A 50,530-nucleotide genomic window follows, 5' to 3' on the forward strand; every position below is an offset into this window, starting at 1 on the left:
CGTCGTTACCGGTGAGGATGTCGTAATCGTCCTTGTGCGCCAGAACGGAGGCCATGGCGGAGGGGCTGGACGGGTCCATCCGGATCTTCTCGTCCCAGTCGAGCGTCATGAACGCCCAGGTCGGGTCGACGTGCGGGTTCACCACGGTGAGGTCGAGCTCGTACCGGTCGCGGATGGCGCCCCAATAGCCCACGCTCGCGCCGCCCAGCGGGTCAGCACCGATGCGGATGCCGCTGGCCTTGATGGCCTTCATATCGATGATGTTCTCGAGGTCGTCGACGTAGTGGCCGCGGAAGTCGTAGGTCTCGACAGCGCTGGGCTCGGCCGCCTTCACGGCCCGCATCTCGTCGGCGATGATCTCGTTGGCGCGGTTGGCGATCCACGAGGTGGCGTCGCTGTCGGCCGGTCCGCCGTGCGGCGGGTTGTATTTGAAGCCGCCGTCCATGGGCGGGTTGTGGCTGGGGGTGACGACGATGCCGTCGGCCTGGTCGTCGTGGCCGGCCCGGTTGTAGGCGAGGATCGCGTGCGAGAGCGCCGGCGTGGGCACGTAGTCGTCGAACTCGTCGACCAGCACCCGCACGCCGTTGCCGACGAGCACCTCGAGGGCGGTGGTGGTGGCGGGGCCACTGAGGGCGTGCGTGTCCGCGCCGATGAACAGGGGGCCGGTGATGCCCTGGCCAGTGCGGTACTCCACGATTGCCTGGGTGGTGGCGAGAATGTGGTTCTCGTTGAATGCCGTGTTCAGGGAGCTGCCGCGGTGCCCCGAGGTGCCGAAGACGACCCGCTCGGCCGCCACCGTCACATCCGGTTTCAGGTCGTAATACGCCCTGATGAGAGCCTCAACGTCGATCAGATCGGATTTCTGGGCCGGGGTGCCTGCGCGTGCGTTCATAGTGCCCAGTCTTGCACTCCAACTAGGCTGTGAGCCATGCCAGAGACTCCGGATGTGCACTACAGCTTTCTGGGCCCCGCCGGGACCTTCACCGAGGCAGCCCTCGCCCAAGTACCCGAGGCGCAGGGCCTGCCGTGGCGGGCCGTCAACAACGTGGGGGAGGCTCTCGCCGACGTCGTGAACGGCCGGAGCGTCGCCGCCATGATCGCAATCGAGAATTCGGTCGACGGTGGCGTCTCCGCCACCCAGGACGCCCTCGCGAGCGTGCCCAACCTGCGGATCCTCGGCGAGTACCTCGTACCGGTCAACTTCGTGCTTGTCGCCCGGCCCGGCACCACCCTCGACGACGTCAAGATCGTCAACGCGCATCCGGTGGCGTACGCGCAGTGCCGCAGCTGGCTCGAGGCCACCCTGCCCAAGCACGGGCACATCCCGTCGTCGAGCAACGTGGCCGCCGCAGCCGCCCTGTTCGAACCCGGGCCGGCGGATGCCGCTGTCGCCCCGCCCGGCATCGAGAAGCACCACGACCTGGTGGTGCTCGCCCGTGACATCGGCGACAACCCCAATGCCGTCACCCGCTTCGTGCTGGTCGGCCGCACCACCGAGATCCCCGCGCCCACGGGCGCCGACAAGACCAGCGTGATCGTGGAGTTGCCGGAAGACCGTGCCGGTGCGCTGCTCGAGATGCTCGAACAGTTCGCCACCCGCGGCGTCAACCTCAGCCTCATCCAGTCCCGGCCGATCGGCGATGCCATGGGCCGGTACCGGTTCGTCATCGACGCCGACGGCCACATCCTCGACGAACGGGTGGCGGATGCGCTGCTGGGACTTCGCCGGTTCAGCCCCAAGGTGATCTTCCTCGGCTCCTATCCGCGGGCCGACCGGGCGCCGAACGTGTTCACCTCCCGCTACGACGACGAGGTCTTCATCGAGGCCAGGGACTGGCTGCGCGGCCTGGTGTCGGGGGAGCCGCAGGCATGACCGGACAGGGGGATACCGGCCGCCCGGCGATCGACCCCCGTCACGACGCGATCTACCAGCGCGGCTATCAGCCCGGCACCGGCGCCCCTGCGGCCCCCGCGGCCCGCCGGCCCCTGATTGTGCCGCCGCCCGCCGGAGCCTCGGTCGACGCAGCTCGCCCTGCCGACGAGTCGATTGACGACCTCGCGGACCTGGCCATCGCCGACACCGATTTTCAGGACGAGTACGAGCCGTCCCGATGGAACCCGTACATAGCGCTGCTGTGGCTGCTCGGGGTTCTGCTTCCCACCGGCGGCCTGGCCCTGCAGTGGCAGGCGGTGAACGGAATGTTCCAGAACAACTCGTGGTCAGGGAGCGGTGCGCCGCCGTTTTCGGTGGTCATCCAGCAGTTCAGCTACGTGGCCTCGCCGTCCCTGATCACCTCCGGCTTTATGATCATGGCGGGCCTGCTGTTCTGGCACGCCGTCGCCTGGCGCGCCAAGCGGAGCGCTCGCTCATCGAGGTGAGGCCAGATCAGCCGGTGACGGCGGGCGGCCCCGCGGGCACCCGCACGAGCAGCGCGCGCCGGTCTGCGCGCAGGAACACACTGCGCACCAGCCCGAACTCGTCGCCGTCGAGTTCGAACTCCTGCGGCTTGTCGGCAACGATGCGAATATCAGAGCCGACCAGTGTGGTCATGGTGCGCTCATCGTCGGCCTCGGTGAGCTCGATGATGCGGCGGCCGACGGCCGAGCGCCGAAGGACGCCGTTCTGCCAGGTCACCCGGCGCCAGATCTTGAGCCAGCCCACCACGCCCTTGGGTTGCAGCACGGCGATGTCGAGGATTCCGTCGTCGATGATCGCATCGGGCAGAAACTGGATGTTGCCGGGAAGCAGCCCGCAATTGGCGATCAGGATGGTGCTCACTGTGGCGGCATGCTCGCTGCGGGTGCCCAGGTTGTAGCGGATGCGGAACGGTTCGGCCTTGGGGATGGCGCGCATCCCGGCGTCAACATAGGCCAGCCAGCCCACCTGCTTCTTCAGGTCGGGGCGGGTGGCGGCGATCATCTGGGCGTCCAGGCCGAGTCCGGCCATCACCAGGAACACGTGGTCTTCGATGCTGTCGTCGGCGAACGTGACCGATGCGACACCGAGATCGATCGCGCGGGAGTCGCCGGTGAAGGCGATCTCGATGGCGTCGTCGAGGCTGCTCAGGGGCAGCTGCAGGTTGCGGGCCAGCAGGTTGCCGGTGCCGACGGGCAGCACGCCCAGCGCCACTTCGCCGCCTCGGAGGGCTTCCGCCACCGCCCGCACTGTGCCGTCGCCGCCGGCGGCGAGCACCAGGTCGACGTCGTGCCGGAGGGCGCGCCGGGTGGCCCGCTGCCCAGGGTCTTCGATCGACGTCTCGTACCAGAGCGATTCCGCCCAGCCGGCCGCCTCGGCCGCGGAAGTGACACTCGCGCGCAGCTTGGCCACATCCGTCTTGATCGGGTTGTAGACCACGGCGGCGCGTTTCGGTGCCGGTGGAACTTCGTGGGGGCCGGAATCGGTGGTCTGCACCCGCACAGGCTATAGCAAGGGCGTGTGGGCGGCGCTTGTAGACTAGGCCGGTGATTGATCCGGTGCTGCTACGCGAAAATCCCGACCTCGTCAAGCGATCGCAGGAGGCGCGGGGCGACTCTGTCGAGGCCGTCGACGCTGCGCTCGCCGCCGACGCCGACCGGCGATCGTCGATTACCAACTTCGAAGCGTTGCGCGCGTCGCAGAATGCTTTCGGCAAAACCGTGGCGAAGGCCCCGCCGGCCGAGAAGAAGGCCCTGGTCGCAGAGGCGCAGAGCCTCGCCGCCGAGGTCAAGGCGGCCGGAGCTGCCGCGGCCGAGGCCGAGGAGCGGTTCACCGCGGTGATGCGCACCATCGCCAACCCCATCATCGACGGCGTGCCCGCCGGCGGCGAAGACAACTTCACCACCCTGCGCACCCACGGGGAGATCCCCACCTTCGACTTCGAAGCCCGCGATCACCTCGAACTGGGCGAGATGCTCGGCGCCATCGACATGGGCCGGGGCGCCAAGGTTTCCGGCGCCAGGTTCTACTTCCTGCGCGGCATCGGTGCCCGGCTCGAGATCGCCCTGATGAACATGGCGCTCGACCACGCGCTCGCGGCGGATTTCATCCCTATGATCACGCCCACCCTGGTGCGGCCCGAGATCATGGACGGCACGGGCTTCCTCGGCCAGCACGCCGACGAGATCTACTACCTGCCCGCCGACGACCTCTACCTCACCGGCACCAGCGAGGTCGCGCTCGCCGGGTACCACAGCGACGAGATCCTCGACCTCACCGACGGGCCGCTGCGCTACGCCGGCTGGTCCACCTGCTACCGCCGTGAGGCCGGTTCGGGCGGCAAGGACACCCGCGGCATCATCCGCGTGCACCAGTTCAACAAGCTCGAGATGTTCACCTACGTGCTGCCGGAGAACGCCGAAGCCGAGCACGCCCGCCTCGTCGCCCTGCAGGAGAGCATGCTCCAGGCCCTGGGTCTGAGCTACCGGGTGATCGACGTCGCCGCCGGCGACCTCGGCTCCAGCGCTGCCCGCAAGTTCGACATCGAGGCCTGGGTACCCACCCAGAACGCCTACCGTGAGCTGACCAGCACGAGCAACTGCACGACCTACCAGGCGCGCCGCCTCGACATCCGCTACCGCACCGAGTCGGGCAAGACCGCCCCGGTGTCCACGCTCAACGGCACCCTCGCCACCACCCGCTGGATCGTCGCCATCCTGGAGACGCACCAACAGGCCGACGGTTCGGTCATCGTGCCGGAGGCGCTGCGACCGTACCTCGGCGGGCTCGACGTGCTCACGCCCATCCGATGACCGTCAAGACCGACGCGCCCTGGCTCGTTGCCCTCGATATCGACGGCACAACCCTGCACGAAGACGGCACCATCAGTGAGGCCGTCATTCGGCAGGTGCGCCGAGTCGCCGACGCCGGTCACGAGATCATGTTCGCCACCGGGCGCAGTGCCGCCGCCACCCTGCCGGTCCTCGATCGGCTCGAGATCACGCCCAAGTTCGTGGTCTGCTCCAACGGCGCCATCACCCTGCACCGAGACGCGGATGCGCCGATGGGCTACCGCCGGGAATGGGTCGAGACCTTCGACCCCAGCGACGTACTCCTCTCCATCCGCTCGCACCTGAAGACAGCCCGCTATGCCGTCGAAGACGAGCACGGCTACTACCGGTACACCGAGCCGTTCCCCGACGCCACCATCGGCATCGATAGCGAGCACGTCGATTTTGATGAACTGCTGCTGCACGCCGCCACCCGCGTCGTGGTTGTCTCGCCCGACCACGACATGGAGGACTTCCTCCAGGTGGTGGAGCAGATGGGGCTCAACCGGGTGAGCTACGCGATCGGTTGGACCGCCTGGCTCGACATCGCCCCCGACGGCGTGAACAAGGCCACCGCCATGGAACGGGTGCGCGCCGAGATCGGCATTCCCCGCAACCGGGTGATGGCCGTCGGCGACGGGCGGAACGACATCGACATGCTGCTCTGGGCCGGCACGGAGGGCCGCGGCGTGGCCATGGGCCAGTCGCCGGAAGACGTGCTCGAGTCCGCCAGCGAACTGACGGTCAGTGTGCAGGACGACGGCCTCGCAGTGGTGCTGAGCAGCCTCTAACCAGGCCTGTGAGCCTCGTGCAGGGCCTTGCCAGATTCGCATGTCAGGCTGCACATTCCGTGATCGGCTAAGATCGGGCGCAGTTCGTTGTTGGTTCTTGCCCGTCACGGCACGATCCAGCAGTCGAACCGGGAGGGCTGTCCGAGCGGCCGATGGAGCCAGTCTTGAAAACTGGTGGGCAGAAATGTCTCGTGGGTTCGAATCCCACGCCCTCCGCCACGCGGGTGGCTGAACCTGTTGTACGACGAAAGGATTTGAGTGAGCGACCAATTGCGCCCCCGCTCGAAACGATCGAAGCAGATCAGCACACTCGCCAGGCACGGCCGGCTCAAGCGGTCCAATGCGTTCGCCAACGTCGCCAAGGTGCTCGCCGCAGCCCTCGCCGTGGTCATGGTCAGCGGAGTGTCAGTGGCCGCCCTCGCCACGCTCAATGTGGCCGCCAGCGTCAAGCCCGCTGTAGTGCTCGAGAACGAGACCGACGGCCCGATGCCCACCATCGGGTCCATCGACGGCGGAGCGAACCTTCTCCTCGTCGGTAGCGACAGCCGCGAAGGTCAGGGTGACGGCTACGGCGACCCCGACGAAGAGACATCCGTGCTCAACGACGTGACCATGTTGCTGCACATCGCCGAAGACCACAGCAGTGCCACCGTGATCAGCTTTCCCCGGGACACCTTCGTGCCGATCCCATCGTGCCCGAACCCCGAGGGCGGTACCTTCAGCTCGATGAGCAGCCAGAAGATCAACACCACCCTGAACTACGGTGGCCTGGCCTGCACGGTGATGACGGTGGAAGAGCTGACGGGGTTGTCGATCCCCTATGCCGCGCTGGTGCAGTTCAATGGGGTCGCGGCCATGTCGGAGGCCGTCGGCGGGGTGTCCGTGTGCATCGCCGAACCCATCGTCGACGAGTACACCGACCTCAACCTGGCCGCTGGCGAGCAAGAGCTCAAGGGCTTGGAGGCGCTGCAGTTCCTGCGCACCCGCCATGGCGTCGGCGACGGCAGCGACCTGGGCCGGATCAGCAACCAGCAGGTCTTCCTGTCCGCGCTCGTGCGCACCCTGAAGAGTGCCGAGACGCTGAGCGACCCGATCAAGCTGTACTCGATCGCCAAGGCCGCCGTTGACAACATGGAGCTCTCGACCTCGTTGCAGAGCATGGACACCATGGTCTCCATCGCGATGGCGCTCAAGGACATTCCGCTCGACAAGGTCGTCTTCGTTCAGTACCCGGTCTTCGTGGTCGATGGCGGTGTCGAGCCCGACGAATCTGCCGCGGCCGATCTGATCGCCGCGGTCAACGCGGATGTCTCACCCACCCTGGCGCCGGGTGAAGCCGACTTCCTCTCGGTGGCAGACCCCAACGCGGCTGTGCCGGCTGAACCCGTCGATCCCGCCGCTCCCGTGGATCCTGCCGACCCGGCCGCGGAGCCGACACCCTCCGAGTCGGCGTTGCCGAGCAACGTGTATGGCCAGGACGCCTCGCAGCTGACCTGTTCGGCCGGTCGCCCCGTCGAAGACCAGTAGCGCCACCGCGGTATCCGCTCGTAAATGTGCAAACGGATGCCGCGGTGCCGTTAGTATGGTGGATGTGCGTTTGCGCAAGCAGACGCTCGGGAGACGTCGCATAGCCCGGCTTAGTGCACCACCCTGCTAAGGTGGAGTGCCCTTCACAGGGCACCGAGGGTTCAAATCCCTCCGTCTCCGCACTTCGAAAACCCCCTGGATCACAGAGATCCAGGGGGTTTTCGCGTTTCGGTTCAAACCGGGGTGCGGTCGACCAAGGCCGGGCTGGGCAGCGCCGGCCGCCGGTCAGTGAAGACACGTAGCCCGAGCACCGCCAGAACGGCAGCAGCCAGGCATAGTGTCCCGACGACGCCCACGGTGGCGGGCCAACCGGCGAGGTCGTAGACGATCCCTGCGACCCAGCCGAAGAGGGCTGTTCCGCCCAGCCAGCACAGTTGGTAGAGCGCGGTGGCCTGGGCGCGTCCGAGCTGCGCGCGGATGCCCGACTGTCCGCTCGCAACGGGGTGCGCGGTGAAGCATCCGATCGTGAAGATCACGAGTCCGGCAATCACAGCCGGGAGTGTGGGCGTGAGCAGGAGGGCCAGTCCGATGAGCATCAGGGCGATACCCGTGAGAATCACCGGCAGCGCGCCGAACCTGGCGACGCGACCGCCCGAGACCCGGCTGGCGATGGTGCCGAAGAAGTAGGCGGCGAACAGTAACCCGACCAGCGCCGAGGGCACGGAGAACGGCGGCTGGAGCAGGCGGAAGCCGAAGTAGTTGTAGACGGCACCGAATGCGCCCATGAGTAGGAAACCCTGGGCGTACAGGCCGAGCATCACCGGATCGCGCAGTTGGAACAGGATGCGGGTGCGTAGCGGGAAGGGCTGAACGACGTCGGCCCGGAAGCCGCGCGCCCGCGGAATCAGCACCACGAAGGCGATGGCAGCGACAGCTGCCAGGGCTGCGACGACGAGCATCGCGGGGCGCCAGCCGAGCAGGTGCGAGAGCGGACCCGCGATGAGCCGGCCGCAGATGCCGCCGAAGGTGTTACCCGCAACAAAGATGCCCGCCGCGACGGCGACCCGTGATGCGGCGAGTTCCTCAGCGAGGTAGGCGATACTCACGGCGGGTACGGCCCCGAGAGCCAACCCAAGAACGACCCGGGCGAGGAGCACGCCCTCGAATGTCGGCAGCAGCGGGGCCGAGAAGCCCACCACCGTCGCCGCGGTGATGCTGAACTTCATCGCCGGCACCCGGCCGATCCGGTCGGCCAGCCAGGCCCAGGGCAACACGGATGCGGCGAGGCCGAGCGTTGTGGCCGACACCATGAGTGCGGCCTGCGAAGCACTGATACCGAGGTCGGCGCTCACGGCAGGCAAGATCGCCTGGGAGCCGAATACCTGGGCGAAGACCGCAAACCCGGCGGCGAACAGGGCAACGGTGATGCGTCGGAGCTCTGGCGCTCCGCGGTCATAGCCAGACCAGGCGCTCGCCCGCACGTTTGTCGTGTTCATCTACCCATTGTGGCTAAGGGTTGAGACCGACTCGGTCACTGTCCCTGTGAGAGCTTCACTGTAGTGACGGGGGAGAGGTCGACGGTCACTCTGTCGGAGTCGACACCCGCTTCCTCCAGGGCTTTCTCCAGATCGGCGGTGGCCGGTACCGGTGGTGCACCCTCAACATGCAGAATCACCTCCGTGCCCTGGGTCGAGACGCCGGTGACGGCCCAACCGACGGTCTCGGCCCACGCCGTGCCCACGGCCTGAACGGAGCCCTCCAGATTGCTGCGGGCCGTGACATCGACACTGGTGAGGGTGAGGGGAATACCGACCAGCAGGAGCATCGCGGAGAGCAGCAGGACGGGACCCAACAGGCTCGGTGTGCTGGTGTCGCCGGGTGCCTTGCGGCGGGTGAGCCGGCTCACGCCGTAGACCGACATCACGACGATTCCGGTGCCGAGGATGGCGACGACGTTGGTGAGGAAGAGCAGCAGGGCGCCGAGGAACTGGGTGAACGACCCGGATTCGAGAACCAGCCCGGCGACCGTGAGGGGTGGAACGAGGGAGATGGCGATGGCGACGCCGGGGAGAGTGTCGGAGATGTCGCGTCTGACCAGCGCCACCGAGCCCACCACGCCGGTGCCGAGGGCGGCGAGCAGGTCGATCAGGCGGGGACTCACCCGGGAGGCGACCTGCGCATTGGTGCCGGCCAGGACCGCCGTGTGTACGAGCAGTCCGACCGCGAAGCCGATGGCCACCGCGGCGGCGGCTCCGCCCACGACCAGGAGCAGCGAACGCACGAGATTGGCGCGGTCGCCAAGTACCGTCGCAAGCATGGTGCCCAGGATGGGCGTCATCAGGGGCGCGACGATCATCGCACCGATGACCGTGGCAGTGGAATCTCCCACGATGCCGGCCGCCGCGATGATCGAGGCGAGTATCAGCAGCATCCAGAAGCGTGAATAGCGCGCACTGACCGTGGGGCCGTCAAAGAACACGGCATCACGCATGTCGGTGGTGGAGTTGAAGCGCTCGGTCACGCTGTGAACCTAGCCCCGATGCCCAGACGAGAAAACCCGCCGGATCGTCGTGATCCGGCGGGTCCGTTAGCGTCGTGGTGACTAGTGCGCGGAGTAGCCGCCGTCGACGAGGTGGTAGCTGCCGGAGATGAAGGATGCTTCGTCGCTCAGCAGGAACAGGGTGAGGGCGGCGACCTCCTTGTCGGTGCCGAGACGGCGCGAGGCGTGCTCGCCCTCGAGCGCCGTGAGCGCCTCGGGGGAGAGGCTGGAGCGCACGAGCGGAGTGTCGATGAAGCCGGGTCCCACGGCGTTCGTGCGCACACCCTCGGCGGTGTACTCCAGGGCGGCGACCTTGGTGAGGCCGATCAGGGCGTGCTTGCTGGTGACGTACGCGGCGTTCTGGGCGATACCGACCGAACCGAGCACAGAGGCCATGTTCACGACGGCACCGCCGCCGGCGGCAACAATCGCGGGCAGCTGGAACTTGAGGCCGTAGAAGACGCCATCGAGGTTCACAGCGCGCACGCGATCCCACGCGGCGATGTCGTAGTCGCCGATGGTCTGCGGCGCGGCACCGATACCGGCGTTGTTCACGGCCAGGTGCAGTGCGCCGAAGGTGTCCTGTGCGAACTTCACCGCGGCTTCGGAGTCTTCCCACTTGGCGGTGTTCTGCAGGAACGCGGCGGCCTTTCCACCCGCGGTGACGATCTGGTCGACGACGGACTGTGCGGCCTCGAGGTTGATGTCAGTGACCACGACCGAGGCGCCACCCGAGGCGAGCTCCCGGGAGATCTCGGCGCCGATGCCGCTTCCGCCGCCGGTGACGATTGCTACCTTGTTGTCGAACCTTGCCATTTTCCGTACTTCCTATCTGTTCTGCACCGGTTTCCTCAACCGACTAACTACATGCGTTCGTATACAGGAACGGCCCAAGCTCCCGGAATATTTCATCCTCGACCGGTCTGCTCCGGACTCCCCCCGTTTGGGCCTCTGGCTGTGAGAACTCTCAGGCGATAGGGTGACTTCTTGGAGGACGGCACTGGAACATCCGATGAACACCTCACCGGCTGCAGGGCAACGGGCAGCCACACTGATATGAAGCTCAACCTGGCGCAATGCGCTCTCGAGGTGCGAAGCGACGTTCCTCGGTCGATAGAGCTGCGGGTGTCGGGCCGGCGGGTGCTCACGCTGGGGGCGGAGCTTGCGGATTCCGTGGGCGATGGAATGATCCGCTATCGACTCCCGCCGGCCTTCAGTCTCACCCTGCGGGGCACCGGGGAACTGGCTGTGCACTCTGCCGACACCGGAGCCGAGATCGATCGGTTGCCGGTGCGCGCTGCCGTCGACCCCGACAGCGGACTGCGATTCACCGATGATTCTGGGCAAGCCGTTGTGTTGAACAAATGGGGCCACCACTCGGTGACCTTCGGCGACGCCAGTGCTGAAATCGTCACCGATCTCCTTCGTCGCACGAGCGAAGTGATCGACCGGCTGAGACAGTTCGGGGTAAATCCCTGGATCATGGGCGGCACATTGCTCGGGCCGGTACGCTCCGGCGTGCTCCTGCCGCATGACGACGACGCCGACATCGGGTACGTCAGCGCCCACGACCATCCCGCTGATGTCGCCTTGGAGAGCTACTCACTGCAAAGGTTCTTGGAAGCGGCCGGGTGCAGCGTCATTCGCTACAGCGCGACGCAAATGCAGATTCTCTTCCCTGAACAGCAAGGCGCTGCGTTCCATGTCGACATCTTCGGGGGTTTCTACCGCGATGAGATGTTCATGCAACCGTTCCACGTGCGAGCAGCCATTCCGCGGGACACCTTCGACCACTTGGGCGAGATCACCATCGACGGCTGGGCCTTCCCCGCGCCCAACCCTCCCGACCGCTGGCTCGAAGCGAACTACGGGCCGGACTGGCGCATCCCGGATCCCGGCCACCGCTTCGTCACGCCTCCGTCTGCCGCCCGTCGTTTCACCAATTGGTTCGGCACCACCAACCAGCATCTGCACTTCTGGGAAGAGTACAACGCCGCCCGCGCAGGCGATTCCGGGACTCACTCCGCGACCGCCAGGGCCTTCCTCGGCCGTGTTCCCAGCGACGGGACCATCTACGCACTGGGCTTCGGGAACGGTGACGACCTGGTGTATCTCGCCAGCAAAGGACACCGCCTGATCGGGCTGGACTTCTCGAGGTCCGCCGTCACCACTGTCACGCAACGGCTCGGCGCTGGATACCCGGCCGTTGAACTGCGCATCCATGATCTGGGCGACACCCGGCAGGCGCTTGCGCTCGGGATTGCCGAGTCCGGTAGACCGGGTACGGCCCACATCTTCTCCGCCGACCTTCTGCACGCCCTCACCTTGGAAGCGCGAGAGGTGCTGATGCCGATGTTGGCAGCTCTTCTCGAGCGTGGCGGCGAGTGGGTGGCGAGCTTCGCTACAGTGCCCGCCGCCGAACTGAACAACGATGACCCGAGCACCTGGCACCTCACCGTGTCGCAGTTCCGGCAGCTGGTGGAAACTGAGCCCACGCTGGACATCCGCTTCGTCGAGGTCGCCACCACCACAGACAGGCGCGTCGCCACCGTCGGCGTGACGAGGAAAGGAACACCGCAGTGAGCGCAGCTAAGAGGCTTGTCGGACGAGTGGCCCGCAAGCTTGCCCCAGAAACGATGCGCACGCTCGAATATGCCGGCAGTCTTCGGGCGTTGAACGGCCGGCTGCCCGAGGTGATCCACAGTGTCGACGACCTCCTGGCGCGGATGGACCGCGCCGAATTCCGGTTGGCAGAGTTGGACGGTGTGCCGTATGCCATCGACGAGCTGCGGCGCGACTCTCTGCGGATCGCTGAGCTGAGCGACCTCGTGGTCACGGCGCTCGGTTCCCTGCCCGCCGGCCCGGACCGTCCGGCGTCGAAAGCCTGACCGGTAAGCGGCGGTAAGCCCCGGCGCACCGCGCCGGCAACAGACGGGCCATCGTCTGACCCCACCACGGCGGCGACCTGCGAGGACGTACTGACACCATCAGCGATGGCCGACATCGATGCCGCGGGTTATCTGCCGATCAACACCGTTCCCGCCGGACCGGACAGCATCATGGCCTCGATGATCGATGAGGGCGGGTTCAGCTGCTACTGGGCATCCGTCGGCGGAGATGTCGTCGCCTGGCTTGGTCAGGTCGGCATGGACACCGCGGCGTGGGATGCACAGCAGTCCGAGCTCATTGCCGCGGGCTTCACGGAGTCCGATGATCCAATTCCGGGAACACTGCAGGGCGTGCGCTCGGGTGACGATTACCCGACGCTGGTCAACGACGGCGGGGTCACCTACTACGTCAGCACGCCGAGCTTCCTGACCTCGGTAGCGGCGCTGCAGAATGGGATATGACCACCAGACTCCTTCTGATCTCTGACACCCACGTTCCTCAGCGGGCCCGGCGCCTGCCCGACCAGCTCTGGCAGGCCGTTGATGAGGCGGACCTGGTGCTGCACGCCGGGGACTGGGTGGACCTCCCGCTCTTCGACGAGCTCACCGAACGTTCGACCGCCCTACTTGGCGTGTACGGCAATAACGACGGTGCAGGTCTGCGGGCGGTGCTGCCGGAGATCATGCACGAGAGCATCGAGGGCATTCGCTTCGCGATGATCCACGAAACCGGGCCGGCTGCCGGGCGCGAGCGGCGGATGGACGCAGTCTTCCCCGATACCGACGTGCTTGTGTTCGGCCACAGCCACATTCCCTGGGACACGGTGTCGCCAGGGGGCATGCGGCTGTTGAACCCCGGATCGCCGACCGACCGACGGCGCCAGCTCGCGCACACCTACCTCACCGCAGTGGCCGAGAACGGGCAGCTCAGCGACGTCACCCTGGTTCCGATCACGACCGACTGACGCGTCAGGGTCAGGACCGAGAGGTCAGCGCCTCCTCCACGAACCTCGCCACGAACTCGTCGGAGGGAACCGGGCGCGAGTACAGGTAGCCCTGCACGTACGGGCACCCGCGGTCGAGCAGCCACCGGGCCTGGGCTTTGGTCTCGACGCCCTCGGCGATCACATCCAGCCCGAGCGCCGCAGCCATCTTGATGGTGAGGTCGGCCACCGGGGAATCGGTGGTGTCGTCGATCGCGCCCACGAAGGACCGGTCGATCTTGATCACATCCAGGTCGATCTCGGTGAGCCTGGACAGGCTGGAGTGCCCAGTGCCGAAATCATCCATGGAGATGAGCACACCGGCGTCGCGAAGAACCCGGATGTTGTCGCGCACGGCCGCCGCATCCGTGCCGAAATCCGTCTCGGTGACTTCGATGCGCACCAGGCTGGGCGGGAATCCCACCGTTGCGCACTCGTCGAGCACATAGTCCCCGTACCCCGCCGAGGCCAGCTCGCGAGCCGACGCGTTGATCGAGATGCTCAGCTGCTGCCCATCCGAGCGGTCTCGTCGCGCCCAGTCGGCGGCCGCTTCGATCGACTCGCGCACGACCCACCGACCCAGAACCTGCATGGAGCCGCTCGCCTCGCAGAGCGGGATGAACTCGGCCGGCGGCACCAGCCCCCGGGTGGGATGCTGCCAACGCACCAGCGCCTCCGCGCCGGCGGTGGCGCCGGTGGACAGGTGGATGACCGGTTGGAAGAGCAGGAAGAACTCCCCGTTTGTCAGGCCGTCCCGCACCGCCGCCGGCGACGCGTAGTAGCCGCCATGGGTGATCACCTTGCCGCGGCCCACGCGCTGCGCCTCGAAGAGCGCCTTGCCTGCCCGGCCGAAGAACTCACTGTCGGATTCACCGCCCTCCCGGGAGGCGATTCCCGCAGAGAAACCGGCGACCATGGTCTGCACCTGGGCGAGCCAGGTCTGGGTCTGCGCGGCCGTGAACGCGGGCAACAGAATGGCGAAGGCGTCGCCCTCCATGCGAGCCACCGTGGCGCCGGCCGGCAGCTCGGCGGAAATGCCGGCGACGAATGCCACCATGGCGGCGTCGCCACCCTCGAGACCTTCGCGCCGGTTGACCAGTGCGAATTCGTTGATGTCGAGGCGCACCAGCGAGAGCGGCACAGTGGGCGGGATGTCGCGGACGGCCGCGTTGAGCACCTGGGCGAAGCCGACGAAGTTGTTGATGCCGGTGAGTTCGTCGGTCTCGGCCATCAGGGCGCTTCGGGCGAACCAGGTGAGGCCAATCCCGGTCGCCAGCATGAGCAGCGACGACATCGCCACATCCGCCGGGCTCGTTCCGGGGTGCAGAGCGAGGGTGATCAAAGACAGTGGGATGAAGATCAGCGGGTAGGCCAGCGATTGGGCAGCGGGAATGACAGCGAAGGCGACCAGGGCGAGCAGGCTCGGAGTCCAGGCAAAGGTGTAGGTGATGGCCTGACCGCCGGTCGCGGCCTGGCAGAGCAACGCTCCGGCACCGATCCAGGCCAGGACGACGTGGCGCAGGGGCACGCGAATGCGGCTGCGAAACAGCACCGTCAGCGCACCGGTGAACAGAAGCGCTAGACCGACGACGAGGAGCACCGCCTCCGACCGGGCGTTGTGGACGGTCTGATACCAGGCGTAAACAGCCAGCGGCAGACCGAGACCGGCCTGGGCCACGCCGAGCAGGGTTCCGGCGGAGGACGCCGAGTTGAAGAGCCCGGGCCGGTAACGCACCCGCGCGCGCCGCGCAGAGAGTCGCACGCACACCCCCTTGCCCCACAAGTCGGCGGCGTCTCACCACCTGATCTAAACCTACCGTTCCTCTCCCCGCGCTGGCGCGGGAGATTATTCGGCGGGCTTGAGCACCTCGTTGGTGAAACCCTCGAGTCGGGCCAGCAGGCCGGCTCCACGGGTGGTGACCATTTCGGCGGGGTTGGGTTGCATCTGCGACGGCGGCGGCAGGATGCGGATGAGCGTGGAGCACGCCAGGTCGGAGCAGATGTACGTGCCGACGGTGTTGCCGTCCCGGCCGGCCTGACCGGCCTTCGGCACGCTGAACAGACTCACCTGGTGCGCCGGCTGTTGGGTGCGGCACAGGGAGCAGAATGCCGACATCGACCGGCCCGGCCCGCGGGTCGCGGCCCTGAGCACCATGCCAAGCGGCGCGTCTCCCCGCCAGAAGACGATGTACCCACGCTGCGGTGATTGTGGGTCACGCCAGCCCAGATACTCGCGTTCTTCCCAGATGGTCTCGTGCAACCCGGGAAGCGGCATCCGGGCGATCTCGTCGGCGGTGGCGTTCACCATGGAGCCCCGGATCTCGTCAGCAGATAGCGGTTTCATGATCTCCCTCCGATAATCCGTATAGCGTAGCCGAGCCCTCCCGGAGCCTCAACGGCAGCGCCACCGGCGCGTTGAACGGCCGGGGGCGACGGTAGGTGGCAACGCCGGCCGGTTAGGCGATGGCGCGCAGACCCTCGATCAGCGGAGTGGTGGGCCGGCCGATGAGCGTGGCCAGTTCGGTGGAGCCGCCGGCCAGCAGGCCGTCGCGGGTGTTGCCGTCGAGGGCGACGACGAAGCCAACGGTGCCGCCATCGAGGCCGGCGCCGGTGAGGATCGCGGTGTGCTCTTCGGGACTGACGGAGGAGAAGACCACGGGGCGACCGACCACCTCGGTGAGGGCCTCGGCCATGTCGGTGCCGGTCCAGGCCACGTCGCCGGCGAGCTCGTAGACGGCGTTGTCGTGACCGGGGGTGGTGAGCACGACGGCGGCCGCCTCGGCGTAGTCGGTGCGCGAGGCGCTGGCGACCCGGCCGTCTCCGGCGCTGGTGAGGTAGACGCCGTTCTCGCGGGCCTGCACGATCGCGGCAGTGTAGTTCTCGGTGTACCAGCCGTTGCGCAGGATGGTGAAGGGAACTCCGGCGGCCTGCAGGGCTTCTTCGGTCGCCTTGTGCTCCGGCGCGAGGATGAGCGCTGACGTGGTGGCGGCGGGTGCGCTGGTGTAGACGATGTGGCGAACCCCGGCGGCGACCGCCGCGGTGATGGCGTTGGTGTGCTGCGCGACTCGCTGGCCGACCTCGCTGCCGGAGACGAGCATCAACTGGTCGGCGCCGGCGCCGGCGAACGCGGCGGCCAGGCTGGCCGGGCTGGAGTAGTCGATGACGGCGGTGGCCACGCCGGTCGCGGCAAGGTGGGCCAGGCGGGCGGTGTTGCGGCCCACGGCGGTGATTTCGGCGGGTGCGACACCGCGGTTGATGAGGTGCTCGACGATGAGGTTGCCGAGTTGGCCGGTTGCTCCGGTGACGACGATAGACATGGGGTTTCCCTTCGTGGCGCGCATGTGTGCGCCTTCGAAGTGGTGTAACCAGCCTATTCGGCCAATACTTCCCAACCGAAGGTACCCACCTTTTGGTAAGCTACTGTCATGAGCGCATCCCTGTTGGCCCCCGCAGTCTCGGTAACGCCAGAAAGTGCCCTGCGTGACCGGCTCGCCCGATTGGTGGGCGATGCAACACCGGCCGACGGCGACGCACCCGCTGCCAACGTTTTCGCGGCCGGCTGCGCCAGCCGGGTGGTGCTCGACCACGTCACCAGCAAATGGGGTGTCCTGGTGATCGTGGCCCTCTCAGAGACCAGCCTGCGTTGGGGCGAACTGCGCCGCGGCATCGAAGGCATCAGCGAGAAGATGCTCGCCCAGACCCTGCGCACCCTCGAGGCGGACGGGCTCGTGCACCGGGAGGCGCAGCCCACCATTCCGCCCCGGGTGGACTACAGCCTCACCGCGCGCGGGCATGAACTCGCCGACAACCTGCTGCCCCTGGTGCGCTGGGTGGGAGCGAATGCCGCGGGTATCGTCGGCGGCCGCTGACGAAACCGGTCAGAAGTCAGGCAGGAACTGAAGCCAGGCCGCCCGGCGATCTCCGCGCGGGTCTGACTCCACGCGGTCCGCTTCGTCGAAGATCAGGGTGAGCCGGTCCCGTTCGCTATAGGCCGGCCAGCCGGGGCCGACACTGCCCGTGGCGGCGAATCGCAGCCAGTGCGCGCGCATGCGCTCGCCGGTGCGCAGAAAGCTCTGCCGGCCGCCGAGGGCTGACAGCGTGCGCAATTGCCGGTCGGACCCGGACGCGAAAAGAGCGAGCAGTTCGAGACCGTGCGTGGCGTCGTAGCCGAGCAGGTGCAGGAGCCGCGGTGCTGAGTCGAACCGGTAGAGGTAGACCGGCGCCGACCGGGAGTGCAACTCGGCTACCCGAACGCTCGGATACCAGAACGCGTAGTCACCGCCGAAGTCGAGCTCGGCGTGTGCGGGGGGAAGCGCGGAGTACACCACCCGCATGTCTCGGTGCGAGTCTGGTGGGGCTTCGTCGAAGAGCGACTGGATGCGCCGGGTGGACCGGGGCAGGATGTCCGCGCGTCCTCGGAAGATCGAGCCCTCCCGGTCGTTGGTTCCGATGATCAGCGGCACCTTGTGCGCGCGGCCGTGGCGAAGCGCGTCGATCGGGCGCTCAGGCAGGAACTCTCCGTCGACGACCGGCGCGAGGCAGTACCGGCCGGGGTCGACATCCGGTGTGCGCCGCTGTAGCACCTGGGTGGCGCGTACCAGGGCGGGCCATGGCGCCGTGGTGAGCACTTCGGCGGCGGGCCGCCGCCCGCCGGCCAACTCCGGTGGGCCGCTCTGCCGAAGCACGTCGACGAATTCGGCGGCCCACCGCCCGGCCAGCGCCGGCGAATAGGCCGCATTGGAGGGTGGGCTCTGCGCAATCGCCCGGGCAAAGAGCCCACCGCCAGCCGGAGTTGCCAGCAACGTCACCACCGCGTTGCCGCCGGCGGACTCCCCGAACACGGTGACATTGTCGGGATCGCCGCCGAAGGCGCGGATGTTGTCATGCACCCACTGCAGGGCAGCGACCTGGTCGCGGAGGCCCAGGTTGCTGTCGAAGCTGCGGTTCAGAGTGGCGAACCGGCTGAAGTGCAGGTAGCCCAGGGCCCCGAGCCGATAGTTGAAGCTGACGTACACCACCCTGCCGGTGCGCACGAAGGTCTCGCCGCGCCCGCTGAACTCCTGCGAGGAACCGGTGGCATAGCCGCCGCCATGGATGAACACCATCACCGGCAGATTGTGGGCGGCGGGATCGACTGCTGCCGGACGCTGCACGTTGAGATTGAGGCAGTCCTCGCCCATGCGGATGCGCCGATCCCCGCTCGTGACCTGGCGGCCGCGGTGTTGCGGGGCGATCTGGCCGAACTGGCGGGCATCGCGCGTGCCCTCCCAGGGCTGCACCGGCTGGGGCGCACGGAAGCGCAGCGGTCCTACCGGCGGTGCAGCGTACGGAATGCCACGCCAGATCGCCATGCCGTCGGCGCTGAAGCCACGCACGGTACCGCCGGCGATCTGGACGTCACCGGGCCAGGCTGCCACCGGGTCGGAGCGCACCAACGGATTCGGATTCTGCTCAGGTACCGGCTCGTAATCCGGCGGAGGGCCGAGCATGATGTCTCCCTCCTCTGGCGGTTGCGCGTCGTTCGGCGCCCGGTGGTCGTTGTCCTAGCGGTATTCCGGATTCGGCTCGAACCCGAACCTTTCGCCGGCGTCCCAGTCTTCGCGCAGGTTGCCGTAGGCGGGAATTCCGCGGTTGGCCTTCAGGATCGCGGCCAGATGCATGAGGTTCCAGGTCATGAACGTGGTGTTGCGGTTCGTGAAGTCGTTCTCCGGGCCGCCAGAGCCCGCATCCAGGTAGCTGGGGCCGGGGCCGATCTCACCGATCCAGCCGGAATCCGCTGCGGGCGGGATCGTGTAGCCGATGTGTTGCAGGCTGTAGAGCAGGTTGGATGCGCAGTGCTTCACGCCGTCTTCGTTGCCCGTGATGATGGCGCCGCCCACCTTGCCGTAGTAGACGTACTGCCCCTTTTCATTGAATTCGCCCGACATTGCGTACAGCCGTTCGACGATGCGTTTAGTGACCGAGCTGTTGTCTCCGAGCCAGATCGGCCCGGCGATCACGAGGATGTCGGCGGCGGCGACTTTGTCGAACAGCGCCGGCCAGGCATCCGTGGCCCACCCGTGCTCGGTCATGTCGGGGTACACGCCGGTGGCGATGTCGCGGTCGATGGCGCGGATGACCTCGACGTGCACGCCCTGTTCCCGCATGAGGTGGGCGCTGAGGGTGATGATGCCCTGCGTGTTGCTGATTTCCGGGCTGCGCTTCAGCGTGCAGTTGATGAACAGGGCACGCAGTCCCTGATAGTCGAACGACGCCTGGGTGTTCCTGCCGGGTTCTGCCATGCGGGCAGTCAAGCACCGGCCCTCGGGCTCGTCTAGCCCGGCGCGGATGCCCAGAGCGCTCATTCCGTTCAGTTACGGACTTCCGCCCCTCGTTTCCAGAACGAAGGGGGGAAGTCCGTAAATGAAAGGTCTCAGCGCTTAGGGGGCGGGGGTGGGCGCCAGCGTGCGCGCGGGGCGTGGGGCGAAGCGGCGGGCCAGGAACAGCACCGGAATGAGCAGGGCCATCGGCAGCAGGAAAGCGTGGGCGAGGCCGGTGGAGTCCGCGAGCAGCCCCACCAGCACGGCGCCGAGCACGGCACCGGCGTAGTTGAACAGATTGACCCTGGCGATCACCTCGTCGCTGCGCGCTTCGTGCAGCTCGCCGGCGGCACTGAACGCCAGCGGTACGAGGGCGCCGACGCCGAAGCCGGCCAGGGTGAAGCCGGCCACGGCCGCCCACGTCGCGGGCACGGAGGCCACGACGAGACAGCCGAGGATCGCCAGCACCGTGGTGACCACGGCCAGCACCACCCGGCCGAACCGGCGCACCAGCCGGTCGGCGCCGATGCGGGTGACCAGGATGGCGGCCTGATAGGCGGCGTAGCCGAGCGGGGCGATGGCGGCGCCGGTGAGCAGCACGTCGTGCAGGTAGACGGTGCTCCAGGTGCTCACCGCGGAGTCCACCACGAACGCGGCCAGCACCACCGTGCCGAACAGGGCGATGCCGCGGTGCGGCAGCTTGCCGTGCGGGGCGGCATCCGGGGCCGGGGCCAGCCGGGTGAGCCGGGGGTCGAAGCCACGCACCCCGAGCCCGGCCACGAGCAGGGCGACGATCGCGCCCACCACCAGGGCGATGCTCGCGTTGGCCGCGGTGCCGGCGACGGCCGACATCAACAGGGCTCCTGCAATGGCCGCGCCGGTGTACCAGGCGAAGAAACCCGCCATCACCGAGACGCCGACGCGCTGTTGCACCAGCACGCCCTGCATGGCGCCGGCGGCATCGACGATGCCGAGTCCTGCGCCGTAGATCGCGAACGCGGCGATGAAGGCCGGCAGGCCCACCGGGCTGGCGATCAACGGCAGCGCAACGGCCTCGAGCAGCAGCCCCACCACCAGCGCCACCCGGCTGCCCCAGCGGAGAGCCAGCCGGTCGGCCAGCAGGGAGCCACCCGCCGCCGCGACACAGACCAGGAGCACGATGAGCGACACGACGGTGTCGTCGATGCCGTGTCGGGTCTTGAGGTTGGGCAGCGAGGTGACCACCACCGCGTAACCGAATCCCTGTGCCGCGTAGCTGGCGCTCACCGCCACCCGGGATCGCCGGACGCCGGTGGCCGGCGGGATGCTCAGGGGTGCGCTCATCGGGTCAGCTCCAGTTCGGGGTGGGAGGACCGCACGATGCCGAATGCTTCGTGGGCGATCTCGAGAGTGCGGGTGATGTCGGCGGAAGTGAGGGCGGCGTTGATGAAATGGTTGTGGTGCGAGGTGAGGAACACTCCGCGCCGCACACATTCGGCCACCCATTCCTGGTGCAGCATGAGCGAGTCGTCGTCGGCGATGCGCAGGTAGAACAGGGCGGGTGCCCCGGAGGCTATCAGCGTGAAGCCGTGTTCGGCTGCTGCCGAGGTGAGGCCGGTGGTGAGTTCGGTGCCGAGGCGCTGGAACTGGGTCGGCGCATCCAGTTGTTTGAGCTTGGTGAGGGTGGCGATCCCGGCGGCGAACGGCACCGCGCTCATCCAGTAGCTGCCGGTGTAGCTCAGGCTGCTCACGGTGTCTTTCAGCGATTCCCGGCCGCAGAGCGCCGAGACGTTGTAGCCGTTGGCGAGGGCCTTGCAGAAGCAGATCAGGTCGGCCTTGAAACCGAAGTAGTGGTCGGAGCCGGCCAGGTCGAGCCGGAACCCGGCGCGCACGTCGTCGACGATGAGCACCACCCCGTGTGCGTCGCAGAGGGCCCGCACCGCCTGCCAGTAGCCCGCCTCCGGCAGGGTGTTGTCGGTGAAGTTGCCGTGCATGTAGGGCTGGGCGATGAGGCCGGCGATGCTGCCGCGGTGCTCGCTGAACAGGCGCTCCAGGGCGGGCAGGTCGTTGAAGTCGACGTAGAGGTTGTTCGCCACCTCTTCCTCGAGCACTCCGGGGTAGTCGAGCTTCTGGGTCCACGGGGCGACTCCGTGGTAGAAACCGTTGATGAAGACGATCTTCTTGCGCCGGGTGGCGGCCCGGGCGGTCATCACCGCGAGAGTGGTGGCGTCCCCGCCGTTCTTGGCGAAGAAGGCCCAGTCGGCGCTCGCCACGGTGTCCACGAGCAGCTCGGCGAAGTCCACCATGATGGCGGATGGGATCGTGACCACATCTTCGAGCTTGGCTTGCCTGGCGGCCGCGGCGTCGACATCCGGATCGCGGTAGCCGAGCACGTTGGGCCCGTAGCCGCACATGTAGTCGATGTACTCGTTGTCGTCGAGGTCCCAGAACCGGCTGCCCTCCGCGCGGGAGGAGAACAGCGGGAACGAGGTCTGCGGAATGTAGCAGCCCTCGGTGGGCCCCTGGTGGCCGTAGATGCCGGACGGGATGACGCTGAGCGCGCGGTCGAACGCGGCGCGGCTTTTCTCGAAGGTGTAGGGGGTGGTGGGCGCGGTGCGCGGGGGAACGAGGCTCATGGTTCTTACTTTCCGAGGTAGTGACCGACGCGGTCGAGGATGCGATTGACGTTGTCGACCATGGAGATGACGCCGCGCATGGCCAGGCGGCCGTCGCTGATGCAGGCGACGGCGCTGAGGTCGCCGGCCAGAATGCCGCCGGTGACCTCGAGGGTGGAGAAGGTGAGGGCGCCGCGCGGGTGCGGTGACGGGGCGGCGACGAAGGTGGCGTGGTGATCGCGCAATTGCAGGTGGTACGCGAGGGTGCCCGTCACCTCGAGGGCGACGTCGCCGTCGGGAATGTGGTGCGCGCTGAACCGGCCGCTGCGGTCTTCATTGGCCACCTGGGCGAGGGCGGCTGCCGCGACGTGCAGGGTGAGGACGGTGCTGGTCTCGCGGAACTCCGGATCGGCCAGATCCGCCTCGCTCGGCTGCAGGTAGCGGCCGAGCAGGTCGGTGAGCGGCGCGAAGACGCCGGTGAGGAAGCGCAGCCGCGTGGGCGCGGCCAGCGGGATCGGTTGGGCGGCGCCGTCGATCATGCGGTTGAAGTGCGCGACCGAGGTGAAGACCAGGGTGACCAACGGCGCCTTGGGCTCACGATTCCAGCGCACGCCGGTGGCGTCGAAGGTGAGCACGGCCCGTGGCAGGCCGGGCACGACGAAGCGGATGCCCACCGGCGTGAGGGTGCTGGCGAGCAGGGCGCGAGCCGCCGGCACCCGTTCGACCAGCACTGGCAGGGTGCCGAGGACGGCAAAGAGGTTGATGTGCGCCTGGACGCGTGGGTCGGTGTCAATCAGCACGGGGCTGCTCCTTGCGGGACATGTGGGCGATCGGGGAGGGTGCGGTGAGGTCTGCGGCGGCCGGCCGGGCGAGCCGGGCGAGCGCATCCGCGGCGAAAATGACGGTGTCCCGGGCTGCCGCGGTGTCGCGGTCGGCGAGCCAGGTGCTGGTGACGCCGTCGGTGATGGTGACCAGCAATCGGGCAGCCCGGTGCAGCGGCACCGACCATTCCATGCCGCAGGCGGATGCGGCGAGGTCGAGGCTGTGCGCGGCAGCGCGGTAGTACGCGCGGTACTGTCCGGACGCCTGGGGGGTCGGGGTGTTCTGCCGCATGGCGTACAGGCTCAATTCCAGCAGGGCCTGCTCGCGCTGGGGATCGGCAACGAGAAGGTCGAGGTAGCGGTCGAGCCCGTGTCGGAGGGTGGTTGCGAGGTCGGTGCCGCCGTCCGCGGCGTGGGGCAGGGCGGAGAGTGCGGCGTCGTGCTCTTCGTCGGTGATGGTGTCGATGACCGCGGCGATGAGGTCGTCTCGGGAGTCGAAGGCGTAGTGGAAGCTGCCCAGGGGCATGCCGGCCTCAGCGACGATCGCGCGGGTGGTGGCGGCGGCCAGGCCCGAGCGGGCGATGACCCGCACGGCCGCGCCGATCAGTTCGGTACGGCGATCGGCGAGGGGAAGGCGGGTCATGGGGCTCCGTCGGGGCTGCGGGGACGAGGTCGGGCGGGCCGGTCGGATCAGGGCGCTCACGCGGTGAGCCGGGCGGACACGAGCAGGGCCAGGCGCGACGGTGCGAGCCGGGCGAAGATCGCCGTGGCCCGGTTGCGGGCACCCACCACCAGCGACGGCGGGGAGTTGCGGCGGGCCAGGGCGGCGAAGGCGGCATCCACCACCTCGTTCGCCGTGAGCGTCGGCCCCACCTTGAACCGGTCGGAGCCGGCCGCGGCGAAGAACTCGGTCTCGGTCGGGCCGGGCGCGAGGGCGAGCACCTGTAGTGAGGTGCCCCTGGATTCCTGCCAGATGGCTTCGGTGAGGGCGGTGACGTAGGCCTTGGTGGCTGCATACACCGCGATGTTCGGCAGGGGTTGGTAGGCCGCGGTGCTCGACACGTTGAGCAACAAGCCGGCGGGGGAATGCAGCAGCTGCGGCAGCAGCAGCAGGGTGAGTTGGGTGAGCGCCAGCACGTTCACCTGCACCTCGTCGGTGACCCGGTCGAGGTCCTCGGCGGCGAACGGCCCCGCGGTGCCGAAGCCGGCGCTGTTGATCAGGGCGTCCACCCGCACACCGCGATCGCTGAGCCGGTCGAACAATGCCTGGGCTGCTCCGGGCAGGCTGAGGTCTTGCGCGAAGACCGCGGTCGTTGTGCCGTGCGCGGCCTGCAGTTCCCTCGCGAGAGCGTCGAGCCGATCGCGGCGGCGTGCGACGACGACCAGATCGTCCCCCCGGGCGGCGAAGCGCCGGGCGAAGGTGAGGCCGAGGCCGGAACTGGCTCCGGTGATGAGCACGGTGCGGCGGGGAACTGCGGTGGGCACGGAGAATCTCCAGTGGGTCATTTGACTTGGACAGTTGTCCAACTAGCTCAATCTCCTCTACCGACCGGGCATTCGCAACCGCAGGAGCAGAGCTTTACCCGCCCGAAACACAACCGTTCGCGGGCGGAAACCCTGGCGGCTGATTGCTTCGTGAGCGGCCGCAAAACCTGCCCGAAACATCCGCCTCGTACGCTGGGTTCTCGGCCACCGCGCGGTGCGGTGCCGGTTGAGAGGACGACCCCATGCAGACCGAATTCACCCTGTCCCTGCCGCCTTGGCTGCTGGCGGCGCTACCGACTCTGCCGACGGTGCTGGCCACGGTCGACGAGCGGATGGCGTTGGTGAACGCCCTCGCGGCCCAGAACTATCGGGAGGGAAACGGTGGCCCGTTCGCCGCCCTCGTGGTGGATACGGGCACGGGGGAAGTGGTGTCGATGGGGGTGAACGTGGTGCTCTCCTCTGGGGTCGCCGGCGCGCACGCCGAGGTCATGGCCCTCGGGCTGGCGCAACGCGCCACCGGGTCGTGGGACCTCGGTGCGGACCCGGAGCGTCCACTGGAGCTGGTAGTCAACTGGCGGCCGTGCGTGATGTGTTACGGCGCAACGATGTGGTCGGGGGTGCGCCGCCTGGTGGTGGCGGGCTCCGGCGCCGAGCTGGAGGAACTCACCGGCTTCGACGAAGGACCGATGCGGGAGGACTGGGCAGAACAGTTCGAGGCCAGGGGCATCTCCGTGGTGCAGGGCGTCGGGCGGACCGAGGCACTGCAGGTATTCCGGGATTACGGTCAAGCCGATGCGCTGGTGTACAACGCCCGCGGCGGCGCCAGCTGAACTCAGAGCATTGGCGTGCGGGCATGCCGCTGACCGGCCGCCGAGGGGGGTCCGGCGGCCGGTCAGGGGCCGATTCGGTGTGACGGTCTAGCGCTCGTTCGGGTCGAGGCTGAGCGCCTGACGACGGCGCAGGCCGAGCAGGAGGAACAGACCTACCAGGATCGGAAGCACGGCGATCGCCAACAGGAGTGCCGGGTTCGCGCCGGTGCTAGCCAGCTCGGTAGGCAGGCTGGCTGATGCCGAGCCGGACACTCCGGCAGTCGCACCCGATGCGGTCGGGCTCGACGGAACAGGAATCACCGTGGCGGGCGGGGACGTCCGGTTGACCGGGGCGACCGGCGTGACGGGGACTACCGGGGTTACGGGAGTGACGGGCGTAACAGGGGTAACGGGGGTGACCGGGGTGACTGGCGTCACCGGCGTCACCGGCGTGACCGGGGTGACCGGAACCGTAGGTGTCGTTCCTGTTGTCGTGGAGTCGCCGATCACGGAGACCGCGTTGCCGGCCACCGTGACCGGGATCAGCAGGTCGATGATCGCCTGGGTGCCGCCGAGGATGCTGTCGCCTCCACCGGTGGTTGCACCCGTGCCTGAGGTCCCGGTGCCGGGAACTGTGGTCGTGGCATCGGTGCTGGTGCTGTCCCCGATGACGGAGATGGCGTTGCCGCTGGCGGTCACGGGTGCAGCGGCGTCGATGACGGCTTGGGTGCCGCCGAGGACGCTGTCGGTTCCATCAGTGTCCGCGGCACCCGGTGTGCTCGTGCCGGATGTCCCGGTCGAGGGGACCGGGGTGGTGACATCAGTGCTGGTGCTGTCTCCGATGACGGAGATGGCATTGCCGCTGACGGTGACCGGCAGGACGGCATCCAGGTCAACCTGAGAGCCCGAGAGCAGCCCGTCGGTTCCGTCTGTGGTGGCGCCGTCAGGCGCGCCCGAGTCGGTGCTTTCTGACGGGGCGACCGTGCTGTCGGTGCTGTTGGAGTCTCCGATGACGGAGATGGCGTTGCCGCTGACGGTCACGGGTGCGGCGGCGTCAATAACGGCTTGGGTGCCGCTGAGGACGCTGTCGGTTCCGTCTGTGCTGGCGGCAGGCGGTGCAGGCGGTGCAGGCGGTGCAGCCGGTGCGGCCGGCTCGGCGGCCGGAGCGACCGTGCTGTCGGTGCTGTTGGAGTCTCCGACGACGGAGATCGCGTTACCGCTGACGGTGACCGGTAGGACGGCGTCGTTGACGGTTTGGGTGCCACCGAGGACGCTGTCGCCTCCGTCGGTGCTGGGCGCGGCGGGTGCGGGTGTCGCGGGATCGGCCGGAATCGCGGTCGCGGCATCCGCACTGCTCGAGTCTCCGACCAGGGAGATCGAGTTGCCCGACACGGTCACGGGAAGAACGGCGTCAACGACCGCCTGGGTGCCCGACACGATTCCTTCTGTGCCGGATGTTTCGGGTGCTTCTGCGGCGTTGGCGACGCCGGCGCCGATGGCCGAGAGGCCCCCGACGATGAGGGCGCAGTAGAGGCCCTTTTTGACGAACGAGAACATGGTCATACTCCCTTAGATGAATGATGGTGTGCTCCCTGTTGGGAGACTGTGGTCGCGGTCTGCATGGATTCAGCAGCGCGACCCATCAATCAGGAGTGGATCCGGGGTCGAACGAAGGGGTGATCGGGAGTTCGCCGCTGGAGGTCATTGACGATGAGAAGCGAACCTCGGGTGCGGGCAGCAGCCCGAACGGCGTGGTGGTTGCGTGCAGGGGACCGTTGCCGGTACCGGAACTGCCGGTCGCGCCGCCGGCCGGCGCGGGCAGCGCCGAGGGGGAGAGCGGGGACCCGAACGGTGCGAGCGGTGCGGTTGGGTCGGTGGAGCCGGCCAGGGTAGGGATGGCTGCGGTCGCCGGTGGGGCGCTAGCGATGGCGGCACTCGGGACGGCGAATGCGGGTGCCGGCTCAGCCGACAGATCGGCATCCACCGGAACCGGCTTCACGACCGGAGAAGAGGTCGGAGTGACTACCGGGGAGCCGGCGCCTGGTGTGGCGGGCGTCTCGACCTCGGGCACTACAACGGGGCCGGTGACTGGTGGCACCACGGCATCGACAATGGGAGCAACCACCTCGTCGACGGGTGTGACCACACCATCGACAACAGGGCTGACGAGGCCGTCGACCACTGGGGTTACGACGGTGTCGACGATCGGCGTGACCACGTCGTCGACGATGGGCGTCACGACGACGCCGGCCACGGGAGCCACGACGTCTTCGACCACCGGCGTTACGACGGTGTCCAGCACCGGGGCCACGACTTGGTCGACAACCGGCGCGATCACCGGCTGCACCACGGGTTCGACAACCTCGGCCACGACCGGTTTGACCACGGCTTCAACGACGGGAACCGCGGCAACGACCTCGGTGACCGTGGTGTCGACCGTGTCCAGGACCTCGGTGACCTGCGCGGCTTCGCGCACCGGCTCCGGCGCGGAAACCAGCCCGGTCACGGTGTCCACGTGGCCGTCGACGGTGTCGATCACCGGCGCCGTTGCGCCCAGGATCCCGCCGAGAAGCGAATCGTCGGTACTTGCCGGGCTGGATGACTGCAGGGTCGCGGCGGACGCCGACGAGGGCGCGGCCAGAATGTTGAACGCCAGCCAAGCCAGGGCTGCGATGAGGGCGGCGAGGAGGATGCGCGCCGGCGAAATGATGTGCATCTGCTGCGGTCGATCCACGCCATCCACCCCCTTTGGTGTGCGTTGTCTGAACGCCAGACAAGCACATGGTCGCGGAAAAGTCCACGAATTGTGCACAATCCGAGCGCGAATCGCCGAACCTGCCCCAGTCGGACGAGCCGGCGGTTTGACCCCCGATCTTCCCGCGCTCCCTCGATCGGAGTTAACTAGCCGGGTGACTTCCAGCCAGCGGCGCATCCTGATTGTGGCGATCCTGTCGTCTTTCGTGGCCTTCCTCGACGGGTCGATCATCAACGTCGCGCTGCCGGCCATTTCCCGCGAGCTCGGTGGCGGGCTCGCCCTGCAGCAGTGGGTGGTCGACGGCTACCTGCTCAGCCTCGGTGCGTTGATCCTGGTAGCAGGGTCGCTTTCCGACACCTTCGGCCGGGTGCGCGTGCTCAGGGTGGGGCTCATCCTGTTCGGCCTCACCTCGCTCGCCTGCGGGTTCGCCCCAACCGGGGTGTTCCTGGTCGTTGCGCGGCTGCTACAGGGGGTGGCGGCGGCGCTGCTGGTGCCGAGTTCGCTGGCCCTGATCACCGCGAACTTCACCGGCGTGCCGCAGGGCAAGGCCATCGGTATCTGGACCGGATGGACCGGTGTCGCCGGCATCGCCGGCCCCTTGCTCGGCGGCCTCCTGGTGGACTCCTACAGTTGGCGCCTGGTGTTCTTCATCAACGTGATCCCGATTGCGCTCACCCTGGTGCTATTGCGTCGGGTGGCCGAACCGAGCCGCCCCGCCGATGGGGCCAGGGTCGATGTCATCGGCGCCGTCCTCGCGGTGGTGGGCCTGGGTGGGCCGGTCTTTGCCCTGATCGAACAAGGCCGGTTCGGATGGGGGAGCCCCGTCGTCTTCCTGCCGTTGACGATCGGTCTTGTCGCGTTCGCGGCGTTCATCTGGTGGGAAGCCAGGGCCCCGCACCCGATGATGCCGCTGGGCCTGTTCCGTGTGCGCAACTTCGCCGTGGGAAATCTCGCCACCGTCGGCATCTACGCCGCGCTCAACCTCGGCTTCTTCCTCTTTGCCCTCTACCTGCAGGAGGTCGGCGGATTCTCCGCCACCCTCGCGGGACTGGCCGGCATCCCGGCGACCGTGATGATGCTGCTCTTCGCGACGCTGTTCGGCACGCTCGCGGGCAAGTACGGGCCCCGGCTATTCATGACCGTCGGGCCGTTCGTGGCCGGCAGCGGGTTCCTGTTGCTGCTTACCGCGGTGCCGCCGGTGGACTTCTGGCTGCACGTGCTGCCCGGCATCGTGTTGGTGGGTCTGGGCCTGTCGATCACCGTGGCGCCGCTCACCTCGGCCGTGCTCGGCTCGATCCACCCCGGCCAGGCCGGCATCGGCTCGGCCATCAACAACGCCGTCGCCCGGGTGGCCGGCCTGGTGGCCATCGCCATGACCGGCACCATCGTCGGATCCGCCCTCGACGTCGCGGGTTACCAGCGGGCGATGGTGGTCGTGGCCGCGCTGATGTTCGCCGGCGGAATCATCTCCTGGCTGGGCATCCGCACGGTGGTGGCCCGGCCGGATGTCGCCGCCCCGGCCTTGGGCGAGGCGGTGTGACATGGAGCATCCGTTGGTGTTCGACGAACCGGATGCAGCCCTCGAGCGCCTGCGGACCCTGTGCTTGGGCTTTCCCGAGGCAGTCGAGGTTCTGGCGTGGGGCCGACCCACCTTTCGGGCCGGCAAGAAGATCTTCATCACCGCCGGGTCGAGCATGGACCGGCCGCACAGCATCGTGTTCAAGCCAGACCCCGAAGAACGCAGGGCCCTCGTGCAGGATTCCCGCTTCTTCGTGCCGCCCTATTTTGGGCCTGCGGGCTGGCTCGCGATCGACTTCGGCGCACCCGACACCGATTGGGTCGAACTGGCCGAACTGGTGGAAACGTCGTATCGGCAAGTGGCGCTCAAGCGGCAACTCCGGGAGCTCGACGCCGGCCGACCGGCTCGCGCACAAGACGGCTCCGAATAAATGCTATAGTTTCTAAGTTGTCTTCGAGCGTAACGCTCCAGAAGTCACCACTGCGCCCGTAGCTCAACGGATAGAGCATCTGACTACGGATCAGAAGGTTGGGGGTTCGAATCCCTTCGGGCGCACAGAAGTAAGAGCCAATAAAACCCCGCGATCCCACAGATCGCGGGGTTTTTTGCATGCCGCCCCGTCCACGCGCCCTGTCCATGCGAACTGTTCCCCGTGCGGACAATAGCGCCCGGCGCACCGGTCGCAGATATCCCATTCGGACGCAGAACTGCGGCAGTCGGCCCGGATCAGGCGAGCTGATGCGCCAGCTCGCCGAGCACGCCCGCCAGGCGACGGGCGAAGTGCGGAGGAACGTTCTCGGGTAGGGCGGCCACCGGCCACCAGGCCACGTCGTCGCTCTCGTCGCTGGCGACCGGAGCCGCTTCTGGCCGGGCGGTAGCGGCGAAGCCCACGTCCCAGTGCGCTTGACAGGCGAAACCGCCGCCAAGGGCGTGCCGGTCGACGTCGACGATGCCGGCGCCGAGCGGCGTGAGGTCGGGGATGCCGCATTCCTCGCGGGCCTCCCGGTAGGCCGCCGCAGCGACCGAGACATCCGCCGCCTCGACATGCCCGCCCAGCTGCACCCAGAACTGCCCCTTCTTGTGGAAGCAGAGCAAGACCTGCGCGAGATCGGGCGTGAAAACGAAGCAGCTCCCGGTCACGTGTTCCGGCCCGCCGTTGCGGTCGAGGGCGGCCGCCGGCGCCGCGGCAATGAAGCCGAGGTAGTCGTTCCGCAGAGCCGCCTGACTGGCGCTCACCGGCTGCCACTCTGCGAGCCGGGCGCTGAGGTCGGTCGCGGCCGGGGACGGCGGTGTGGCGAGGGGTGTAACAGGAGGTGGCGTGGGGGGTGCGGCGGTCATGAGTCGAGGGTATCCGTTGCCAACTGTGCCCCGTGCGGACAAACGGTGCCAGTGCGCCGGCCGCAGAAGTCCGCATCGGCAACAGTTGCACGCGGCGCGCGCGACGAAACCTGGTCACGGCGACCCATGCCGCGGCGTTCACCCGCAACGTGTCCGTCACCGTGCGGCGATGACCGCCGGCGCGGCCGGCTCAGTGTGAGTGTTCGATCACGAAGTCGGTGCCGGGGAACACCAGGGAGTCGTGCCCGTCGTCGAAGGTGACGAGGTAGGGCGGCTCGCCGTCCTGTCCGCGCACCTCACGCACGGTGCCGTGCCGATCGGGTGTCGAGTCGGTCTTGCCCCGAATGATGATGCGATCGTTCTCTGTGGCATGCATGACATATACCTCCTGCGGGGCAGGTTACGCCCGCCGCAGCCCGCTGCCCAGTGTCCAGCGAGGAGGTCCCGTCGCCCCAGGTGCACGTATGCCCGGATGCCCGGGAGGCCCGCACCCGTGCCCAAACTGAGATAACCTTAGTTTCGTTGTGCTCGCCGAGGATGCCGGGCGCACGCGTGAAATCGCACACATTGCACCGGTTGGTTCGCGGCTGAATCACCGCCATTGGCCCCGGTGCTTCCCGGATTCTCAGCCAGCAACGTTCGGGTCGCTCGGCTGAGAAGGCAATCCTGCAAGGGAGTGCCACGGCGGGGCGAGGGGTAGGGCCCTTGCTCCGCCGCTATTTCGTGGTTTCGCCCAGGCGCAGACGGTCGCAGAGGGCGGTCAGCTGCTCCAGCTCGTCGGTGCTCAGGCTGTCACCCACGCGGTCGGTGATTGAGACCATGTGGTCCACGGCCACCCGCCGGAACAGGGCGTAGCCGGAATCCGTTAATTCGACGATGGCGCCGCGGCCGTCGTCCGGGTCGGGGTGCTTGTGTAGGTAGCCGCGCGAGGTCAGCCGGTCGACCAGACGGCTCACACTGGGCTGGGTGAGCAGAACGTGCTTGTTCAGGTCGCGCAGCCGGATGCTCCGATTGGGCTGCCGGGACAGGTTGAACATCACGTCGTATTCGTTCATGGAAATCTCGCGGGACGGAAAGTCCTCGGCCAGGCTGCGCATGATGGCGACCTGGGCGCGAAACAGCGACTCCCATGCGCTGACGGCCACCGCTCGATCGACCATGTTGCCTCCTCACCCTGCCCCGGGCATTCTGTCTTCAAGAGTATGGGACTCACGGAGTGTCCCGCGGCAGCCTAGCCCGATGAAGGCACAATCCGATCCGGATTGGGGCCGCGCGGGAGCCGGGTGCGGCCTATAGTGCGCGTATGGATGCTGTGTCGGGGCCCACCCGAACCGTTGCCGTGGTGATCAACCCGACCAAGTTCGACGATCTCGCCGGCCAGAAGGCCGCCGTCGCCGGCTTCGCCCGGCAGGCCGGATGGGCCGAGCCGGTGTGGTGGGAGACCGACCGGGCAGATTCCGGCGTGTCCGCGGCACAGTCCGCCCTGGCCGAGACGCCAGACCTGGTCTGCGCCATGGGCGGCGACGGCACGGTTCGGGCGGTGGCCAGCGTGCTGCGCGGCACCGCTGTCCCGTTCGGCCTCCTCCCCGGCGGCACCGGGAACCTGTTCGCCCGCAACCTCGGCATCCCGGTGGACTCGCCGGCTGACGCCCTCGAAATCGCGTTTTTCGGCCAGAATCGTGCCATCGACGTGGGTCTGGCGACCTTCGATGACGGCATCGAGCGGGTCTTCGTGGTGATGGGCGGGGTGGGCCTCGACGCCGACATCATGGCGCAGACCGACGACGGTCTGAAGAAGCGGATGGGCTGGGGAGCGTATGTCGTCGCCGGCGGCGCGACCATGTTCCGGGAGGGCTTCGGGGTGAATCTGTCGGTTGACGGTTCCGACAGCGAAACCCACGAGTGCCTGATGGTGCTGGCCTGCAACTGCAGTTCGGTGGTGGCCAATATCGAGCTCGCCACCGGCGCGCTGTTGGATGACGGCCGGCTCGACCTGGTGCTGTTGCGCCCCAATATCGTGGCCGGATGGGTCGGCGTGGCCATCGACCTGGCCGCGCGCATCCGCAACGGCGCCGGGTCCCTGCAGCAGGTGTCGGGTCGGGAGAGCCGGTTCGAGCTTGACCGCCCGGTTCGGGCGGAGATCGACGGCGATCCGCTGGGGGAGACCCGGTCCGGCAGCTTCCGCGTGGACCCGGGCGCGCTGATCATGCGGTTGCCGGTGCCGGCTACGTTCAGCTCGGTCAGGAACCGCCCAGCTGGGCCGCCCACTTCGTAAGCAGCAGCTCGAGCTGCTCGCGTTCGGCGGCGCTCAAGCCGCTCAGGAGGCGCTCCTCATTGTGCATGTGCTCCTCGAACGCGAGATCGATGGTGCGCAGACCCTGTTCCGTGAGGGCGACAACCCGGCCGCGGCCATCCGTGTCGCTCACTCGCCGCGTGGCCAGCCCCTGCTTGATCAGCCGATCGATGCGCTTGGTCATGGCACCGGTGGTGACCATGGTGTGCTCGGCCAGCTCGCCGGGAGTGCGCTCGAACGGTGCGCCCGCGCGGCGGAGCGCGGCGAGCACGTCGAAATCTCCCTCGCCCAGGCCGTGCTTGCGAAACACGACCGTCAACTCTGCGGTCAGGGCGGCACCGACCCGGTGCAGCCGACCGATGACCCCCTGCGGGCTCACATCGAGGTCGGGGCGCTCCCTGGCCCATTCCTGCTGGATCTGGCTCACACGATCGACGGCTGCGCTCATCTTACGAGCATATCCCTTCCGCGGAAGCTATAGTAGCTTCCATGGAAGCTAGTGTGAAGTGGGTGCTGGTCACCGCTATCGCCCCGATCGCCTGGGGCTCGACCTATTTTGTGACTCGGGAGTTCCTGCCGCCCGACTATCCCCTCTACGGTGCGGTGTTTCGCGCACTGCCGGCGGGTCTGTTGCTTCTCCTGCTGGCCCGGGCGCGGCCGCGGGGGTCGTGGTGGTGGAAGGCGGCAGTGCTGGGCACCCTCAATGTGGGCCTCTTCTTCGTATTGCTGTACCTGGCGGCGCAGCTGTTGCCGTCGAGCCTGGCCTCGACCGTGATGGCGGTCTCTCCCGTGGTGCTCATCCTGCTCGCCTGGCTGCTGCTGGGGGAGCGCCCACGACCGCACGCGATCATCGGGGCGACGGTGGGAATTACGGGGGTGGGCCTGATGCTGCTCACCGGGGCCGGGCCCGTGAATCCGCTCGGAGTGCTGGCATCGGTCGCGGCCATGCTCTCGTCTGCGGTCGGCTTCGTGCTCACCAAACGGTGGGCGCCGAGCGGGAGCGTTCTGGCTCTCACATCCTGGCAACTGATCGCCGGCGGCCTGCTGGTGCTGCCGGTGGCCGTGGCCCATGAGGGCGCGCCACCCGCCCTCACAGGAACTGAGCTGGCCGGATTCGGCTATGTCAGCCTTGTCGCGACCGCGGTGGCGTTCACCGCCTGGTTCGCCGGACTCCAGCACCTGCCGGCGGCTACGGTCGGATTGACCGGCCTGCTCAACCCCGTAGCCGGGGTGCTGCTCGGGGTCGTCGTTGCCGGTGAGGGGCTCGGCGCCCGGCAATTGGCCGGGTTGTCCCTGGTGCTCGTGGGCATGGTCGTGGGCCAGCGCGGCATCGCCCGGCCGAAGCGGCGGACCGTGACCGCCGCACGCCGAGGGTGGGGATAGCCCCACCCGGAGACGGGTGCCACCTTGCTGGTGAGGCCCGGCAGGCTTCCGTAGCGTCGAAGACAACGAAGTCACGTCGGGTTCTCTCTGAGCGGGCGGCTTCCTGACAGATCGGAATCCTGGTGGAGGCGCTCAACGAACTCGTCGTTTCCTGGGCGCAATCCCCCTTCGTGCTCCTGGCAGTGATGGTGGTCGTGCTTATCGACGGCATCTTTCCGCCGATGCCGAGCGAGGCCGTCGTGGTGGCACTGGCGTCGATCGGACTGGCCACCGGGTCCCCGAGTCCATGGACGGTGTTGCTGGCAGCGACCGTCGGCTCGTTCCTCGGCGACAACCTCGCGTTCTCGATCGGCCGACGAGTAGATCTCGCCCGCTTCCGGTGGACTCGAGGCCCACGCGCCATGGCACTTCTCGCCCGGGCGCGGGTCGCGCTCGACCGCCGTGGTGCGTCGGTCATTCTCACGGCCCGGTTCGTGCCGGTCGGCCGCGTGGCGGTCAATGTGATGGCCGGTTCCACCGGGTTCTCGCGGCGCCGGTTCGTGTTGCTCAGCGCCGTTTCCGCCGCGGCGTGGGCCGGCTACTCGGTCGCGGTCGGTATGGTGGCCGGGGCGTGGCTGCAGGACCAGCCCGTGCTCGGCGCCCTCGTCGCGGTCGTGCTGGCGCTCGGCTGCGGGGCGGTCATCGACTGGGCGCTGCGGCGCAGCCGTCGTCTGCGCAGGCCGGTGCTGAGCGCCGCCGCGTGACCCGCCGGCCGGTGCTAGCGGTGTCGCACCGCGATGCCCGGATAGTCGAGGATGAGGCCGGCCGCGTCGAAGGTGAGCTCACAGGCGACGTCGAAGGTCGTCGACTCGTAGTCGAATCGCACGCCATCCGGGCCGGCGCTGGTGAGCGTGTACCGCTGCTGAATCCGGTGCACGCGCAGATCGTCGGCGCGCACGAACACCGCGGGCGCCTCCACCGGTTCGCCGGGAACGAACTCGACCCGGTGCACGGGCACGGTGTTGGTGACGCTGGACGATTCGAAGTCCACGTCGACGCATCCGTTGAGGTCGGGCCGCAGCAGGCCGTCGACCGCCCACTGGTCATCGGGTAGTCGGCGAATCGACACGCGGCGCTCGCCGGCGATCGTGCTGGCGACCGCCACCACCTGCCGGGTGTGCCAGCGTGGATCGAGGTCGATGCGGTACCCCACCGACCAGGCGGTGTGCCCCTCGAGGGCAGTCGTGCTGCCCCGAAGCCGGCACCCACCGGCCCGGGCGTCGGTGAACAGCACCTCGTATCCGGTACGTACCCCGATGTGCTGCCAGGTCGCCAGCCGGGGTAGATCGTTCAGCTTCATGCGCCGACCATAGAACGGCCGCGCAGGAAAAGCACTTCGCCGGCGCTGTCGTGAGATCCAGGCGCTGTCGCGAGATCCCGGCGAACCAGACGCCCGGCGGCGGGAGACCCGGTGGCCCCTCTACAATTTCTATATGTCCAAGGTCTTGAGTAGTCTCCCCGTCGGTGAACGAGTCGGCATCGCTTTCTCCGGAGGGCTCGACACGTCGTGCGCCGTGGCCTGGATGCGGGAGAAGGGCGCGGTGCCCTGCACGTACACCGCCGACATCGGCCAGTACGACGAGCCCGACATCGACTCCGTCGCCGCCCGCGCCACCCAGTACGGTGCCGAGATCGCCCGCCTGGTAGACGCCAAGGGTGCGCTGGTCGAGGAAGGCCTCAACGCGCTGCAGTGCGGTGCGTTCCACATCCGCTCCGGCGGCAAGACCTACTTCAACACCACCCCGCTCGGCCGCGCCGTCACCGGCACGTTGCTCGTGCGGGCGATGAAGGAAGACGGCGTGGACATCTGGGGCGATGGCTCCACCTACAAGGGCAACGACATCGAGCGGTTCTACCGCTACGGGCTGCTCGCCAACCCGCGTCTGCGGGTTTACAAGCCCTGGCTGGACGCCGACTTCGTGAACGAGCTGGGCGGCCGCACGGAGATGAGCGAATGGCTCGTCGCCCGCGGCTTCCCGTACCGGGACGCCACCGAGAAGGCGTACAGCACCGACGCGAACATCTGGGGCGCCACCCACGAGGCGAAGCTCCTCGAAGAGCTGAGCCACGGCCTGGACCTCATCGAGCCGATCATGGGCGTGGCGGCCTGGCGTGACGACGTCGAGGTGAAGACCGAGACCGTCAGTGTGCGATTCGAGGCCGGCCGGCCCGTCGCGATCAACGGCGTCGAGTTCACCGACCCGGTGGCGCTGGTGCTCGAAGCCAACACCATCGGCGGCCGGCACGGCCTCGGCGTCTCCGACCAGATCGAGAACCGCATCATCGAGGCTAAGAGCCGTGGCATCTACGAGGCCCCCGGAATGGCCCTGCTGCACATCGCCTACGAGCGTCTGCTCAACGCCATCCACAACGAAGACACCGTCGCGAACTACCACGCAGAGGGCCGCAAGCTCGGTCGCCTGATGTACGAGGGCCGCTGGCTCGACCCGCAGGCGCTGATGCTGCGCGAGTCCCTGCAGCGCTGGGTCGGCTCCGCCGTCACCGGCGAGGTCACCCTGCGACTGCGTCGCGGTGACGACTACACGATCCTCGACACCACCGGCCCGTCGCTGAGCTACCACCCCGGCAAGCTGTCCATGGAACGCGTGGGCGACTCTGCCTTCGGTCCCGGCGACCGCATCGGGCAGCTCACCATGCGCAACCTCGACATCGCGGACTCGCGTGCCCGCCTCGAGCAGTACGCCGCAGCCGGCATCATCGGCGGAGCCACGGCCGACCTTGTCGGCGAACTCGAATCTGGCGAGGCCAGTGAGATCCTCGACCGCACCGGAGCGCACGACGACACGGCGGATGCCCTCGAGCGGGCCACCGATGCGGTCTCCGAGAGCGCCGCGTTCGACGCGGGCACCGACTAGCCGGCAGCTCCTCGGGGCCGACTGCTCAGCGGTCGGCGCCGGGCGCGACGGTGACGCCGTCGCGGTGGCCGGCGATCTCGCCGTCGGGGATGGCGTCCGATAGGCGATGCCGGTCATCAACGGTGAGGACGACGTCGACCGAGCCGATGTTCTCGTCGAGCCGGCCACGGCTGCGGGTGCCCGGAATCGGCACCGCGCCCTCGGCTAGCAGCCAGGCCAGTGCGATCTGGGCGGCAGACACGCCCTTCTCGGTCGCCAGGGTGTGCACCCTGTCGACGAGGGCCAGGTTGGCGGCAAAAGCCGCGGGCTGGAACCGGGGGAGGCCGCGCCTCGCGTCGTCAGGGGCGAGGTCGTCGAGGGAACGGATGCCGCCGGTGAGCACGCCGCGCCCCAGCGGGGAGAACGCGACCAGTCCGATGCCGAGTTCGTCCAACACGGCCTTCTCGCCGTTCTGCAACACGTCGCGGGAGAACAGCGAGAACTCAGACTGCACCGCGGCCAGCGGATGCACGGCGTGCGCCCGGCGGATCGTCGCGGCCGACGCCTCCGACAAACCGATGTGACGCACCTTCCCTTCCCGCACGAGTTCGGACATGGCGCCCACGCTGTCTTCGATCGGTACGGCGGGGTCGACCCGGTGCAGGTAGTACAGGTCGATGACGTCGGTGCCCAAATGCCGCAGTGAACGTTCCGCCGCCCTGCGGATGTAGGCCGGGGTGCCGTTCCGGCCGTGTACGGTGCCGTCATCGTCGGTCTCGGTGGACGCCTTGGTGGCCAGGGTCACCTCGTGCCGCCGAGCGCCGAGCGCGCGGTGGATGAGCTTCTCGTTCTCGAACGGGCCGTAGGCCTCTGCGGTGTCGATGAAGGTGACACCGTTGTCGACGGCGTGGCGCAGGGTCGCGATCGACTCAGCCTCGTCACTCGGTCCGTAGTAGGCGCTCATGCCCATCGCGCCGAAGCCGATCGGCGAGACCTGCAGCCCGTCGCCCAGTGTGGTCAGTTCCATGTGGTTCGTTCTCCTTCGACCACGACCTGTCGGTACGCGGCGATCTTCCGGTCGATGGCGGCTAAATGACGGGTGGTGCGCTCGAGTTGCTCCACCACCCGGAGCCGATGCTCTTCGAACAGCGCCAGACGTTCCGCCTCGGTGCCGTCGCGGCGGCTCACGTCGGCGATCACCCGGATGTCGGCGATCGACATGCCGGTCTCGCGCAGCATCACCAGCCCGGTGATCCAGGCCAGGTCGTTCGCGCGATATCGACGCCGCCCTCCGCCGTCGCGGTGCCGGATCGAGAAGCAAGCCGACCCGTTCGTAGTAACGCAGCGCCTCGATCCCGACACCGGTGAGCCGGGCGGCTTCGCCGATCGGAACACCGCTGTCGGGCACGTCGGCGTGGAGGGAGGGGAGGAGTAATTCAGCCATGTCACCATCCTGCAACCTGGAGTGCGCTACAGGTCAAGACGGTGGCCGCGATCGTTCGCCCGCTGTCGGGCAGCGCCATAATGGCGCATGGTGATTAACCGCGGCTACGACCGACTCGTCAATCTCAGCGACGCTGTCATCGCGATCGCGGTCACCCTGCTGATCCTGCCGCTGGTGGATGCCGCCGGCGACATCGGCGAGCGGTCGGCGGCCCAATTCCTGGCCGACAACGCCGAGCAGCTGTTTCTCTTCGTGCTCAGTTTTGTGGTCATCGCAAACTTCTGGCTGATTCACCACAGGCTGTACCGGGCGATCGACGGCTACACGATCCCCCTGGTCTGGGCGAATTTCCTCTGGTTGCTCACGATTGTCTTCCTGCCGTTTCCCACCGAGCTGCTCGGGCAGTCGTCCAACTCCGACCCGGTCGTCGCGGCGCTCTACATCGGCACCATGGCGGTGAACACCTATTCCGGCTTCGTTCAGCAGTTGATCATCGTTCGTACTCCAGAGCTGCAGCTCGAAGACACCCGCGGGTCTGTTCGCCTCATGCCCGCGCTCGTGCCCTCCGCGCTGATGACCCTGGCCCTGGTGCTGGCGCTCCTTGTGCCGGGCCTGGGTTTGTGGGCGCTGCTGGTTCTGGTGCCGTCCGGGTTGATCACGCGAGTGCTGGCGCGCCGAGGCGCCGCCTCGGCTCGGGGCGGCGGATCAGGCGGGTAGCAGGGCGGCGATGGCGCTGACCTCGATAAGCGCGCCGGGAACACCCAGGCCGGCGACTCTGGCTGCAATGACGAGCGGCGGTGCTCCGCCAGTGGCCAGTCGCGGCGCGATGGCACCGTAGGCCGCTCCAAGGTCGGCTTCCGCGGCGATGAGCACGGTCCACTGCACCACGTCGGCCAGGGAAGCCCCGGCCGCGTCCAATGCAATGACGGCGTTGTCGATGGCCCGCACCGACTGCTCGGCGACATCGGTCGAGACGACCGTGCCGGAGGCGTCGACGCCGTTCTGCCCGCCGAGGTAGATGGTCGTGGCTCCGGCGGGAACGATCGCGACGTGGCTGAAGGCGGGGCTGGCAAAAAGCCCGTCAGGTTGCAGGCGGCTGATTTCCATGGTCATTCCCTCGACTCTGGCTCCGATTCCGGAGCGGTTGTTGGGAGTCAACCTACGCCGAGAACGGGGCGGGGAGGGGCTGCGAGTCGGCGGCCGCAGAGGGCGCACAGCCGGGCGAAAGCAAACGCTGGGTGAACTCGCAGGAAAATAACGATCCGATAACTGGCGCTCCGTTATCCGTTCGTTATATATTCGTAGTGCATCAACCGTTTGCTGTGGCGGGAGATGCGAATGTGATTGCAGGACACTCTTGGTGCAAGGGAAGAGGGTCGGTCGTTTGCCTCTACGACCGGCCCTCAATCACGTTAACGGCCGGTGAGGCCAGCTCTGCCGCGACCAGCGAGACGGTGCGTTCGCGAGGTCGAGTCACGGGGTCTCGACAAGCTCGACCAGCGAGCGGGTCGACCAGCGGGACTGCCTAGAAGCGGTCGGGGCTGGGGGTGCTTGCCTGGCGGATCGACACGTCGGCGTGACGGTCGAAGCGGTATCCGACGCCGCGCACGGTGCGCACGATGTCCTCGTAACGGCCGAGCTTGGAGCGCAGGCGACGAACGTGCACGTCGATGGTGCGCTCGTTGGGAGCATCTTCTTCGCTGTCGGCATCCCACAGCTTGGAGATGAGCTCGGCGCGCTCGATGGTGCGGCCTTCGCGCAGCACCAGGTACTGCAGCAGCTCGAACTCCTTGTAGGTGAGCGCGGCGGTCTCGTTGTCGAGGATCACGCGCTTGCGGGAGATGTCCACCACCACGCCGCCGGGCGCACGGTCGGCGTCTTCGGGGGTGTTGCGGTGTTTGGCGAGTGCGGCCGGGTCCTGCAGGGCCAGGCGCACCACGTCGACGTCACGCCCACCGGCGCCCTCGGGTGCCAGTGCGACGGCGGCGTGGGTCTCGGCCGACGGCGCGATCGCCTGGGTGAGCTTCTTGAGCTCTTCGACGATGCGGTGCAGGCTCGTGCCGGCCGCTGCGGCCTTCGCCTCGTCGATGCCCACGTAGAGCACGAAGCCGCGGGCCTGGGTGCCGTCGGGCACGGCGCGGATCCGCGGTGCGGCCGGAGTCGGTGCCGGCGCCAGGGTGAGCTCGGGTCGGTAGTTCTGGATGGAACGGGCGGAGTCGATGTGTGCGAGTGACATGGCAGAAATCCTTGGATGTGATGATGCGAAAGACCCGGCGCGTCCGCGCTCGTGGGTTCAAGAAAGGGCGGCCGGAGAGGCCGGTGATGCGGGCGAACTCAGAAGCTGAGTGCCTGGGAGGCGATCAACCGCGAGAGGTGCGGTTCTTCAGCGGCTGCAGGAGAGCGGGTGAAGGTCGATCGGCTCGGCGAGGGTGTCGTGGGTTAGCGGCACATTCGGCAACACGCCATCACGCTGCCGGGCATCATCATGCCGGCAGTCCCCAGGGCCTCGAGGGAGGTCGGGATGCGTGTGGTGGAAGTCATAAATGCGAGTAAAGCCGACTGTGACGAGTTGTGTCAATTCCATGACGCCAGATGGCGCCAGATGTCATGCATCACGTTCACCGGCGTTGGGTGAAATCGTAGGATCCCGCACAGAAGGGGATTCGATCAAAGAAAGCGCGCCGAAAACGAACTATTTCAAAGTTCGATGAATATTTCTGCCGACCGCGCGCCGGTCGTCGCAGGATCTGCGGGCGTGCGGGCGCGCCGAATGTGACGACGCCCGCGGTGTGCCCGCCGGTGCGTTTAGACCAGGCCGTAGAGGCGGTCGCCGGCGTCGCCGAGGCCGGGAATGATGTAGCCGTGTTCGTTGAGGCGCTCATCGACGGCGCCGAGCACGATGGTGACCTCGCGGCCCGCCAGCGCGGCTTCAACGGCAGCGAGGCCCTCCGGCGCGGCCAGGATGCAGATCGCGGTGACATCTACCGCGCCGCGGTCGAAGAGGAACTCGATGGCGGCGATGAGCGAGCCGCCGGTTGCGAGCATCGGGTCGAGAACAAAACACTGCCGGTCGGACAGGTCGTCGGGCAGGCGCTCCGCGTAAGTGGTGGGCTGCAGGGTCTCTTCATTGCGGGCCATGCCCAGGAAGCCGACCTCGGCGGTGGGGAGCAGCTTGACCATGCCCTCGAGCATGCCGAGTCCGGCGCGCAGGATGGGTACCACCAACGGCTTCGGGTCGCTGATCTTCACGCCGCGGGCGATGGCCACCGGTGTCTGCACAGTGACCTCTTCGACGCGGACGCCGCGGGTGCCCTCGTAGGCCAGCAGCGTCATCAGTTCTTCCACCAGCGCCCGGAACATCGGGGACGAGGTGCTCTGGTCACGCAACACCGTGAGCTTGTGGGTGATGAGCGGATGGTCGGCTACGTGGACTCGCATAGGCTCAATCTACTAGCTCACGCGGGCATCCGGCTCTAGCGGGGCGGCCAGGAAGCGGTGGTGTGGTGCGGCACAGCGACGAACACTCCGCCTGGATGCGCCTGGCCCTGCAGGAGGCGCACGGTGCGCTGGCCAGTGGTGATGTCCCGGTGGGCGCCGTCGTGCTCGACGCCGACGGAACGGTGATCGGCCGGGGCCGCAACGAACGCGAGCTGCATCAGGACCCCACCCTGCACGCCGAGGTGGTGGCCATCCGCCAGGCCGCGGCGCATACCGGCGACTGGCACCTCACCGGCTGCACGCTCGTGGTGACCCTGGAGCCCTGCGTGATGTGCGCCGGGGCGATCGTGGCTGCCCGGGTGCCGGTGGTGGTCTTCGGAGCCTGGGACGAGAAGGCCGGCGCCGCGGGGTCGCTCTACGACGTGCTGCGCGACCGACGGCTCAACCACCGGGTGGAGGTCATCTCCGGAGTGCTGGAAGCCGAGTGCGGCCGGCTGCTCAGGGAGTTCTTCGAGGATCCCCGGCGTCGCCCGGCAGGCCCGACAGCCATTCACTGAACAGCGCCCTGGACGCCACCTGCATGGCGGCGGAGTGTTCGGCCCGGTCGCGGCGCAGGGCATCCGGGTCCAGACCCTCTGCGAGCACCTCATCGGTGGAGGAGGCCAGCCAGGTCTCGTGCATCTCCGCGGTCAGCTCCAGGTGGAACTGCACCGCGAGAGCCCAGTCGCCGATGGCGAACGCCTCGTTGCCGTAGGCCTCCGACCCGGCCAGTCGGGTTGTGCCCGCCGGCAGGTCGAACGTGTCACTGTGCCACTGCATCATCGGGATACCGCGCACGTGACGCAGCGGTGAGTCCTGCCCGGCTTCGGTGGGTTCCACCCCTCGGTAGCCGATCTCATTGGTGGGGCCGCGATACACCGGAGAGCCCAGGGCGCTGGCCATCAGCTGCGCGCCCAGGCAGACGCCGAACACCGGGCGCTCGGCCGCGAGCCGATCGCTGATCAGGCCGACCTCCTCGGCGAGCACGGGGAAGTGCTCGGTCTCGTAGGCACCCATGTCGCCGCCGAGCACGACCAGTAGGTCGGCTGCCGCCGGGTCGATGCCCTGCACGCCGTCGGCGCCGAGGGTGTCGACATAGCTCACCGTGTAGCCGTGCTCGACCAGCACCTGCTCGAGGTTGCCGAGGTGGATCTCGTCGGCGTGCCGGAGCACGAGGGCGACGCGGGTCATGCGGTCACGCTCACTCTCGTCCCTTGATGAAGATCGCATCCGTGGGCGGGTTGGCGCTGGCCGGGTCGATGTACACGTCGGGTTCCAGGTAGATCACCCGGGCGCTGGGCACGGCTTCGCGCACGCGGGCTTCGATGGCGTCGATTCCGGCGGCCACGTCGGCGAACCGCTGGCCGGAGTCGAAGGACAACTTGGCGGCGACGAGCAGTTCGTCCGGGCCGAGGTAGAGGGTCTTGAGGTGGATCAGGTTGCGGGTTTCCGGCCCGGCCAGGATCGCTGCCTTGATGGCGTCGACATCCTTGACATTGGCGCCCTCGCCCACCAGCAGGCTCTTCGTCTCGATGCCCAGCACGATGGCGACCAACACCAGCAGCACGCCGATCGCGAGGGTGCCGATGGCGTCCCAGGTGGCGTCTCCGGTAATCACCGTGAGGCCGACGCCGAACAGGGCCAATACCAGTCCGGTCAGGGCGGCGACGTCTTCGAGCAGCACCACGGGAAGCTCCGGGGCCTTGGCGTGCCGGATGAACTTCACCCAACTTTCGCCGTTGCGGGTGTGGTTCGATTCCTTCACCGCGGTGCGCAGCGAGAAGGACTCCAGCCCGATGGCGATGACGAGCACCAGAATCGGCAGCCAGGCGTTTTCGAGTTCGTGCGGGTGCTGCAGCTTCTCGATGCCCTCATAGATCGAGAACACCCCGCCGACCGAGAACAGGATGATCGACACCACGAAGGCGTACACGTAGCGTTCCCGGCCGTAGCCGAACGGATGGTCGGTGTCGGCGGCCTTCTTCGACTTGCGTCCGCCGATCAGCAGCAGCACCTGGTTGCCGGAGTCGGCGAGGGAGTGCACCCCCTCGGCGAGCATCGACGACGACCCGGAAACGAACCAGGCGATGAACTTGGTGATCGCGATACCGAGGTTGGCGAGCAGCGCCGCCACAATCGCCTTGTTTCCGCCAGATGCACTCATGCGACCAATCCTAGGACGGTCTGCCTTCCCGGCAGGCCAGGATTTTCCGGGAGCGGACGGGGCGAAAACTACACTGGGAGCATGACTTCGACCGCGCCCGTCACCCTGCCCACAATCGCCTTCCTCGGCGCCGGATCGATGGCCAGGGCCGTTCTGGCCGGGCTGCTGAAGCCGGGTGTGACCGTGGACGGCGGCATCCGCGCCACCAACCGCTCGGTGGCCAAGGCCGCCGAACTGGCCGACACCGACGGCGTCACCGCGTGGGCCACCGAAACCGAACCGAACGCCAACCGGCTGGCCGTCACCGGAGCCGCCGTGGTGATCGTCGCCGTGAAGCCCGCCATGGTGCCCGACCTGCTGCGCGAGATCGCCGACAGCCTCGCTCCCGGCACCCTGGTGCTGAGCGTGGCCGCCGGAGTGACCGTGGCCACCTTCGAATCGCTGCTGCCCGAGAACGTGGCCGTGATCCGGTCGATGCCGAACACGCCGGCCGTGGTGGGCATGGCCGTCACCGGGCTGAGCGCAGGCACCCGGTCGACCGACGCTCAGATGCAGCTCGCCACCGCACTGTTCGAGACCGTCGGAGAGGTGCTGGTGGTGCCGGAGGCCAAGCTCGACGCGCTGAGCACGATCTCGGGGTCCGGTCCGGCCTACGTGTTCTACCTGATCGAGCAGCTCACCCTGACCGCCATTGACAAGGGGTTCACCCCCGCAGAGGCGGCCACCATGGTCAACGGCACGTTCCTCGGCGCGAGCGCCCTGCTCGCGGTCTCCGACCTCACCCCGAGTGAGCTGCGCCGACAGGTGACCAGCCCGAAGGGCACCACCGAGCGGGCGGTGCAGCAGCTGGAGACCGGCGACCTCAAGGGCCTGTTCGACCGGGCGACGGATGCCGCGCTCGCCCGGGCGCGTGAACTCGCCGCGTCCTAACCTGCGCCGCCGCCATCGCTGGTCGAGCTTGTCGAGACCCCGTGACGTGCTCGCGCAACGTGCCCGGCGTGCCCGTCAGGAACCGAGAGCAGCGAACCGTTCGATGTCACCCTCGGTGCCGGCCACGATGATCAGGTCGTGGTCGGAGACGACGGTCTCCGCCGTGGCGTAGGAGAACGGCCGGCCCGGGCTCTTCACGCCCACCACGGTCACGTGGTGCTTGGTGCGCACCCCGGATTCGGTAAGGTTCAGCCCGCGGATCGGCTTGGGCGGGTACATCTTGACCAGGGCGAAGTCGTCGTCGAACTCGATGAAGTCCAGCATCCGCCCGGAAACGAGGTGGGCGACACGCTCACCGGAATCGGCCTCCGGATAGATGACGTGGTTCGCGCCGATGCGCTCGAGGATCTTGCCGTGGGTCTGCGAAATGGCCTTGGCCCAGATCTGCGGAATCTTGAGGTCGACGAGGTTCGCGACGATCAGCACGCTCGCCTCGACCGAGGATCCGACGGCGCAGACGGCGACCGAGAAGTCCTGGGCACCGATTTGGCGCAGCGCGTCGATGGACTTGGCGTCGGCCTGCACGGCATGGGTGATGCGCTCGGACCACTTCTGCACCAGGGCTTCGCTGCTGTCGACCGCGAGCACTTCGCGGCCCAGTCGGTCCAGCTTGCCGGCGGTCGCCGCGCCGAAGCGGCCCAGGCCGATGATGAGCACGGGAGCGTCGTGCTTGATCCGGTCAACCAACGATGGGCCTTTCTTCGGGGCGTTTGAACAACTGTCTGCTCTGGCTCGCTGCCAGCGCCGCCGCGAGAGTCACTGTACCAACCCGGCCCATGAACATGGTTGCCGCCAGAACGTACACGCCCTCCGGTGGCAGCTCGGCCGTCAACCCGGTGGAGAGCCCCACCGTGGCGAACGCCGAGATCACGTCGAACAGCACCAGATCCAGGGATGCCTTGGAGATGTGCAGGATGAGGATGCTCGAGACGGCGACCGTGGTGGCACCCCAGAGCACCACGCTGACGGCCAGGCGCAGGATGTCGCTGGGGATGCGCCGGCCGAACGCCTCCATCTGCTCCTTGCCCTGGGCTTCGGCGAACGCGGCCAGGAACAGCACGGCCAGGGTGGTGACCTTGATACCGCCGGCGGTGGAGGCCGAGCCGCCACCGATGAACATCAGCATGTCGCTGAGCAGCAGGCTGGAGCCGTGCAGGTCGGCGATGTCGATGGTGGCGAAACCACCCGACCTGGTCATCACCGACATGAAGAGGGACTGGAAGATCGTGTCGCCGGCGTTCAACGATCCGAAGGTCTTCGGGTTGTCGAACTCCAGAATGATGTAGAAGATCATGCCCACGATCATCAGCAGCGTGGTCGTCCACAGGGTGAGCTTCACGTGCACGGACCAGCGCCGGGGCGTGCGCCAGCTGCGGGCGAACGTCATCAGCACCGGGAAGCCGAGGCTGCCCAGGAAGACGCCCACCATGAGGGCGCCGAGGAACCAGTAGTCGTTGGCGAACTGATCGATGCCGGCGGCGTTCGGGCTGAACCCGGTGTTGGTGAACGCCATCGCGGCGTAGTAGATGCTCTGCCAGAGCGCTTCGCCGGTGGGCACGCCGTCGATCAGCATCCGTGGGAACAACAGCGCGGTGACGGCCGCTTCGATGGCCAGGGTGCTGATCGCGACCGTGAGCAGCAGGCTGCCGACCTCGCCCAGGCGCACGGCCTGACCTTCGTTGACCGGGCCCATGTGGATGCGGGACGGGTTGGAGTCGCTGGCCGCCATGAGCTTGGCGCGCAGCCCCAGACGGCGGGAGATGACCAGGCCCATCAGGGAGGCCAGGGTCAGCACACCGACACCGCCGATATTCACGCCGATGACCACGAGCACGTTCCCGAACGGGGACCAGTGCGTGGCCATGTCGACGGTGCTGAGGCCGGTGACGCAGATCACCGACACCGCGGTGAAAACCGCGTCGTGCAGCGGGGTCTCGGTGTCGCCGGCCGACGCGATCGGCAGCGAGAACAAGAGGGTGAAGAGCAGGATCAAGGCGGTGAACACGAGCAAGGCGAACCTGGACGGTGACTTGCGCACCAGACCGTCCACGGAGTCACGGATCCGGCCATACCAAGTGTCCGAATGGTGCGTGAATCGCACGTTGGGGGCCTGCGTTTTCACTCGATTCCCCGCGCCTCGCCTGTGGTCACTGACAAGTTGTCATAGTACCCGCACCGGGAATGACTAGCCTTGGGGCATGGCAGACATCTTTGGCGTGGTGGCGGACTCGACCCGACGCGATATCTTACGCATTCTCCTGGAGCGCTACAACCAGTCCAGCGCCGCGCGGGGAGAGCTGAGCGTCTCCGACATCGTCAGCTCCCTCGGGCTGAGCCAGCCCACGGTGTCCAAGCACCTCAAGGTGCTGCGGGAGGCCGGGCTGGTGGGTGTGCGCGAAGAAGGCCAGCACCGGTACTACCACCTCGACTACGCACCGCTCGAGGAAATCGAGGACTGGTTGATCCCGTTCCTCAGCATCGACGTCGACACGACGCTGGCGGGTGCCGGCGACGAGACCGAGGTCCTCAAGGACGAGCAGCGGGCCTTCGCCGCTGCGATCGGTAAGGCTTTCGCCGACACATCGTTCCAGGTGTCGAACGTGGTCAAGGACTCCGGCGTGAAGAAGAGCGTCAAGAAGTGGCGCAAGAACGACTAGCGGGCATCGGGCGTTCGCTCTAGAGTTGCGGCACACTCACCGGCCGAGCCTTGAGGGAGCCGCCCATGTCCAGCGAACTCCCGGTCGCGCGTTTTGACGACTTGCGGTTTCTGACCGTTGCCGAAGTGGCCGACCTCATGCGCGTCTCCCGCATGACGGTCTACCGGCTCGTGCACGCCGGTGAACTGCCCGCCGTGCGGTTCGGACGCTCGTTCCGGGTGCCCGAAGAAGCGGTCCTCAGGGCCATCGAGCCCCCAGTTCCGGGCAGTGCGTAGGACAGGACTTTCTTTATCCGTTAGAATGGGGTTTTCGTGTCGGTCGCGAATCCCGCGGCTTAACCAAAACTTTGTGAGGTCCGTGTGGGTTCTGTAATCAAGAAGCGACGCAAGCGTATGGCGAAGAAGAAGCACCGCAAGCTGCTTCGCAAGACTCGCCACCAGCGTCGTAATAAGAAGTAGACGGTCCAGACCGTTTTTTGAGCTGAGCGCTAGGTCTTGCGACCTAGCGCTTTTTGCTTGCGCCGGCAGCCTTGAGCTGTGCCACCTTCATGCGCATGATGGGCCAGCCGCGCGCCAATGCATAGCGGCGCAGGGTTGCATCCGGATTCACCGCGACAGCATGCCCGACCAGTTCGAGCAGCGGAATGTCGTTGTGCGAATCGGAGTAGGCCCAGCACTCGGCCAGGTCGATGCCGCGCGCCTCGGCGAGGCCGCGGGCCACATCGGCCTTGCGGTCGCCGTGGCAGATCCCGTCGACCAGCTGACCCGTGAAGATGCCGTCGACGGTGTCGAGTACGGTTCCGAGAGCACCGGTGAGGTCCAGACGTTCTGCGATCACGTCGGCGACCTCCTGGGCCGTCGCCGACACCAGCCAGACCTCGCGCCCCGCCTTCAGATGGGCGCGCGCCACTGCGACGGTTTCCGGCCACAGCCGGTGCACCAGCCTGCTGTCGAAGATCTCGTGGCTGAGCGAGACGAGTTCGTCGCGGGTGTGCCCGATGATGATCTCCATCGCGCGGGCGCGCAGCCGCGCGATGTTGATACCGTTCTCGCCGACCGCGAGGAACTTGGTTTGCTTCCAGCCGAACGACAGGATGTCGGCGAGGGAGATGAACTGCCGCCGCCAGGCGCCGACGCCCACGTGGTACAGGCTCGCTCCGCGGAGGAGCGTGTTGTCAACGTCGAAGAACGCTATTGCGCGGGGGCCGGGTTCTTCGGTCATTTGGCTCGAGTCTACTGGCGGCGCTCCTCTGGCCGCGGCCTAGGCTGGTGTCATGTCCACCGCGCATCTGACCCTGATCGGCAAGCCGGGCTGCCACCTCTGTGACGACGCCAGGGCGGTGGTGACGACGGTGCTGAACGATCTCGCCGCCGAGTCCGGTGCGCCCGTGCTCGTGCTGGAGGAGAAATCGATCCTCGACGACCCTGAGCTACACGATCTCTATGTCGAAGACATCCCGGTTTTGCTCATCAACGGTCTGGTGCACAACTATTGGCGCATCGATCCCGTGCGCCTGCACACCGCACTCCTGGAGGTTCGATGACCATTCTGCACATTGTCTCGTGGAAGCTCGCGGCGACGGACCCCGCCGAGAAGGCCGCGCACGCCGCCGAGATCGCGGCTCGTCTCGGTGCCCTCGTCGGCGTGATCGATGACATCCAGACCCTGCGGGTCGGCCCCGACGTGGTCGGCGGCGCCAATTGGGACATCGCCCTCGTCGCCGAGTACGAAGACGAGGCGGCCCTCTCCCGCTACCAGGTGCACCCCGCTCACGTGGAGGCGGCCGGCTACGTGAAGTCGGTCGTGGCCGAGCGGATGGCCGTGGACCTCGTCGTCTAGCCCCAATCCCCCCCGTACCCGTCGCATCCATGCTCGCGAAAGCGGTCCTGTGGTTGCTTCCCGCGGTTGAGGTGACCGTTTGCCCGCTTTCGCGGGAGATGCCTCTCGCGAGAGCGGTGGTGTGGTTGCTTCCAGCGGTTGAGGTGACCGCTTGCCCGCTTTGGTGAGCTAGGGGATGCGTTGCCGCGGGCGCGCGAAAAACGGCCGAGCGTCTGCTCGGCCGTTTTTCGTGTGTGTTGCTGGGTGTTACTTGGTGTTGACGGTGATGGTGGCGATGCCGACGAGGAGCTGGTCG

The 50,530-nt window shown here is 67.7% G+C and carries 57 protein-coding genes, 3 tRNA genes and 1 pseudogene (1 of these 61 running past the window's edge); 28 read left to right on the forward strand and 33 right to left on the reverse strand.

Annotation, left to right across the window (positions count from 1 at the left end):
* Positions 1 to 892 carry the 5' portion of a phosphoglucomutase (alpha-D-glucose-1,6-bisphosphate-dependent) gene (gene pgm / locus CTB96_RS07820; protein ID WP_110126372.1) on the reverse strand. 725 nt of this gene lie to the left of the window's left edge, so the window shows 892 of its 1,617 coding nt (coding positions 1–892); the start codon lies at positions 890 to 892; its stop codon lies off the left edge, out of view.
* A 36-nt stretch (positions 893 to 928) separates the two neighbouring features.
* Between pgm and pheA the strand changes: the two genes are divergently transcribed.
* Together pheA and CTB96_RS07830 are read left to right on the forward strand one after the other, a co-directional pair.
* Positions 929 to 1,873, forward strand: coding sequence for a prephenate dehydratase (pheA, locus tag CTB96_RS07825; protein ID WP_110126373.1), 945 nt, complete (start codon positions 929 to 931; stop codon positions 1,871 to 1,873).
* The gene (locus CTB96_RS07830) at positions 1,870 to 2,379 is read left to right on the forward strand and encodes a hypothetical protein (protein ID WP_110126374.1); all 510 of its coding nucleotides are present in this window, start codon (positions 1,870 to 1,872) and stop codon (positions 2,377 to 2,379) included. The genes pheA and CTB96_RS07830 overlap by 4 nt, the downstream gene beginning before the upstream one ends.
* Before the next feature lie 7 nt (positions 2,380 to 2,386).
* Here the strand turns inward: CTB96_RS07830 and CTB96_RS07835 are convergent, their stop codons facing one another.
* The gene (locus tag CTB96_RS07835; protein ID WP_110126428.1) at positions 2,387 to 3,412 is read right to left on the reverse strand and encodes a diacylglycerol/lipid kinase family protein; all 1,026 of its coding nucleotides are present in this window, start codon (positions 3,410 to 3,412) and stop codon (positions 2,387 to 2,389) included.
* Positions 3,413 to 3,462: 50 nt separating this feature from the next.
* Between CTB96_RS07835 and serS the strand changes: the two genes are divergently transcribed.
* The 5 genes from serS to CTB96_RS07860 all read left to right on the forward strand — a co-directional run bounded on the left by serS (position 3,463) and on the right by CTB96_RS07860 (position 7,244).
* On the forward strand, positions 3,463 to 4,728 hold the full coding sequence (serS, locus tag CTB96_RS07840) for a serine--tRNA ligase (RefSeq protein WP_110126375.1): 1,266 nt from the start codon (positions 3,463 to 3,465) through the stop codon (positions 4,726 to 4,728).
* Positions 4,725 to 5,537, forward strand: coding sequence for an HAD family hydrolase (locus CTB96_RS07845; RefSeq protein WP_110126376.1), 813 nt, complete (start codon positions 4,725 to 4,727; stop codon positions 5,535 to 5,537). Before serS ends, CTB96_RS07845 begins: the two co-directional genes overlap by 4 nt.
* A gap of 131 nt (positions 5,538 to 5,668) precedes the next feature.
* Positions 5,669 to 5,756: transfer RNA gene (locus CTB96_RS07850), tRNA-Ser, on the forward strand.
* A 39-nt stretch (positions 5,757 to 5,795) separates the two neighbouring features.
* Positions 5,796 to 7,064: an LCP family protein gene (locus CTB96_RS07855; RefSeq protein ID WP_110126377.1), complete on the forward strand. Its 1,269-nt coding sequence runs from the start codon at positions 5,796 to 5,798 to the stop codon at positions 7,062 to 7,064.
* A gap of 89 nt (positions 7,065 to 7,153) precedes the next feature.
* A tRNA-Ser gene (locus CTB96_RS07860) sits at positions 7,154 to 7,244 on the forward strand.
* A gap of 53 nt (positions 7,245 to 7,297) precedes the next feature.
* On the opposite strand, the gene CTB96_RS07865 is transcribed toward CTB96_RS07860, so the two are convergent.
* The 3 genes from CTB96_RS07865 to CTB96_RS07875 all read right to left on the reverse strand — a co-directional run bounded on the left by CTB96_RS07865 (position 7,298) and on the right by CTB96_RS07875 (position 10,419).
* Positions 7,298 to 8,560 (reverse strand): MFS transporter, encoded by a 1,263-nt coding sequence (locus CTB96_RS07865; protein ID WP_110126378.1) that lies wholly within the window; start codon positions 8,558 to 8,560, stop codon positions 7,298 to 7,300.
* Positions 8,561 to 8,595: 35 nt separating this feature from the next.
* Positions 8,596 to 9,585, reverse strand: a complete 990-nt coding sequence (locus tag CTB96_RS07870; protein ID WP_219993236.1) for a DUF389 domain-containing protein — start codon at positions 9,583 to 9,585, stop codon at positions 8,596 to 8,598.
* 81 nt (positions 9,586 to 9,666) lie between these two features.
* Positions 9,667 to 10,419, reverse strand: a complete 753-nt coding sequence (locus CTB96_RS07875) for an SDR family NAD(P)-dependent oxidoreductase (protein WP_110126379.1) — start codon at positions 10,417 to 10,419, stop codon at positions 9,667 to 9,669.
* Between the two features lie 240 nt (positions 10,420 to 10,659).
* Between CTB96_RS07875 and CTB96_RS07880 the strand changes: the two genes are divergently transcribed.
* The 4 genes from CTB96_RS07880 (at position 10,660) to CTB96_RS07895 (ending at position 13,456) form a co-directional block, all read left to right on the forward strand.
* On the forward strand, positions 10,660 to 12,186 hold the full coding sequence (locus CTB96_RS07880) for a class I SAM-dependent methyltransferase (RefSeq protein ID WP_110126380.1): 1,527 nt from the start codon (positions 10,660 to 10,662) through the stop codon (positions 12,184 to 12,186).
* Positions 12,183 to 12,491: a hypothetical protein gene (locus CTB96_RS07885; protein ID WP_146215767.1), complete on the forward strand. Its 309-nt coding sequence runs from the start codon at positions 12,183 to 12,185 to the stop codon at positions 12,489 to 12,491. Before CTB96_RS07880 ends, CTB96_RS07885 begins: the two co-directional genes overlap by 4 nt.
* Positions 12,492 to 12,596: 105 nt before the next feature.
* Entirely contained in the window at positions 12,597 to 12,953 is a 357-nt protein-coding gene (locus CTB96_RS07890) for a hypothetical protein (RefSeq protein ID WP_110126382.1), read from the forward strand.
* A complete protein-coding gene (locus tag CTB96_RS07895) occupies positions 12,950 to 13,456 on the forward strand; it encodes a metallophosphoesterase family protein (protein ID WP_110126383.1) in 507 nt (168 codons plus the stop codon). Before CTB96_RS07890 ends, CTB96_RS07895 begins: the two co-directional genes overlap by 4 nt.
* Before the next feature lie 10 nt (positions 13,457 to 13,466).
* Here the strand turns inward: CTB96_RS07895 and CTB96_RS07900 are convergent, their stop codons facing one another.
* From CTB96_RS07900 to CTB96_RS07910, 3 genes are all read right to left on the reverse strand, one after another.
* Positions 13,467 to 15,236 carry a putative bifunctional diguanylate cyclase/phosphodiesterase gene (locus CTB96_RS07900; RefSeq protein WP_146215768.1) on the reverse strand — a complete coding sequence of 590 codons (1,770 nt, stop codon included), beginning with the start codon at positions 15,234 to 15,236 and terminating at the stop codon, positions 13,467 to 13,469.
* 84 nt (positions 15,237 to 15,320) lie between these two features.
* Complete coding sequence (locus CTB96_RS07905; protein WP_110126385.1) at positions 15,321 to 15,818, reverse strand: FBP domain-containing protein; 498 nt, start codon at positions 15,816 to 15,818, stop codon at positions 15,321 to 15,323.
* A 112-nt stretch (positions 15,819 to 15,930) separates the two neighbouring features.
* Entirely contained in the window at positions 15,931 to 16,791 is an 861-nt protein-coding gene (locus tag CTB96_RS07910) for an SDR family oxidoreductase (protein WP_110126386.1), read from the reverse strand.
* Between the two features lie 108 nt (positions 16,792 to 16,899).
* Here CTB96_RS07910 and CTB96_RS07915 point away from each other — a divergent pair, with 108 nt between their 5' ends.
* The gene (locus CTB96_RS07915) at positions 16,900 to 17,343 is read left to right on the forward strand and encodes a winged helix-turn-helix transcriptional regulator (protein WP_110126387.1); all 444 of its coding nucleotides are present in this window, start codon (positions 16,900 to 16,902) and stop codon (positions 17,341 to 17,343) included.
* 9 nt (positions 17,344 to 17,352) lie between these two features.
* Here the strand turns inward: CTB96_RS07915 and CTB96_RS07920 are convergent, their stop codons facing one another.
* The 7 genes from CTB96_RS07920 to CTB96_RS07950 form a co-directional block, all read right to left on the reverse strand.
* Positions 17,353 to 18,963 carry a carboxylesterase/lipase family protein gene (locus CTB96_RS07920; RefSeq protein WP_110126388.1) on the reverse strand — a complete coding sequence of 537 codons (1,611 nt, stop codon included), beginning with the start codon at positions 18,961 to 18,963 and terminating at the stop codon, positions 17,353 to 17,355.
* Positions 18,964 to 19,017: 54 nt separating this feature from the next.
* Positions 19,018 to 19,755, reverse strand: a complete 738-nt coding sequence (locus CTB96_RS07925) for a flavodoxin family protein (protein ID WP_110126389.1) — start codon at positions 19,753 to 19,755, stop codon at positions 19,018 to 19,020.
* A 138-nt stretch (positions 19,756 to 19,893) separates the two neighbouring features.
* The gene (locus CTB96_RS07930; RefSeq protein ID WP_110126390.1) at positions 19,894 to 21,096 is read right to left on the reverse strand and encodes an MFS transporter; all 1,203 of its coding nucleotides are present in this window, start codon (positions 21,094 to 21,096) and stop codon (positions 19,894 to 19,896) included.
* Complete coding sequence (locus CTB96_RS07935) at positions 21,093 to 22,388, reverse strand: aminotransferase class III-fold pyridoxal phosphate-dependent enzyme (RefSeq protein WP_110126391.1); 1,296 nt, start codon at positions 22,386 to 22,388, stop codon at positions 21,093 to 21,095. Before CTB96_RS07935 ends, CTB96_RS07930 begins: the two co-directional genes overlap by 4 nt.
* Before the next feature lie 5 nt (positions 22,389 to 22,393).
* The gene (locus CTB96_RS07940) at positions 22,394 to 23,167 is read right to left on the reverse strand and encodes a hypothetical protein (RefSeq protein WP_110126392.1); all 774 of its coding nucleotides are present in this window, start codon (positions 23,165 to 23,167) and stop codon (positions 22,394 to 22,396) included.
* Complete coding sequence (locus tag CTB96_RS07945) at positions 23,157 to 23,831, reverse strand: TetR/AcrR family transcriptional regulator (protein ID WP_110126393.1); 675 nt, start codon at positions 23,829 to 23,831, stop codon at positions 23,157 to 23,159. The genes CTB96_RS07940 and CTB96_RS07945 overlap by 11 nt, the downstream gene beginning before the upstream one ends.
* A gap of 56 nt (positions 23,832 to 23,887) precedes the next feature.
* Complete coding sequence (locus CTB96_RS07950; RefSeq protein WP_110126394.1) at positions 23,888 to 24,694, reverse strand: SDR family NAD(P)-dependent oxidoreductase; 807 nt, start codon at positions 24,692 to 24,694, stop codon at positions 23,888 to 23,890.
* A gap of 221 nt (positions 24,695 to 24,915) precedes the next feature.
* Here CTB96_RS07950 and CTB96_RS07955 point away from each other — a divergent pair, with 221 nt between their 5' ends.
* A complete protein-coding gene (locus CTB96_RS07955) occupies positions 24,916 to 25,503 on the forward strand; it encodes a nucleoside deaminase (RefSeq protein WP_110126395.1) in 588 nt (195 codons plus the stop codon).
* 87 nt (positions 25,504 to 25,590) lie between these two features.
* On the opposite strand, the gene CTB96_RS07960 is transcribed toward CTB96_RS07955, so the two are convergent.
* Together CTB96_RS07960 and CTB96_RS20320 are read right to left on the reverse strand one after the other, a co-directional pair.
* Complete coding sequence (locus tag CTB96_RS07960; protein ID WP_110126430.1) at positions 25,591 to 27,039, reverse strand: chaplin family protein; 1,449 nt, start codon at positions 27,037 to 27,039, stop codon at positions 25,591 to 25,593.
* A gap of 85 nt (positions 27,040 to 27,124) precedes the next feature.
* Entirely contained in the window at positions 27,125 to 28,216 is a 1,092-nt protein-coding gene (locus tag CTB96_RS20320; protein ID WP_181397191.1) for a hypothetical protein, read from the reverse strand.
* 175 nt (positions 28,217 to 28,391) lie between these two features.
* On the opposite strand from CTB96_RS20320, the gene CTB96_RS07970 reads away from it, so the two are divergent.
* The 3 genes from CTB96_RS07970 (at position 28,392) to CTB96_RS07980 (ending at position 30,311) form a co-directional block, all read left to right on the forward strand.
* A complete protein-coding gene (locus CTB96_RS07970) occupies positions 28,392 to 29,777 on the forward strand; it encodes a DHA2 family efflux MFS transporter permease subunit (RefSeq protein WP_248283276.1) in 1,386 nt (461 codons plus the stop codon).
* 1 nt (position 29,778) lies between these two features.
* Complete coding sequence (locus CTB96_RS07975) at positions 29,779 to 30,186, forward strand: MmcQ/YjbR family DNA-binding protein (RefSeq protein ID WP_110126397.1); 408 nt, start codon at positions 29,779 to 29,781, stop codon at positions 30,184 to 30,186.
* A 52-nt stretch (positions 30,187 to 30,238) separates the two neighbouring features.
* Positions 30,239 to 30,311: transfer RNA gene (locus tag CTB96_RS07980), tRNA-Arg, on the forward strand.
* A 171-nt stretch (positions 30,312 to 30,482) separates the two neighbouring features.
* On the opposite strand, the gene CTB96_RS07985 is transcribed toward CTB96_RS07980, so the two are convergent.
* The 3 genes from CTB96_RS07985 to CTB96_RS07995 all read right to left on the reverse strand — a co-directional run bounded on the left by CTB96_RS07985 (position 30,483) and on the right by CTB96_RS07995 (position 32,254).
* Entirely contained in the window at positions 30,483 to 31,094 is a 612-nt protein-coding gene (locus tag CTB96_RS07985; RefSeq protein WP_110126398.1) for an NUDIX domain-containing protein, read from the reverse strand.
* Positions 31,095 to 31,284: 190 nt separating this feature from the next.
* A complete protein-coding gene (locus tag CTB96_RS07990; protein ID WP_110126399.1) occupies positions 31,285 to 31,470 on the reverse strand; it encodes a DUF1918 domain-containing protein in 186 nt (61 codons plus the stop codon).
* A gap of 340 nt (positions 31,471 to 31,810) precedes the next feature.
* Positions 31,811 to 32,254, reverse strand: a complete 444-nt coding sequence (locus CTB96_RS07995) for a MarR family winged helix-turn-helix transcriptional regulator (protein ID WP_110126400.1) — start codon at positions 32,252 to 32,254, stop codon at positions 31,811 to 31,813.
* Between the two features lie 143 nt (positions 32,255 to 32,397).
* Here CTB96_RS07995 and CTB96_RS08000 point away from each other — a divergent pair, with 143 nt between their 5' ends.
* Entirely contained in the window at positions 32,398 to 33,369 is a 972-nt protein-coding gene (locus CTB96_RS08000; RefSeq protein WP_110126401.1) for a diacylglycerol/lipid kinase family protein, read from the forward strand.
* Here the strand turns inward: CTB96_RS08000 and CTB96_RS08005 are convergent.
* Entirely contained in the window at positions 33,335 to 33,835 is a 501-nt protein-coding gene (locus tag CTB96_RS08005) for a MarR family winged helix-turn-helix transcriptional regulator (protein ID WP_110126402.1), read from the reverse strand. The genes CTB96_RS08000 and CTB96_RS08005 overlap by 35 nt on opposite strands.
* Before the next feature lie 41 nt (positions 33,836 to 33,876).
* Here CTB96_RS08005 and CTB96_RS08010 point away from each other — a divergent pair, with 41 nt between their 5' ends.
* Positions 33,877 to 34,770: a DMT family transporter gene (locus CTB96_RS08010; protein WP_110126403.1), complete on the forward strand. Its 894-nt coding sequence runs from the start codon at positions 33,877 to 33,879 to the stop codon at positions 34,768 to 34,770.
* Between the two features lie 122 nt (positions 34,771 to 34,892).
* The gene (locus CTB96_RS08015) at positions 34,893 to 35,513 is read left to right on the forward strand and encodes a DedA family protein (RefSeq protein ID WP_110126404.1); all 621 of its coding nucleotides are present in this window, start codon (positions 34,893 to 34,895) and stop codon (positions 35,511 to 35,513) included.
* Positions 35,514 to 35,527: 14 nt separating this feature from the next.
* Here the strand turns inward: CTB96_RS08015 and CTB96_RS08020 are convergent, their stop codons facing one another.
* The gene (locus CTB96_RS08020; protein ID WP_110126405.1) at positions 35,528 to 36,109 is read right to left on the reverse strand and encodes a putative glycolipid-binding domain-containing protein; all 582 of its coding nucleotides are present in this window, start codon (positions 36,107 to 36,109) and stop codon (positions 35,528 to 35,530) included.
* Positions 36,110 to 36,242: 133 nt separating this feature from the next.
* On the opposite strand from CTB96_RS08020, the gene argG reads away from it, so the two are divergent.
* Complete coding sequence (gene argG, locus CTB96_RS08025; RefSeq protein ID WP_110126406.1) at positions 36,243 to 37,685, forward strand: argininosuccinate synthase; 1,443 nt, start codon at positions 36,243 to 36,245, stop codon at positions 37,683 to 37,685.
* Between the two features lie 25 nt (positions 37,686 to 37,710).
* Here the strand turns inward: argG and CTB96_RS08030 are convergent, their stop codons facing one another.
* From CTB96_RS08030 to CTB96_RS21010, 3 genes and pseudogenes are all read right to left on the reverse strand, one after another.
* Positions 37,711 to 38,691 carry an aldo/keto reductase gene (locus CTB96_RS08030; RefSeq protein WP_110126407.1) on the reverse strand — a complete coding sequence of 327 codons (981 nt, stop codon included), beginning with the start codon at positions 38,689 to 38,691 and terminating at the stop codon, positions 37,711 to 37,713.
* Positions 38,682 to 39,026: a MerR family transcriptional regulator gene (locus tag CTB96_RS08035; protein ID WP_427846475.1), complete on the reverse strand. Its 345-nt coding sequence runs from the start codon at positions 39,024 to 39,026 to the stop codon at positions 38,682 to 38,684. Before CTB96_RS08035 ends, CTB96_RS08030 begins: the two co-directional genes overlap by 10 nt.
* Positions 39,001 to 39,108, reverse strand: a pseudogene (locus CTB96_RS21010) (MerR family transcriptional regulator); the annotation flags it as partial. The gene CTB96_RS08035 and the pseudogene CTB96_RS21010, both read right to left, overlap by 26 nt.
* Positions 39,109 to 39,195: 87 nt before the next feature.
* On the opposite strand from CTB96_RS21010, the gene CTB96_RS08040 reads away from it, so the two are divergent.
* Positions 39,196 to 39,825 carry a TMEM175 family protein gene (locus CTB96_RS08040; RefSeq protein ID WP_110126408.1) on the forward strand — a complete coding sequence of 210 codons (630 nt, stop codon included), beginning with the start codon at positions 39,196 to 39,198 and terminating at the stop codon, positions 39,823 to 39,825.
* Here CTB96_RS08040 and CTB96_RS08045 read toward each other — a convergent pair.
* The 3 genes from CTB96_RS08045 to upp all read right to left on the reverse strand — a co-directional run bounded on the left by CTB96_RS08045 (position 39,814) and on the right by upp (position 42,546).
* Complete coding sequence (locus CTB96_RS08045; RefSeq protein ID WP_110126432.1) at positions 39,814 to 40,215, reverse strand: RidA family protein; 402 nt, start codon at positions 40,213 to 40,215, stop codon at positions 39,814 to 39,816. The two genes, CTB96_RS08040 and CTB96_RS08045, sit on opposite strands and share 12 nt — an antisense overlap.
* A 418-nt stretch (positions 40,216 to 40,633) precedes the next feature.
* A complete protein-coding gene (locus tag CTB96_RS08050; protein ID WP_110126409.1) occupies positions 40,634 to 41,344 on the reverse strand; it encodes a winged helix-turn-helix domain-containing protein in 711 nt (236 codons plus the stop codon).
* 569 nt (positions 41,345 to 41,913) lie between these two features.
* Complete coding sequence (gene upp, locus CTB96_RS08055; protein WP_110126410.1) at positions 41,914 to 42,546, reverse strand: uracil phosphoribosyltransferase; 633 nt, start codon at positions 42,544 to 42,546, stop codon at positions 41,914 to 41,916.
* A gap of 62 nt (positions 42,547 to 42,608) precedes the next feature.
* Here upp and tadA point away from each other — a divergent pair, with 62 nt between their 5' ends.
* Positions 42,609 to 43,103 (forward strand): tRNA adenosine(34) deaminase TadA, encoded by a 495-nt coding sequence (tadA, locus tag CTB96_RS08060; RefSeq protein WP_282433123.1) that lies wholly within the window; start codon positions 42,609 to 42,611, stop codon positions 43,101 to 43,103.
* Here tadA and CTB96_RS08065 read toward each other — a convergent pair.
* A complete protein-coding gene (locus CTB96_RS08065) occupies positions 43,045 to 43,776 on the reverse strand; it encodes a glutamine amidotransferase (protein WP_110126411.1) in 732 nt (243 codons plus the stop codon). The two genes, tadA and CTB96_RS08065, sit on opposite strands and share 59 nt — an antisense overlap.
* Positions 43,777 to 43,786: 10 nt before the next feature.
* Positions 43,787 to 44,749: a cation diffusion facilitator family transporter gene (locus CTB96_RS08070; protein WP_110126412.1), complete on the reverse strand. Its 963-nt coding sequence runs from the start codon at positions 44,747 to 44,749 to the stop codon at positions 43,787 to 43,789.
* Positions 44,750 to 44,830: 81 nt separating this feature from the next.
* Here CTB96_RS08070 and proC point away from each other — a divergent pair, with 81 nt between their 5' ends.
* Positions 44,831 to 45,679 carry a pyrroline-5-carboxylate reductase gene (gene proC / locus CTB96_RS08075; RefSeq protein WP_110126413.1) on the forward strand — a complete coding sequence of 283 codons (849 nt, stop codon included), beginning with the start codon at positions 44,831 to 44,833 and terminating at the stop codon, positions 45,677 to 45,679.
* Between the two features lie 75 nt (positions 45,680 to 45,754).
* Here proC and CTB96_RS08080 read toward each other — a convergent pair whose 3' ends face one another.
* Both CTB96_RS08080 and CTB96_RS08085 read right to left on the reverse strand, forming a co-directional pair.
* Entirely contained in the window at positions 45,755 to 46,426 is a 672-nt protein-coding gene (locus tag CTB96_RS08080) for a potassium channel family protein (protein ID WP_110126414.1), read from the reverse strand.
* A complete protein-coding gene (locus CTB96_RS08085) occupies positions 46,419 to 47,840 on the reverse strand; it encodes a TrkH family potassium uptake protein (RefSeq protein WP_110126415.1) in 1,422 nt (473 codons plus the stop codon). The genes CTB96_RS08080 and CTB96_RS08085 overlap by 8 nt, the downstream gene beginning before the upstream one ends.
* Positions 47,841 to 47,937: 97 nt before the next feature.
* Between CTB96_RS08085 and CTB96_RS08090 the strand changes: the two genes are divergently transcribed.
* From CTB96_RS08090 to CTB96_RS08100, 3 genes are all read left to right on the forward strand, one after another.
* Positions 47,938 to 48,396 (forward strand): ArsR/SmtB family transcription factor, encoded by a 459-nt coding sequence (locus CTB96_RS08090; protein ID WP_110126416.1) that lies wholly within the window; start codon positions 47,938 to 47,940, stop codon positions 48,394 to 48,396.
* A gap of 65 nt (positions 48,397 to 48,461) precedes the next feature.
* Positions 48,462 to 48,671 carry a helix-turn-helix domain-containing protein gene (locus CTB96_RS08095; RefSeq protein WP_110126417.1) on the forward strand — a complete coding sequence of 70 codons (210 nt, stop codon included), beginning with the start codon at positions 48,462 to 48,464 and terminating at the stop codon, positions 48,669 to 48,671.
* A gap of 84 nt (positions 48,672 to 48,755) precedes the next feature.
* On the forward strand, positions 48,756 to 48,854 hold the full coding sequence (locus CTB96_RS08100; RefSeq protein ID WP_003792170.1) for a 30S ribosomal protein bS22: 99 nt from the start codon (positions 48,756 to 48,758) through the stop codon (positions 48,852 to 48,854).
* Positions 48,855 to 48,897: 43 nt separating this feature from the next.
* On the opposite strand, the gene CTB96_RS08105 is transcribed toward CTB96_RS08100, so the two are convergent.
* Positions 48,898 to 49,617, reverse strand: coding sequence for an HAD family hydrolase (locus CTB96_RS08105; protein WP_110126418.1), 720 nt, complete (start codon positions 49,615 to 49,617; stop codon positions 48,898 to 48,900).
* 52 nt (positions 49,618 to 49,669) lie between these two features.
* Between CTB96_RS08105 and CTB96_RS08110 the strand changes: the two genes are divergently transcribed.
* Both CTB96_RS08110 and CTB96_RS08115 read left to right on the forward strand, forming a co-directional pair.
* The gene (locus CTB96_RS08110; protein WP_110126419.1) at positions 49,670 to 49,939 is read left to right on the forward strand and encodes a glutaredoxin family protein; all 270 of its coding nucleotides are present in this window, start codon (positions 49,670 to 49,672) and stop codon (positions 49,937 to 49,939) included.
* Positions 49,936 to 50,235 (forward strand): Dabb family protein, encoded by a 300-nt coding sequence (locus CTB96_RS08115; protein WP_110126420.1) that lies wholly within the window; start codon positions 49,936 to 49,938, stop codon positions 50,233 to 50,235. Before CTB96_RS08110 ends, CTB96_RS08115 begins: the two co-directional genes overlap by 4 nt.
* Positions 50,236 to 50,530 lie beyond the last annotated feature (295 nt).

The sequence above is a fragment of the Cryobacterium arcticum genome, assembly GCF_003185895.1.
In the GTDB taxonomy this organism is placed as follows: domain Bacteria; phylum Actinomycetota; class Actinomycetes; order Actinomycetales; family Microbacteriaceae; genus Cryobacterium; species Cryobacterium arcticum.

Bases quoted from the DNA above. Each gene is read 5' to 3' on its own strand.
- pheA (WP_110126373.1), top strand. From the start codon at position 929: ATGCCAGAGACTCCGGATGTGCACTACAGCTTTCTGGGCCCCGCCGGG.
- CTB96_RS07830 (WP_110126374.1), top strand. From the start codon at position 1,870: ATGACCGGACAGGGGGATACCGGCCGCCCGGCGATCGACCCCCGTCAC.
- CTB96_RS07845 (WP_110126376.1), top strand. From the start codon at position 4,725: ATGACCGTCAAGACCGACGCGCCCTGGCTCGTTGCCCTCGATATCGAC.
- CTB96_RS07865 (WP_110126378.1), bottom strand. From the start codon at position 8,560: ATGAACACGACAAACGTGCGGGCGAGCGCCTGGTCTGGCTATGACCGC.
- CTB96_RS07875 (WP_110126379.1), bottom strand. From the start codon at position 10,419: ATGGCAAGGTTCGACAACAAGGTAGCAATCGTCACCGGCGGCGGAAGC.
- CTB96_RS07880 (WP_110126380.1), top strand. From the start codon at position 10,660: ATGAAGCTCAACCTGGCGCAATGCGCTCTCGAGGTGCGAAGCGACGTT.
- CTB96_RS07890 (WP_110126382.1), top strand. From the start codon at position 12,597: ATGGCCGACATCGATGCCGCGGGTTATCTGCCGATCAACACCGTTCCC.
- CTB96_RS07895 (WP_110126383.1), top strand. From the start codon at position 12,950: ATGACCACCAGACTCCTTCTGATCTCTGACACCCACGTTCCTCAGCGG.
- CTB96_RS07905 (WP_110126385.1), bottom strand. From the start codon at position 15,818: ATGAAACCGCTATCTGCTGACGAGATCCGGGGCTCCATGGTGAACGCC.
- CTB96_RS07910 (WP_110126386.1), bottom strand. From the start codon at position 16,791: ATGTCTATCGTCGTCACCGGAGCAACCGGCCAACTCGGCAACCTCATC.
- CTB96_RS07915 (WP_110126387.1), top strand. From the start codon at position 16,900: ATGAGCGCATCCCTGTTGGCCCCCGCAGTCTCGGTAACGCCAGAAAGT.
- CTB96_RS07920 (WP_110126388.1), bottom strand. From the start codon at position 18,963: ATGCTCGGCCCTCCGCCGGATTACGAGCCGGTACCTGAGCAGAATCCG.
- CTB96_RS07925 (WP_110126389.1), bottom strand. From the start codon at position 19,755: ATGGCAGAACCCGGCAGGAACACCCAGGCGTCGTTCGACTATCAGGGA.
- CTB96_RS07930 (WP_110126390.1), bottom strand. From the start codon at position 21,096: ATGAGCGCACCCCTGAGCATCCCGCCGGCCACCGGCGTCCGGCGATCC.
- CTB96_RS07935 (WP_110126391.1), bottom strand. From the start codon at position 22,388: ATGAGCCTCGTTCCCCCGCGCACCGCGCCCACCACCCCCTACACCTTC.
- CTB96_RS07945 (WP_110126393.1), bottom strand. From the start codon at position 23,831: ATGACCCGCCTTCCCCTCGCCGATCGCCGTACCGAACTGATCGGCGCG.
- CTB96_RS07950 (WP_110126394.1), bottom strand. From the start codon at position 24,694: ATGACCCACTGGAGATTCTCCGTGCCCACCGCAGTTCCCCGCCGCACC.
- CTB96_RS07955 (WP_110126395.1), top strand. From the start codon at position 24,916: ATGCAGACCGAATTCACCCTGTCCCTGCCGCCTTGGCTGCTGGCGGCG.
- CTB96_RS07960 (WP_110126430.1), bottom strand. From the start codon at position 27,039: ATGTTCTCGTTCGTCAAAAAGGGCCTCTACTGCGCCCTCATCGTCGGG.
- CTB96_RS07975 (WP_110126397.1), top strand. From the start codon at position 29,779: ATGGAGCATCCGTTGGTGTTCGACGAACCGGATGCAGCCCTCGAGCGC.
- CTB96_RS07985 (WP_110126398.1), bottom strand. From the start codon at position 31,094: ATGACCGCCGCACCCCCCACGCCACCTCCTGTTACACCCCTCGCCACA.
- CTB96_RS07990 (WP_110126399.1), bottom strand. From the start codon at position 31,470: ATGCATGCCACAGAGAACGATCGCATCATCATTCGGGGCAAGACCGAC.
- CTB96_RS07995 (WP_110126400.1), bottom strand. From the start codon at position 32,254: ATGGTCGATCGAGCGGTGGCCGTCAGCGCATGGGAGTCGCTGTTTCGC.
- CTB96_RS08000 (WP_110126401.1), top strand. From the start codon at position 32,398: ATGGATGCTGTGTCGGGGCCCACCCGAACCGTTGCCGTGGTGATCAAC.
- CTB96_RS08005 (WP_110126402.1), bottom strand. From the start codon at position 33,835: ATGAGCGCAGCCGTCGATCGTGTGAGCCAGATCCAGCAGGAATGGGCC.
- CTB96_RS08010 (WP_110126403.1), top strand. From the start codon at position 33,877: ATGGAAGCTAGTGTGAAGTGGGTGCTGGTCACCGCTATCGCCCCGATC.
- CTB96_RS08020 (WP_110126405.1), bottom strand. From the start codon at position 36,109: ATGAAGCTGAACGATCTACCCCGGCTGGCGACCTGGCAGCACATCGGG.
- argG (WP_110126406.1), top strand. From the start codon at position 36,243: ATGTCCAAGGTCTTGAGTAGTCTCCCCGTCGGTGAACGAGTCGGCATC.
- CTB96_RS08030 (WP_110126407.1), bottom strand. From the start codon at position 38,691: ATGGAACTGACCACACTGGGCGACGGGCTGCAGGTCTCGCCGATCGGC.
- CTB96_RS08040 (WP_110126408.1), top strand. From the start codon at position 39,196: ATGGTGATTAACCGCGGCTACGACCGACTCGTCAATCTCAGCGACGCT.
- CTB96_RS08045 (WP_110126432.1), bottom strand. From the start codon at position 40,215: ATGGAAATCAGCCGCCTGCAACCTGACGGGCTTTTTGCCAGCCCCGCC.
- CTB96_RS08050 (WP_110126409.1), bottom strand. From the start codon at position 41,344: ATGTCACTCGCACACATCGACTCCGCCCGTTCCATCCAGAACTACCGA.
- upp (WP_110126410.1), bottom strand. From the start codon at position 42,546: ATGCGAGTCCACGTAGCCGACCATCCGCTCATCACCCACAAGCTCACG.
- CTB96_RS08065 (WP_110126411.1), bottom strand. From the start codon at position 43,776: ATGACCCGCGTCGCCCTCGTGCTCCGGCACGCCGACGAGATCCACCTC.
- CTB96_RS08070 (WP_110126412.1), bottom strand. From the start codon at position 44,749: ATGAGTGCATCTGGCGGAAACAAGGCGATTGTGGCGGCGCTGCTCGCC.
- proC (WP_110126413.1), top strand. From the start codon at position 44,831: ATGACTTCGACCGCGCCCGTCACCCTGCCCACAATCGCCTTCCTCGGC.
- CTB96_RS08090 (WP_110126416.1), top strand. From the start codon at position 47,938: ATGGCAGACATCTTTGGCGTGGTGGCGGACTCGACCCGACGCGATATC.
- CTB96_RS08095 (WP_110126417.1), top strand. From the start codon at position 48,462: ATGTCCAGCGAACTCCCGGTCGCGCGTTTTGACGACTTGCGGTTTCTG.
- CTB96_RS08105 (WP_110126418.1), bottom strand. From the start codon at position 49,617: ATGACCGAAGAACCCGGCCCCCGCGCAATAGCGTTCTTCGACGTTGAC.
- CTB96_RS08110 (WP_110126419.1), top strand. From the start codon at position 49,670: ATGTCCACCGCGCATCTGACCCTGATCGGCAAGCCGGGCTGCCACCTC.
- CTB96_RS08115 (WP_110126420.1), top strand. From the start codon at position 49,936: ATGACCATTCTGCACATTGTCTCGTGGAAGCTCGCGGCGACGGACCCC.